We start from the raw sequence: 57,671 nt of genomic DNA, 5'->3' as shown, positions 1-57,671 counted from the left end.
GCGAGGCGCTCCCCGGGGTGGTCCTGTACAGGCGTGGCACCACCGTCGATGTGTGGATTGACACCACAACAACCACATCCTCCACCCAGGACGAAGCTCGAAGCTCGGCCCGTGCTCAGGCCGTGGCCGGTCGGGGCGTTGTTCACCGAGCGCGCCCTGCCAACCTCGCGCCGTTGCGCGCCGGGGCGCCGGACTCGCTCCTTGCCGTCGCGGCCGACGCGCGCGTCTTTGCGGCCCTGAGCGAGGGCCAGCGCATCCGGTTTCAGGACGGCGGAGACCTCGCCGAAGGTACGCTGGTGGAGAAGTGCCGCTTCGGCGGCCTGGTGCAGCGCGACGACGGCGCGCTCCTCGGCGTCGGCTTCCGCCGGCTCTGGCCAGCGCAGGCCGATGGTGCCGCGAGGAACTGAACGGAGCTGAACGGAACCGCGCGGGAGTCGAGCAGAACGAAGCGAGGGAGGGTGGCTCCGGGAATGCCTGCGTGAGCAGGGGCCCGTGGCCAACACCGCTGGTTTTCGGCGCTGGATCAGCCGTAGACGCCCGGGTCGGGCTCATGATGCCTGGCAGCAGCCGAGTCGGCGCGCCGCGCCCCCGGCGTGACGCGCCGAGGGCTGCAAAGGCGCCAGGAGGCGCCCGGATTGACGCGCCGCCGCGCGCGTCCGGGACGCCGAACGTGCGGCTTGTACCCCCTCCGCGGACGCGATAGACAGGCCACAACATCGTAGCTCGCGCGACGCGCGACCAGTCGGAGGTACAATGTTGAAGCTCGCTTGCTCGTTCACGGTCGTCCTCGCGCTCGCCATGCTTCCGGGCTGCGGGCCCTCCATCTCGGGTCTGTGCGAGGACAGGTGCGATTGCACCGGAGACTGCAGCCCGGACGACGAAGAGGACTGCGTGGACAACCTCGAAGACGCCGAGCGCGAGGCGGCTTCGCAGGGCTGCGAGGAGCAGTTCGACGAGGCCCTCTCCTGCGTGGATGACGAGTTCGCGTGCCGCAGCGGCGCGGTCGACGTCGATGGGTGCCGCGAACAGGTCGACAACCTGAGCGGCTGCGCCGATCTGGCGACCGGGCTCAAGTTCTGGGCCGCCTTCAATCTTAACTGAGGGTTGACCGCGTGACGGGCGCCGGGCGCCTGTGTGGGCGGAGGCTCGGCTCGGCTCCCGGAGCCCAGCCTCTGACGCCCGCGCGCGCCGAGGGGGCGAGATCGCTTATTCGCCTAGGTGGGTGCGGACCTTCGTGAGCAGCGTATTGCTGTCGAAAGGCTTGATGAGGTAGTCGGTACACCCGTTCGCGAAGCCGATCTTGATGCTCGTCTGATCGCTCCTCGTCGTCATCATGATGATCGGGACGGTCTTCGTCGCATCGAACGCGCGGAGCCACCTGCAGGCCTGGAAGCCGTCCATCGCCGGCATGACGACATCCATCAGGATGAGATCGGGGCGCTCCGCAATCGCCTTCGCGATGGCCTCCTTGCCGTTGCGCGCGATGACAATGTCGTAGTCGTCCACGCCGAGCGTCAGCTGCTGTGACAGCAGCGAAGTCAGCGAGTCGTCGACGACGAGGATCTTCTTCTTTCGAGCGGTCTCGCTGGGCTGGCTACTTGGCGCGGACGGCCGGCTCCGCGGCGCCGAGTCGGAAGCGGAGGCCGTTTCCGGAGAGCTCTTTCGCGAGGAGTCGACACGACGATCGGCCATGAGGGAGCCTCCATGAGGAGGCGCGTTCCCTGGGGCGCCTCCGGAGTGTTCAGGTTGCAACGAGTGATCCCCCCGTCACCTTATCAGGATCGCTACCGCACCGGAACCAAGTTCCACTGTCACCCGATGTGGCCAAACCCGCGAAAGTACTCCTGAACAGACCGCTGCGCCCTGCCCTCTTCCGCAGCGAGCCGACGAGGCCAGCTGGCGAGAGGCGGAGTTACCCGCGAACCCACGACAAGCGGCTGCGCCGTGCAGAACGGCTGCTCACGCTAGCGTGAAGACGGTACGGCGGCGTTTGCTCGCCGGTCCAAGGAAGGAAACAGTAGTGCCCAGGGACGGAATCGAACCGCCCACACGAGGATTTTCAATCCTCTGCTCTACCAACTGAGCTACCTGGGCTTTGCTGCGGGCCCCGCGCTTACGCCGGAAGCGTCGGTCACGGGCGGGCTACGTTACGTGGATGTGGCCGAATGTCAAGGAATTCTTCAGGGCGCGGAGCGATCGAGCAGCCGGAGGGCGGCCGCGAGCCACGAGGCGCGCAGGTAGGCCGCGACGGCGAACGCCGCGAGCTGCACGGCGAGCGCGGCCGCGACGCGCAGGCCCGTGCTGACCCCGGCCAGGTGCATGACCCACGCCCCGCCGGCGAGCGCGACGGCAGCAAGGACGCCCCTGGACGCACAGGCCCAGGCGGCCGCGAGCGGAGCAGCACGCAGCGCGTCGAGCCCTCTGGAGACGGCTGTGTAGAAGCCCCGCTGCTCGCCGACCACAGCGACCCGCGCGACATCGTGGAGCAGGCCGATGGCCGCGACAGGTACCAGCGCGGCCGCGGCGACGGCGATCGCCGCGAGGTCGCGGCCGCGCGGCAGGACCGGGAGCTCCGCGCAGAGCTTCGTCCCGGGGAGCAGGACGAGCGCCGCGGCGGCGACCTGCGCCGCGAGCGCGACGCCCCAGAGCAGCGCGAGCGGGCCCAGGGCGCGCGCCGCGCGGCCTCCCAGGTCCTGCGCGGAGAGCGGTCCCTCCTGGCTCAGCGCGGCGAGGAGCACCGCGAGCGGGAGCAGGCCGAGCGCGGCTGCCAGCAGGGTGCCCAGGCCGAGCTGCGTGGCGAGGGCAGCGGCGACATGCGCCGAGAGGCGTGTGAGCTCGCCGAGCATCAGGCCGCCGGGATCGAAGAGGATCGCGTCGCCGCGCGGGTACTCGCCGACGACCTGGGCCACGAAGACGGACAGCGGCGCCGCGACGAGGACCGAGGCGAGCGCCCTGTAGCCGAAGTACAGCGCGACCGCCGCTGGCCGCTCGTGCGCGGCGGGGCGCCCCACTGCACGCCGCCCGCGCCCTGGATCGGCCACCGCGGCCCCCTCCGAGCCCGGATCGCTCGCGCCCCGCTCCGCCGGCGCGCTCATGGCCCGAGGAGCGTGAGCGCGAGCCCCACGGCGAAGCTCGCGCGCGAGAGCACGCCAGGCGCGAGGAGGTCGGGGCGCGATCGGCGCGCGTTGTTCGCGAGGTCCTCGTCGAGCAGCACCCGGTGGTCGGGGTCGATCACCACGGCGACGAGCGGCGAGGCGCCGGCGTAAGGGATCGCGGCGACGCTGTCGCGCGCGTCCCACCGCGCCCGCTGCACGCTCCCGTCGGCGCCGTGCAGCGCGACATCGACGGGGAGCACGAGCGAGCCGCGGCGCCGCACGACGGCGCGGCCGCGGTAACCCGCCGCGTCGATCCCGGCCTCGCCTGGCGCGAGCGCCGCGCCGTCCGCGGGCCACGCATTGAACGCCCCGACCGCGTAGTCGACCCACGCCCGCTCGAAGAGCCCGGCGCGGAGCGCCTCGGCCGCCTCGTCGCCCACCTCCCGCCGCACCGCGTCGAGCAGCGCCTCGGGGCCGGGGTGCTGGAACCGGTTCTCACGCGCGTAGCGGCCGACGGCCCGCCGCACGAGATCCTCGCCGTACACGCCGGCGAGCGTCGCGAGGAGCACCGCGGGCCTCCCGTACACCAGCCCGAGGTAGTCCGTCCCGTCGACGAAGCCCGCGGCCGGCTGGGCGACGGCGCCGTTGTGGCCCGACCTGAGCGCGTCGGCGCGGTACTGCGTGCGGAGGTCGATCTCGAGCCCGAGCAGCCGCGCCGACGAGCCGTCGCCGTAGCGCGCGCGCAGCGCGTCCGCTTCCGCATAGGTGGTGAGGCCCTCGTCGAGGAACGGGTAACGGTGCTCGTTCGTCGCGACGAGGCCATAGAACCACTGGTGCGCGAGCTCGTGCACCGTGACCGCCTCGACGTAGCGCACGCCCACGACGGGCCAGAGCCAGCTGCCGCCGGTCGTGATGAGCGTTGGATACTCCATGCCGCCCGCCTCCTCGGCGCCCTCCGGCGGGTGCACGATCGTGAGCGTGCGGTACGGGTAGCGTCCGAACGCCGCGCCGAAGCGCTCCAGGCCGAACCGGACGAGGTCGATCTCCAGCGCCGCCTCGCGCTCGCTTCCTTCGGGGAAGAGGCACCGGATCGCGACGCCGTCATCGGTCGTGGCGCGCAGCTCGCGGAAGCGGTCCCACGCGGCGAAGGCGAAGTCGTGCACGTCCTCCTGCACGAACCGGCGGATCGCTCGCCCGTCGGCCCGCCGCTCCTCCACGAGCCGGCCGGTCGCCCCGACCGCGAAGCGCTCCGGGACGTCGACCGTCACGTCGTACGCCCCGAAGTCGGCGTAGAACTCCGAGAGCCGGTGGTAAGGGAAGTGCGCCCAGCTCCCGTCGGGCTCGAGGCGCGCGATCTTCGGGAACCACTGCGCCACCATGTGGAAGGTCCCGTAGTGACCCGTCCTGAGCGCGAGCGACGGGAGGTCCGCGTCCCACGCGAGATCGATGGTGATCGCCTCGCCCGGAGCGACGGCCCGCGGCAGCTCCACCCGGATGTCGGTCTCGTCGTCGCGATCGCCGGGCGTCGTGGGCTTCCCCTGGGGCCAGACGTCCGCGCCCTCCATCTCGCGAACCGCGAAGCGAGTCACCTGGATATGCCCGTAATCATACAGCATTTCGCTGCCGCGAAAGCCGTCGATGGACGAGCGGAGGAACACGGTGCGCTCGTCCTTGAAGGCGTTCAGGTAGAGGTGGACGAACAGCTCGCGCTGCGGCGCGCGCGACGCGTTCCGCCAGACCAGCGTGCCCTCGCCGTGCATCGTGTGCTGCGCCGGATCGAGGCTCGCGCGCAGCGTGTAGCTCGCGACAGGATCGGCGTGCGCCGCGAGCTCGGCCTCCGGTGGAGGCGCGGGCGCCGGAGCTGCCAGCGCTGGCGCGGCGCTGGCGCCGGAGGGAGCGGACGGGGACCGCCGCGCCGGAGCGTCGGGCTCGATCGGCTGGATCGTCGAGAGGAGCGACGCGCCCATGCGGCCGGCGAGCAGCGCGAGGAGGAGACCGACAGCGGCCTGGAGAGCCGTGCGCACCGGTGCAACCTAGCGAGCTTGCGCCGTCGCGGAAAGGCGGGTCTGGGGACGCGGCGGCTCGCCCGGAACGATGAGGCGAAGGCGACGCCGCGACGTCAGGCGAGGCCGGCGCCTAGACGCTGCAGACGATCCCCTCCTGCACGAGCTCGTACAGGAGCCGCAAGGCCTCGAGCGTCTGCATGCCCGACACGTCGAGGATCTCGTCGATCGAGCTGTAGCCGTCGATGCACGAGAGCAGGAAGCCCGCGCGGTGATCGAGGTTCAGCGAGCGGAGCTGATCCGGGGGCACCGCGAGCCGCAGCACGCGCGAGCCGTCTCCGAGGCGCGACTGGTACATCTGCCGGAGCGTCTCGACGCAGCTGTCCGCGTACTGCCGCGCCATCCAGTCCTTCGGGTTCTCCTCGAGCAGGCCCTCCGCGAGGACGAGCGCTCCGCCGAAATCGCCCTGATCGAACCGGTGCTGCATCTGCTCCCGCGGCCCCTGGGCGCTCAGCTGGGGCTCGGTCGCGCGTGAATGAACCCCCTTGTCGGCCTTCGCGACGGCCGCAGGCGCGCGCTCGGTCTCGGATCGGCGCGGAGCGCGCGCCGCGCCCTGCGCCTCGCCCGAGACCCTGTACGAGGTCGAACCGGCGAGCGCCCCCGTCCCGCCGCGGAACGCGGACTCGTCATCCTCCACGAGCAGGCCGTAACGGAGCGTGCCGGGCGGCGGCGTGATCGGCGGCTCGTCCATCGGCGGGCCCGGCTCCTCGAACCCGAGATCGAGGCGGAAATCGATGCCCAGCGGCCCGCCGTCGTCCGGACGAGGGACGCGCCCCTTCGCGGCCGGGGGGACGTGGACGTCCCGCGCGTCGACCGGCGGGCCACCGAAGACGTCGATCTCGCCAAAGCTGCGCGGGTACGGCTGGCTCGGCTCGCGCAGGAGATCGTCGTCGAGCTCCGCCCCGAAGTCGCGCTCGGCGTCGAGCGATCCGAACCCCATCCGCCCGCTGGGCCGCGACGGGACCCCGGGCTCGTCGCACTCCAGGCCGAGCCTCGCCGCCTCTCGGCCGGAAGCGCCGTGTTTGCTCGAGAACGAGGAGCCGGGCGGCGGCTCCCACGGGATCGTCCTGCGCGGCGGCGGGGCGGGCGGGTACCCCTCCGGCGGAAAGGCCTCCGGAGGGCGCTGCCGCTGGGCGGTGATCTCGGAGCTCGAGTGAGAGCGGCGGGTCATCATCTTTGCCACGTAGTCGCTGACCGGGATCGGCGGCGGGAGCGTGATCTTGCCCTCGCCGTCCGGCAGCAGGGGCGTGCCGGCGGGCGGGGTTTCCATGCGCGGTGAGCCATTCTCCTCGCGGGCGAGCGCGGCGAGCGCGAGGAGCTCCTCCGAGGCGACCGGTTGGGTGTCCTCGAGCTCGTCCACCTCGTCGAGCCCCCAGGAGGAGTCCAGGGTCTTGGAGTCAGGCGGCACCGACCGCATCGTCTTCCCTCATCGCGGCCACCCATCACCCCTGTGGCCTGGCTACGACGCCCTTGAACATCCGGTGGGTGCGCGAGAGCGCCTCCATCTGCTCCTTGACCGCGGCGGCGTCGCGCCGGCCGATGGCCTGACGCGAGCGATCCACGATCCCGCGCGCCTTGCCGATGGCGTCGCGGCCGAAGTCGCTGGACGCCACGATCTGCTCGACCTGCGGGAACATCCGCTCGATCTCGGCGATGAGCTTCTCGGCCTCCTGCCGGACGCCCTCGAACTGGTCGCTCGCGCGGCGATCGACGAGGTACTCCTTCGCCGCCTCCATCATCTCGCCGACCTCCTCCTTCGTGAGGCCGCTCGACGCGGTCACCTGGATCGACTGCTGCTGGCCCGTCTCCAGATCCTTCGCGCTCACCGAGACGATGCCGTCGCTGTTGATCTCGAACGTAACCTCGATCTCGACCTGCCCCTTCGGCGCGCGGCGCAGGCCCGTGAGGATGAACTCGCCGAGCAGCTCGTTGTCCGTCGCCTTCTGGTGCTCGCCTTGCATGACGAGGATCTTCACGGCGGTCTGGTTGTCGCGGCTCGTCGTGAAGATCTTCGACCGGCTCGTGGGCACCGTGGTGTTCTGCGGGATGAGCTCCTCGAAGTTCGACCCGAACGTCATGATGCCGAGCGCGTGCGGCGTGACGTCGAGCAGGATCATCTGCTTCGTCTCGTCCACGAGCGCCGCGCCCTGCACCGCCGCGCCGAGCGCGACCACCTCGTCGGGGTGCACCCCCTTGCACGGCTCGCGCTCGAAGAAGTCGCGCACGGCCTCCTGCACCCTCGGCATGCGCGTCATGCCGCCGACGAGCACGACGTCCTCGATCTCGTCGCGATCGAGCCGCGCGTCCTCGAGCGTCTGGCTGCAGATCTCGATGCACCGCTCGACGAGGTCCTCGCACAGCTCCTGCAGCGTGGCCCGCGAGAGCGTCCGCTGGAGGTGCAACGCCTCGTTCCGCGCGCTCGAGATGATGAATGGAAGGTTGATCTCGGTCTCCAGGACGCTGGACAGCTCGCACTTCGCCTTCTCGGCCGCGTCCTTGAGCCGCTGGAGCGCCATCCGGTCCTGCCGCAGGTCGACGTCGTGCTGCTCCTTGAAGCCCTGCACCAGCCAGTCGATGACGCGGGCGTCGAAGTCCTCGCCGCCGAGGAACGTGTCCCCCGCCGTGGCGATCACCTTGAAGACCCCGCCCGCGCCGATCTCGAGCACGGAGATGTCGAACGTGCCGCCGCCGAGGTCGAAGACGGCGATCGTCTTCTCGACGTTCTTGCCGAACCCGTACGCCAGCGCCGCCGCCGTCGGCTCGTTGACGATGCGGATGACGTCGAGCCCCGCGATCTGGCCCGCGTCCTTCGTCGCCTGCCGCTGGTTGTCGTTGAAGTAGGCGGGGACGGTGATCACCGCCTTCGAGACCGGCTCGTTGAGGTAGTCCTCGGCGAACAGCTTCATCTCCTGGAGGACCATCGCGCTGATCTCGGGGACCGAGTACGTCTTGTCGCGCAGCTGGATGCGGACGTCGCCGTGCGGCCCCTCGACGATCTTGTACGAGGCGGTCAGGATCGCGTTCTTCACCTGCGGGGACGACCACTTGCGGCCGATCAGCCGCTTCGCGGCGTAGACCGTGTTCTCGGCGTTGGTGATCGCCTGCCGCTTCGCGATGTGCCCGCAGAGCCGCTTGCCGGCCTCGGTGATCGCGACCATGGACGGCGTCGTCTTGTACCCACCGCGATTCGGGATGACGGTCGGGACGCCCTCCTCGACGATGGCAACGCACGAGTTCGTGGTGCCAAGGTCAATGCCGATGACACGCTCCATCGATGCCGCTGCTCCTCTTGTGATCTTCGGCCCGAACGGCCGCTGAGGCCACGATGCTAGACCGTTTCGCGGAGCCGAGCGGGCCAATCGTGCGCCGTCTCTGCGGAAGGCGCCGCCCCGGGCCTGCCCGAGGCCGGCGCGCCTTCTGTAAGGGCCGGCGCTAGACTTGCTTCCCCTGCTGTTTGGCCTGCTCGCGCGCCTGCGCGACGAGGCCGCGCAGCCTACCATCGTTCCCTGCGAGCTCGGCGGCGCGTTCGAGCTCGCCGGCCGCGCTCTTCGCGAGCCCCGCGGCCGCGTACGACAGCGCGAGCGTGAGCCGGTACTCCACGGAGGCGGGCACGAGCTCCACCGCCCGCCGCGCAAACTCCACCGCCCGCCGCGTGCTCTCCCCGGCCTGGAGCGTCGCATACGCGACCCGCTCGTGCGCGCCGGCGTCGTCCGGGCGGCCGTTGCACACCTTCACATAGCTCAGCGCCGCATCGACCCAGCGGCCGTTCTGTGCCTCGTACTCGGCCTGCTTGAGGTAGCCGTCTGCCAGCGCCACCGCCGCGAGGCGCTCCACCTCGGCCGACGCCCTCTGGAGCTCGGCGTCCTCCGGAGCCAGCGACGCGGCGATCCGGTAGGCGTTGGCCGCGCTCGCGAACTCGCTCCGCTCGAGCGCGGCCCGAGCTACCTCGGAGTACCGCGCGATCTGGCTCCGGAGCGCATCGTTGCGGGCGTTCTCGTAACGCGCCTTGAGCGCCTCGACCGCCCGCATCGACTCCGGCGAACGCACGCCGGAAGGGGTCTTCGGCGGCGCCGCAGGGGCGCCTGCCGCTGCAGTCGGCGCGACGGCCGTTCCAGGCGCAGCGGTCGCCACAGCCGGCGCGGCGGCCGCCCGAGGCGCAGCGGCCGGCGCGGCAGCCGTTCCAGGTCCAACTGGCGCGGCGGCCGCCCGAGGCGCAGCGGTCGCAGCGGCCGGCGCTGGAGCCGCGCCGGACGCAGCGGCCGCCGAGGCAGAGGGCGCCCCCGGCGGATGGCGCCTCAGGCCTCCGGTGAGCTTGCGCGCGAACGTCTCACGCCGGTCCTTGGCGGTGGGAGCAGGCGCGACAGGCGTGGTCGGCGCTGCGCTCCGCGCCGGCGCACCTCCGTTGTCGGGCGAGGCTCCTGCGGGCGGCTGCGCCGGCGACGGCTGAACCGGCGCGGCGGCGCCGGAGGACGCAGCGGACGCGCCCTGCTCTGCGGGCGCGCGCTCGGAGGAATAACGCCCGGGCGACGCGCCCATGTCGCGCGGATCGGCGAACGCGGCGCGCACCGTGGCGTCGACGGCGGTCGTGATCGTGGCGATGTCGCGGGGCGTCTGCTCGATCAGCGCCGCCATCGTCCGGTTCTTGTGGGTCTGCTCGAGGTACGCGTCGTACTCGGCGCGCCGCTGCTTCGACGTCAGCGTGTCGTGCGCCAGCGTGATGCGCGTGAAGATGGCCTCGATCTTCGGCTTGTAGGAGCCGAGCTGCTTCCGGAAATAGGTGTCCGGATGGAACTCCGGCGCGAGCTGGTAGTAGGCGCTCTTGATCTGCTTCTTGTCCGCCTGATCCGCGACGCCGAGCAGCGCGTAATAGCTGAGATCCTCGAGGCGGTAGTAGAGGTCGAGGATGCGCCGCTTCCGGTCGGGGGCGAGCTCGACCGGCTCGTCGAGTTCGGCGGGATCGTAGAGCGGCAGGGACTCCATGTGCTGCAGCGCGTCCCGGCCGAGCGGGGTGGCCTCGGACCCGGACGGCATCGTCTTCTCCGGATCCACCGCGGCCGTGCGCCGCGCGGCGTCCCGCGGCGGAGGCTGTCCGGAGGGCTCCCCGTCCAGGAGGATCGCGCCGAGGTCCCGCAGGCGGCGCAGCGCCTCGACGGTATCACCGTGCGACATTCCCGTGATCAAGGACAGATCCCGATCCGTCAGGACGCCATCGATCCGGGACAGGAGGAACGCCTCCGCGGGTTTCAGCGGGAGCGATTTGAGATCGTACCCGGGCTTCGGCCTTGGAACACGCAACGTCATCGGGTCGAGCAGCGGCCCCCTCCCGCTCGAGTCTAACGACGAACGCGCGCCCGTCGCAATTGCAGACCACGGTGAGCGCGCCCTTCAGCGCGGCTTTTCCCCGGGGCCCTTCAGGGCCTCGGTGATCACCTGGTCCTGGATCGAGATCGCCCGCTCCAGCAGCCCGACCGCCCGCGCGCGGGCCTGCGTCGCCGCCTCGCGGTCCCCCTTCGCCTCGAGCGCCTTCGCGCGGCGCTCCTCGACAACACCCGCGACCTCATAGAGGTGGCCCTGATAATGAGAAGGCGCCGGCGCCAACCGGAGGCCCGCGTCGATGTCGCGCGCCGCGGCGTCGAACTCGCCGGCCTCGCTCCGGAGCTCCGCCAGCCGGGCGTACGTATCCGCCGTCACCTCGGCGACCTCCGGCGGCGCCCCCGGCGGCCTCGGCGCGGCGATGATCCCCTCCAGGGCGCGGAGCGCAGCGGCGCGATCGCCCGCGTCGAGCGCGACGTCGGCGGCATGGTGCGCTGCGCGCGCCCTCGAGAGGAAGGCGAGGAGCGTGGGATCGACGACCTGGGCCGGGGCGCACGCGCACGCCGGATCGCCCGGGCCCCCTGCAGCGCGCGCCCGCTCGTCGCCCGGGGCGCACCCGAGGTGCGCCGCCGCGAGGAGCCCCAGGCAAAGGGCGACCAGGTGCGAGCCCCGCATCAGCGCACCCCCCACGCCGCGTAGCGGTTCTGGCGCAGATCCGACGCGCGCGCGGCGGCGATGCGGTCGATCCGCTCCGTCTGACCGCCCTCCCGAGGAAAGGGCGCGGCCGGATCGAAGAGAGCGGCGGTCGAGCGCGCCTCGATCAGCAGGGGCCGCGCGGCGACCGCCGCGGCCGGAGCAGCGGCCGCGGGCGCGCGCGCGACGGAGGCGCGCTCCTCGCTGCTGTGGCCGAAGATCAGCGCCACGGCCGCCGCAGCCGCGGCGAGGGTCGAGAGCGCCGCCATCGTCACAGGCGCGATGCGCCGGGGGCCGCGCGCGGGCGAGGCGCGGAAGGCCTGGTCGATGAGCGCGCGCCCCCGGAGCTCCGGGAGCGCCGCCGGACGCCACGCGGCCCGGAGCGCAACAGCGAGCTCCGCGAGCTCGTCGCGCGCGTCAGGCGAGCCGAGCGCCCCCTCACCCCCGGAGCCGCCGCCGTGCCCCGGCCGACCGCCGAAAGCGGCGCGGGGCTCGATCGCCTCCCGCAGGCGCTCGGCGGCGCGCAGCTCGGCCTTGGTCGGCGGCGCGCCCTCGTCACCGAGCGCGCGCGCGAGCAGCGCCTCGTGCTCCGCCCTGTCGAGCCCGGCGGGGCGAGCCGCCGCCCTGAGCGCGTCCGCGAGCGGCACCTCGCCGCGATCGAGCGCCTCCGCGAGCTCGCGCGCCGCGCGCAGCTCGTCGTCGGACGCAGGCGCGAAGGGCTCCGCGGCAGGCGCGACGAGCGCGAGCCGCCGGCCGCGATCCGCGCCGACGCGGCGCTCCAGGGGGCCGTCGCCGGCCGGCGGCGAGCGCGGATCCGAGGGCGGCCGCGGCTTCATCGCGCTCCTTCCTTGCGCTCCGCGCGCGGCGCGGCGAGCGCCTTCTTCAGCGCGGTCATGGCGCGGTGCAGGACGACATCGAACGTCGCCACGCTGACGCCGAGCGCGAGGGCCACCTCGTCGCGAGGCCGCTCGTCCAGCACCCGTAGCCGGATGGCCTCGGCGTAACGGGGGTTGAGGCGCCCGAGCGCGTCCTCGACACGCGCCCGCGCGTCGGCGAGATCGCGCTTCTCGCAGAGCTCGGCCTCTCCACGCGCGGTGAGGTCGGTCTCCGCGGCGTCGATCTCGCGCTGAAGATCCTCGGGCTCGAAGAGCGCCTCGCGGCGGCGCGCGCGGAGCATGTCGAGCGCGATCCGCAGCGCGATGACGCGGAGCCAGGGATAGATGCCGCAGCTCTGCCACTGGAACTGGTAGAAGCGCTCGATCACGCGCGCGTACGTCTCGGCCAGAGCGTCCTGCGCGGCCGCGTCGGAGCCGAGGCGGGGCAAAAGCACCGCGCGGTACAGCGCCGGCCCGTACTTGCGGAGCAGCTGCCCGAGCGCGAGGCGATCGCCCTGCGCGGCGCGCTCACACAGCAGGCGCTCCGCCTCGAGATCGGGCCTCGCTGCTGCAACCGCCGTCACAGCGGCGACGATACCCGGACGCAGAACGGAGCGCACCGGTGTCCGCCTCGCGCCCCTCTCGGGCCGGCGCGCCCCGCGGTCGAGGAGCCCCCGCGCGCCGCCGTCGGGCCGCCGCGCGCCCCCGGCGAGGAGGGCGCGCGCACCGGCAGGCGGAACCGCAGGCGAAACCGAGCGCGGGAGGGCCACGGCATTCACCCCTCGACAACGGCCCAAAGCCGTGGACCTTACGGCCAGGAGCCGCCACATTGTGCCGGCCTCCACGCGGAGCGTCCGACGTGAAAGGAGCCCAGGTGACCCTCGATACAGCGTTCAGGTCCCCCCCATACCCCGGCTTCGGGACCGCCCTGTGACGGCGGGGCCGTCCGGCGAACGGAGGCGCTCGCTGCACTGCGCGCGCTGCGGCGCCCTCAACGGTGGGGACTTCAGCCGCTGCATCCGCTGCGGCGCGCCGCTCCTCGCGCCTCCTGCCCACGCCGCGCCGACCAGAGGACGCCTCGACGGGCGAAGCCTGCTCGCGACCAAGATCCTGGGCGGGCTCACGGCGTTCGTGTTCGTCGGCCAGCTGATGGCCGCGCACTCCCGCGATCTCGGCCTCCTCTCGCCGTGGGACGCGTCGAGCTACCTCCGCTTCGGCGCGCTCCTCCTCGTGCCCGGCGCGCCCTTCGAGCCGTTCCGGCTGCTCTCTGCGGTCTTCGTGCACATGGGCGTCCTCCACTTCGGCATGAACATGGTGACGCTCGGCATGCTCGCCCGCGCCGCCGAGCCCGCCGTCGGCTCGGCGCGGTTCGCGATCACCTACGTGCTCACGGGCCTGTGCGGCTTCGGCGCGAGCGCCGCATGGAACGTCTTCGTGCAGCCCGAGGTCGTGTGCACCGCGGGCGCGAGCGGCGCCGTGTTCGGCGTGATGGGCCTCCTGCTCGGCTGGCTGCTCCGCCGCCGCGACCCGCGATGGAAGGACCTCGCGCTCCAGGCCGTGTTTTACATCGTCCTCTTCGGCTTCGTCGTGAACGCATCGAGCACGGGCGTCCGCATCAACAACGCCGCGCACATCGGGGGCCTGGCCAGCGGCGCGCTGCTCGGGCTGGCCTACGCGGGCCCCGCGCGCGGCCGGTACGAGGGCGTGATGAACGCCGGCGCGCTCGCCAGCGTGCTCGCCTGCCTCGCCGCGCTCGTGCTCGCCCAGCGCTCGCCGGTCTGGCGCGCAGCGGAATCGCTCGACGGGAACGCGCGGCAGGAGGCGCCCGGGCCCGCGCTGCACGGGCAGTCCAAGCGGCCTCCCGAGGACGCGCTCGAGGCGCTCGGCCCTCGGCCGGCAGGCTCGCTCGTGCCGGGGGCCCCTGACGCGACGTGACGCTGATTGCGGCGCACGGCTCGAACGTCTAAGCGCCATCCTCGCATTCACGCGGGGACGGGACAATCCGCCCGTTCCCTCCCAGGAGACGTCATGGTCCGAACCTCGTCGCACATCGCCTCGTGCGTGCTTGCCGCGTCTCTCCTCAGCGGCTGCCATGTCACCATCCAGAGCGGCAACACGCCGGCAGAGGCCTCGCCGCCGCCCCCGCCGCCCGCAAAGAAAGCCTCCCGGTCGCGCAAGCCGGCCAAGCCCGACCCGGAGCCGGAGCGGCGCAGGACCCAGAAGTGGCGCCTGCCCACGAACAACGCGCCGCGCATCACCGCCCCGAACGCGTTCGGCAACGGGGAAGGCGGCGCCTTCCGGGGGCTCGCCTACGTGCTCCCCGAGAACACCCAGAAGCTCCCGAGCTTCGACGGGCTCGTGCCGTTCGCTGTGCTGTACACGGACAAGTTCGAGGTGAAGTCACAGGACTTCTCCGGCGGCTTCCCTGGCGCGCTCGCGCAGAACGAGTGGTTCGCGATCCGGTTCGAGGGCGAGTTCAAGGCGCCCCAGGAAGGCGTGTTCCAGCTCAGGCTCACCTCGGACGACGGCGCGATCCTCTACATCGACGACAAGCGCGTGGTCGCGAACGACGGCGTCCACAGCGCGAAGACCGTGGACGGCGAGGCCCGCCTCACGGAGGGGACGCACCGGCTGCGGCTCGACTACTTCCAGGCGCAGCGGGGCCAGGTCGCGCTCTTGCTCCAGATCGGCCAGAAGGACAAGTTCGAGCCGCTCGTCGGGCTCCGCTGACGGAGCGCCGCGCGGGCCGCTCCGCGGGCGATCCGCCCTGGCGGGCACGCGGGGCGCGCGGCGGGCTTTCATGCGCCCGCGCACGCCGCGGCGCCCTCGTCCGCCTTTTCGTGTATCGTCGCCGGCGCCCATGGCGTCGGTGAACCCACTGTCGCGCGAGCTCGTCTTCAAGATCGTCTATTACGGGCCCGGCCTGGGCGGGAAGACGACCACGCTGGAGTACTTGCACGCCACGGCGAAGCCCGAGTACCGCGGCAAGCTCGTCTCCCTCGCGACGCCGGTCGATCGAACGCTCTACTTCGACTTCTTGCCGGTCCGGCTCCCGCAGCTGCGCGGGATGAACGTGAGGCTCCAGCTCTTCACGGTGCCAGGGCAGGTCTACTTCAACGCGACCCGAAAGCTGGTGCTCACGGGCGCGGACGGCATCGTGTTCGTCAGCGATTCGCAGGCCGTGCGCGCCGACGCCAACCTGGAGAGCATGGAGAACCTGCGCGAGAACCTCGCCGAGCAGGGGCGGGCGCTCGATCACCTCCCGCACATTTTCCAGCACAACAAGCGCGATTTGCCTGATTTGCTGCCGCTTTCGGAGCTCGACGCGATGTTGAACCCGTCCCGCGTCTCCTCGCTGGCCACGTCGGCGAAGACGGGGCTCGGCCTCTACGAGGGGCTCGAGGAGATCAGCGCCGCGGTCCTTCGCGCGTTCGAGAGCCGCCTGCCTGACGCGATGGGGAGCGGGCTGGGCGGGTTCGACGCGATCGAGGGCGGGCTCGCCACCGCCCTGCGCGACGCGTCGCCGCCGCCGTCGGCGCCGCTCGACGCGGTGATCTCGAGGCTCGCGCCGCCCAGCAAGCCGTGGTCGACGATGCCGCCGGACTCGACGATCGGCGATCCGAGCGAGGGCGCGGCCGCGCCCGGCGCGACGGCATCGCCTCGCGTCGAGCTCGCGCCGCGCAGCGCCGGCGTCAGGGATCCGGTGAGCCGCGGGCTCCCGTCGTCGCTGCAGCTCGCGGCCCGGAGGCTGGCCGCGCCGGCGGACGCCCCGGCGACCGCGCGCGCGGACGGCCCGTCCGCGGCGACGAAGCACCTCGCCCAGCCGGGCCTCTCGTTCGTCGCGCTCTGGCCGACCGCCGAGCGGGAGGCGATCGCGGAGATCGAGGCGGCGATCGCCGCGGAGGGGTATGCCGTGGCGATCGAGCGCTGCGACGCGCTCGTCGCGGCGATCTTCGACAAAGCGGCGGAGCTCGCGGGATCGAGCGGCACGGCGCGCGACCCCGCGACGGTGCCGGCGCTGCTCGGCCTGGACGGGCGCCGTTACCTCGGCTTTCGCGCCGTGGTCCGCAGAGCGCGCGCTGGCGGCGAGATCACCGAGCGCGACGCGCTCAAGGCCTTCGCGTTCGTCATCGAAGCGCGGCTCGCCGAAAGCGCGATCTGACGCGGTCCGTACGGCGCGCCATCACAGCCGATCGAGCGAGGCGACGCCGGAGTAGCGGCGCATCGACACGCTCATGAGGAGCGCGATCGCCACCATCACCGTGGTCACGCTCGATCCGCCGTACGAGAACAGGGGCAGCGTGACACCGACGACCGGCAGCACGCCCGACGTCATGCCGAGGTTGATGACCGCGTGCCAGAAGATGATCGCGGCGCAGCCGACGCCGAGCACCGCGCCGAAGCGATCCTTCGCCATCGACGCGATGCGGATCCCCCACACGACCAGGAACGCATAGAGGCACACGAGGACCATGCACCCGATGAACCCCCACTCCTCGGCGAAGACGGGGAACGGGAAGTCCGTGAACTGATCCGGCAGGAAGAGGAACTGGTTCTGGGTGCCCCGCAGGTACCCGCTGCCGAACAGGCCGCCGTTGCCGATCGCGACGCGCGAGTGGTGGGCGTGCCAGCCTCGGTGCAGGAGATCTTCCTCGGGGTGGAGGAACACGAGCACGCGCGCGCGCTGGTAGTCGAGCAGCACGTACTCCCAGACGATCGGGATCGCCACCGCGATGGACACGACGAACAGCGCGGCGCTCCTCCACCGCACGCGCGTGACCGCCGCGATCGTCAGGAAGACGAACACGAGGATGAGCGCCGTCCCCAGATCGGGCTGCTTGAGCACGAGGAGCGCAGGGACCGCCGTCAGCGCCGCCGGGATCGCCAGATCGCGGAGGGTGCGGCCCTCGTTGCGCGGATCGTCGTGCAGGAACTTCGCCAGCGCGATGACCAGGAACACCTTCATGAACTCGCTGGGCTGGAACCGGAACGCGCCGAACTCGATCCACCGCGCGGAGCCGCGCACGTCGCGCGCGAGCACGAAGACGAGCGCCAGCGAGAAGACGCCGAACGTGTAGAGCACGTAGCCGAGGCGCTCCAGGTGCCGGTAGTCGAGCGCGATCAGCACGCCGCCGATGATGCCGCCCATGAACAGCCAGTACACCTGGCTGATGTAGAGCTCCGCGCGCGCGCCGGAGTAGACGCTCGTCGCGCTGTAGAGGTTGACCACGCCGAGCACCGCGATGGACACCGCGGCGATGAACAGCGGCCAGTCGAAATGATCGCGATCGCGCGAAGAGAGAGAGTCACCCCGGATCATGGCGTGCGCCCCGACGCGGCGGGCGCGCGGCCCGCGCTGCTCTTGCCCGCTCGCGGCCCCTCGTTCGGGCCGCCGCGACGCTCCTTCGCGAGCTCCTGGTACGCGCGGACGACCTCGAAGGCGACCGGCGCCGCGTGCTTGCCGCCCGTGCCGCCGTGCTCGACGAGCACGACGACGGCGACCTCGGGCGAGCGCGTCGGCGCGTAGCCGGCGAACCAGGCGTGCTCGCGGTTGAAGTACCAGACCCGCTCGGCCTCGACGCCGCGGGTGAGCCGGTGCGAGACCTGCGCGGTCCCCGTCTTGCCCGCCATCTCCACGCCCGCGACGCGCGCCTTGAACGCCGTGCCGCCCTCCTCGTTCACGCCGGCGACCATCGCCCGGTGCACGAGGGAGAGGTTCTCCGGCCGGATGTCGATCTGGCGGCGCACGCGCGGCGTGAACTCCTGGACGACCGTGCCGGCGCTCGTCTCGACGGCCCGCACGATCTGCGGCTGGTACAGCGTGCCGCCGTTCGCGAGCGCCGCGTACGCGAGCGCGAGCTGGAGCACCGTGACCGTCGTCGCGCCCTGCCCGATCGCCGCGTTCAGGCCGAAACCGAGGCGGAACTGGCCCTTGTTCCGGAGCGTCATCCACGCCCGGGTGGGCATCCTGCCCCCCGCCTCGGCGTTGATGCCGAGCCCCGTCCGCGCGCCGAGCCCGTAGCGCTGGCCCATCTCCGCGATGACGTCCATGCCGACGCCGTACTCCGCCGCCAGCCGGTAGAAGTAGACGTTGCACGACTCCGCGATCGCCTGCTGCATCGCGACCGGCCCGTGCACGTGCGTGCACCGGAAGGTGCGCTTGCCGAACGTCAGCGCGCCCCGGCACCGCGAGGACTGGCGGGGATCGATGAGCCCCTTCTCGAGCGCCGCCAGCGCGGTGAACGGCTTGAACGTCGAGCCGGGCGGGTACGCCCCGGACAGCGTCTTGTCGAGCGCGGGCTTCAGCGGATCGGAGTAGAGCCGCCGGAACGCGTCGCGGATGACCTGCTTCCCCGAGCCGCCGGAGAGCGCGTTCGGGTTGTAGCCGGGCTTCGAGTACAGCCCGAGGATGCGCCCGGTGCGCACGTCGATGACCGCGACGCCGCCGGCGAGCTCGCCGCGCATCGCCTTGTCGATCGCCTTCTGGATGTCGGCGTCGAGCGTCAGCCGGAGATCGCGGCCGGGGATCGGGTCCACCCGCCGCGGCTCCTCGATGATCCCGTCGCCGCCCGCCCTGCGCCGCCCCTTGGCGTCGACGAGCACCTTCTCCCAGCCGCGCGTGCCGCGCAGGTAGCTCTCCCAGGCGCGCTCGATCCCGGTCACGCCGATGCGATCGCCCTCGATGTAGCCGACGCTGCGGAGCGACGCGAGCCGCTCGGCGTCCACCTCGGCCATGTAGCCGAGGACGTGCGAGCCGACCTCCTCGTACGGGTAGTAGCGCACCGGGACAGGCACCACGTCGACCCCCGGCAGCTCGGCGTCGTGCGTCGCCAAGGTCGCCACGGCGTCGCGCGAGATGTCCTCCTTGAGCAGGATCTGCTGGTTCTTGCGCGGGCCCTCGTCGGCGCGGATCGAGGTGATCAGCGCCTCGAGCCTCGCGCGCTCCTCGATCCCGACGCCGAGGTACTCGACGAGCTTCGGCCAGATCGTCTCCATGTCGAGGCGCCGCGGGACGACGTAGACGTTGTACGACGGCCGGCTCGCCGCGAGCACCTTGCCGTTCTTGTCCCGGATGATCCCGCGCGTCGTCGCGAGCGTCACGCGCCGGACGATGTTCTCGCGAGCGATGGCCTTGTTCTCGTCGACCTCGAGGACCTGCAGGTAGAACAGGCGCCCGAGGAGCACCATGAAGCCGACGACCATGCCGAGCGCGATCCACCGGAAGCGCCGGCGGAACTCGCTCACGTCGGAGCGCTGGACGAGCAGGCTCACCGCGGGCTCTCCCCTGGCCGCGGGACGTTGATCGTCGCCTGGTGCACGCGCTCGGCCAGCCGGAAGACGAACGGCGCGAACAGCGCCGTCGAGACAGCGTGCGGCGCGACGAGCCGGGCGAGCGCGCGGGTGCGCGCCGCGTCGCCCCCGAAGATGGCGGTGAGGATCACGATGAGCACCCCCTCGACGAGGCCGAAGACGAAGGCCAGCGCGATCTTCGTGAGGAGCGTCTGCGCGGCGAGCCGCACGCCGGCCGCCCGCGACACGACGAAGGTCGCGACGGTGATGAAGGTGAACAGCCCGACCGGCGCGCCGGTGAAGAGATCGAGCAGGTACCCGAGCAGGAACGCGAGCGCGGCGCCCCGCGCGATCGAGTACTCGTGCACCCCCATGAACACGACGAGCGGGAGGAGAAGGCTCGGCGTGGAGCCCGGGATGTTCAGCTTGCCGATGAGCCGGAACAGGTTCGACTGAAGGATCAGCAGGGCGGCCCCCATCGCCAGGAACGCGGAGTTTCTCATCGCGTCACCTCCGCTGCGCCTGGGGGGGCGTCTCCTCCGGCGGCGTCGTCGTCACGATGAGCACCTCCTCCAGCCGCGAGAAATCGACCGCGGGCGCGACGTACACCTGCTGGTAAATGCCGAAGTCGCGGCGGACGACCTGCGTCACGGTCCCGACCGGGATCCCCTTCGGGAAGCGCCGGCCGACGCCGCTCGTCACGAGGAGATCGCCGACCTCGATCTCGTCGGTGCGCTGCACGTACTCGACGCTGCAGGAGTACTTGCTCTCGTCGCCCGTGCCGCGGACGAAGCCGCGCGCACCGGTGCGCTCGACCACCACGTCGACGCCGCTGCCCCCGTCGACGACGAGCCGCACGTCGACCGTGTCGCCGGCGCTCTTCAGCGTGGTGCCGACCACGCCGTCCGCGGAGAGGACCGGCAAGTTGGAGACGATGTCCCGCGCCTCGCGATCGAGCGTGACGCGAACGACCCGGAAGAAATCGTTGGTGCTCTTGCCGACGACCTGGGCGCTCACCACGTCGGTCCGGAGGCTCTGGCGCAGGTCGAGCAGCCTGCGCAGGCGGCGGTTCTCTTCCTCGAGCGCCTCGAGCTTCCGCACCCGCTCTCGTAGGCGGGCGACCTGCGAGGCCTGCCTGGCGTTGTCTTCCTTGACGTCGACCAGGTAGATGTAGTCGCCCCAGAGGTTCGAGATCCCACGCGCCAGCGTCGCGGCCGCGTACTGGATCGGCGCCGCGATGCTGATGATGATCCGGTCGGCGCCCGTGTTCTGCTTGGGGTCGCGCATGCTGGCGCGCAGGAACCAGAACGGCACCGCGAGCGCCAACAGCACGATCACGAAGTCGCGGTAGCGTTTGAGGTTCACCGTGGCTCCCGGACCCAGGTAGTACGAGGCGCCCCGCGAGGCCACCCCTCTCGACGCCGCGCGCGGCGCCCACCCCGGCGCGGGGCGGCTCGCCGCGCGCCGCAAACACCCCCGCCGGCGTGCTCACGGGCGGGACACGAAGACGACCCTCAGCTGATCGTGACCTCTTTCAAGAGCTCGAGGTGATCCAGCGCCTTGCCGCTGCCGAGCACCACGGCGCTGATCGGGTCGTCGCACACCATCACGGGCAACCCCGTCTCCTCGCGGAGGAGCACGTCGAGGTTCTTGAGGAGCGAGCCGCCGCCGGTGAGCACGATGCCCTTGTCGACGATGTCGGCCGCCAGCTCGGGCGGCGTGCGCTCCAGCGCGATGAGCACGGCGTCCACGATGGCGTTCGTCGGCTCGCTCAGCGAGTCGCGGATCTCGTCGGAGTTGACGACGACCGTCTTGGGGATGCCCGCGACCATGTCGCGCCCCTTGACCTCCATCGTGAGCTGCTGCTCGAGCGGGTACGCGTTGCCGATCGTGATCTTGATGCGCTCCGCGGTCTGCTCGCCGATGGCCATGTTGTACTTGCGCTTCATGTAGGCCATGATCGACTCGTCCATCTTGTCGCCGCCGACGCGCACGCTCTGCGAATAGACGATGCCGGCGAGGGAGATCACGGCGACCTCGGTCGTGCCGCCGCCGATGTCGACGACCATGTTGCCGCTCGGCTCGGTGATCGGCAGCCCGGCGCCGATCGCCGCCGCCATCGGCTCCTCGATGAGGTAGACCTCGCGCGCGCCAGCGCCCTCGGCGCTCTCCTTCACCGCCCGCTTCTCGACCTCGGTGATGCCGAAGGGGACGCAGATGATGATGCGCGGCTTGACGAGCGTGCGGCGGTTGTGCGCGCGCGCGATGAAATACCGGAGCATCGCCTCGGTGATCTCGAAGTCGGCGATGACGCCGTCGCGCAGAGGCCGCACCGCCTGGATGTTGCCTGGGGTGCGACCGAGCATCTCCTTCGCCTCGCGGCCGACGGCGAGCACCTTCTTGCCGCCGCGAGCATCGCGCTGGACGGCGACCACCGAGGGCTCGCATGACACGATGCCCTTGCCCTTCACGTAGATGAGCGTGGTTGCGGTGCCGAGATCGATCGCGAGATCGTTCGAGAACAGGCCGTAGAGCCAGTCGAAGATCATCGCTTCGCCCTAGAAAGGAAAGAGGTTAAGCCGAGCACCACGGAGGACGCAGCAACCCGACCCGGGGCCCGCTTGCGTGGGCCCCGGCGGCAGCGGCCAGCGGTGCAGCGTGGCCTAGCCCTTCGAGATCTTGCCTTCTTTGTGCTCGGTGTGCTTGCGCTCGGTCGGGCAGAACTTCTTGATGACGAACTTGTCCGTCATCGTCCGCTTGTTCTTCGTCGTGTGGTAGTTCGCGCGGCCGCAGTTGCCGCACGTCAGCTTGATGATGTCGCGCATCGGAGGTCTCCGAAGACAGGGCCGACCTGTTTCCACAGGCGGCCCTGGTTGAACCTAGGCACGGGCAGCACGGGAAGCGCTAGCACCGCAACCGGCGGGGGGCACCAGAGGACGTGTGCCGGATCAGCGACGCCCGACCGCCCGTCTGGAGGGCGCTACCCTACGAGAAACGATGCAGTTGTCAACCGGGAGCGCTCATTCGTCGTCCCAGTCGTCACCGGTGCGGCCGCGATCCCAGTTCTTGTTGTTGCTGCGCTTGCCAGCACCACCAGCGCCGCCACCGCCACCACCGCCGGGAGGACCATCCCCGTCGTGACTGCCGCGCCGCCGGCGATCATCGAAGGTCTTGCGCGCAGGCGGCGGAGGAGCTCCGCCACCACCACCGGCGAAGCCGCCGCCGCCGCCGCCGAAGCCACCGCCGCCGCCGCCGAAGCCGCCGCCACCACCGCCGAAGCCGCCGCCACCACCGCCGAAGCCGCCCGGGCGGTCCTCGCGCGCCGGCCGCTCACCCTTCGGGTGTGCGAGGTTGACGACGAGCCGTCGACCACGCACGTCCACGCCGCGCAGGGCATCGATCGCGCCGCGCGCTGCCTCGGCGCTCGCCATCGTCACGAAGCCGAAGCCGCGCTTGCGACCGTCAGGATCCATCGGGAGGTGGACCCGCACCACGGGACCGGCGCCCGTCGCGCCGATGAGCCCCTCGACTTCCTCGACGCTCGCGTCGTAGGGGAGATTGCCGACGTAGAGGGTGCGATCGGGCGCTGCAGCCGGCCCGCCGCCGCCCATACCGCCACCGCCGCCAGGGCCACCTGGGCCAGCGCCGGGACCACCGCCGGGGCCCATCGGGCGCCCCTCGCGCCGCGGCGGCTCGGCCTGGAAGGGGCGGACCGAGATGGACTTGCCGCCCTGAAATGAACCGTCGAGCGACTCGCGCGCGGCGTTGGCTTCGCCGGTCGTCGAGAGTGTGACGAAGCCGAACCCGCGCGGACGACCCGTCGCGCGATCTTTCGGAAGACTGACCTCGACGACGTTGCCGCCGGTGGCCTCGAAGAGCTGCCGCAAAACGTCTTCGGTGATGGAGTCGGGCAAGCCCGCCACGAACAACTTACGCGAATCTTCAGCCATTGTAGAAAAACCTGGGGTTGGCCCCTGCGTTCCCTCTTATTTTGGTCCACTCGCTCCGTGATCGATGTCGATGATGCGGAGCCTTTCGCGAGCGCGCCTCGATCGCCCCTCCGTCGGCGGAAGGAGCGACCGAGCTCAATCGAGCGAAGGTCGGCGGGCCGACCCTCTGGTGCAAACTCCACCCCACGATATCTGGCGCCCCAGGCGCGTCAAGGGACCCGCCACGGGCGGGCGAGCCAAATGAAGGCCCGGAAGGAGCCGTCCCGGGCCCCCCGCGCGCCTTGGGGGCCTTACGCCCCTCACCCGAGCGCCGGTCCGGAAGACTGAGGGCGCCCCAGGCGACCAGGGGCTCCTCAGCGCGCGCACTCCGTCACAGGCGGGCGTGGCCAGGCCGGCGCTCGGGACGCCCAGCGGTCGGCAGGGCCGAGCGGTCCAGCGCCAACCAGCGTATGAGCGCATCGCGCGGCGCGGATCTGTCCGAGACCCGAAACGACCGGTCCACGGCGCCCAGGTGCGGGCTCACCTTTCGGCCCGGGCGCGGGAGGCCCGAGGCGCCTCGGGCTCATCGTCCTCGTCGGACGGGTCGTCGTCGGCGACGCGCGGCGAGCCGTCCAGCGGGTCCGCGCCGGCGCTCGACGGCTCGCCGCGCGCCGCCATGCGCAGGAAATAGAGCCCCACCGCGAACAGACCGAAGCAGGCCCACTGCGCCGGAGTGAGACCGCCATAGCGCGGATCGCCGCCGACGACCGTGCCCTCTCGCTCGCGCAGGAAATCCAGCGCGAACCGCACCGGAGCGTACGCGGTGCACATGATCCCCGTGTAGAAGCCGAGCGGACGATGGGGGTTCCGGCGCCAGAGCACCGCGAACGCGATCGCGAGCGGGATCGCGAGCACACACTCATACAGGCCGAGATCGAACCGGCCGACGTGTCCCGTCCCGAGCGGGTATTGGACCGCGAACCATGCGTCGGAAATGCGGCCCGGATGATCGTGGACCGACGCGCAGCCTGCGCGCCCGAAGACCCACGCGAGCGGAAACGCGCTGTTGACGACCTCGCAGTAGGGCAGGATCCGCTCGCGGCGATAGAAGCGCCACGAGAACGCGCCGATCAGCGCGCCGGTGAAGCCGCCGAAGCTCGACAGGCCGTCCCAGAGCGCGAAGAGATAGAGAGGATCCCGGGCGACGCGCTGCGGGTGATAGAAGATCGCGTCGAGGACGTGCCCGCCGATGAACCCGGCCGCCACGACCCAGAAGATGAACTCGCTCATCTTCTTCTCGTCGAGGCGCCGCTCGCGGGCGTGCCGCGTGGCGACCATGGCGCCGATGTAGACGCCGAGCGCCACCAGCGTGCCGAACGGCTTGATCGACGGCGGCTTCGCCGGATCGATGAGCTGCCCCACGAGCGGGATGTGCTCCAGGAACGCGAGCGGGATCTCGGGGAGCTCGATGTAAGGGATCAGAGGGCCTGACACGCCGCTCCCCTAGCGCAGCGACGGGGCGAAAGCCATCCGCCGTCGATGACGTCGGAGCGACAAGGCCGCGCCACGCGCCGCGGACGGCTCGCTGGGCGCGGCGGGAGCGCCTGGGACGCAGCGAGGCCGCCTTCGCTCGATCGGCGATCGCGCCGTCGCGCCATCGCGCCGTTGCGCCACCGCGCTCGGGCGAAGTCCGCCGCGACGTCGCGCCGGTGTCGTCAAGAGTTCGCCTATCGCCGGGGACAGGCGTAAATCTGCCGCATGAGCCGCTCCCCCGTGCGCGTCGCCACGCTGACGCTCAGTGACACCCGCACCCTCGACGATGACGAGGGCGGACAGCTCCTCGGCGAGCTCCTGAAGCGCGCCGGCTTCTCCGTGACATCCCACGCCGTCGTCCGCGAGGAGCCCGAGCTGCTGCGAGCCGCGATCGTTCAGATCGCGGACGCCGGCTCGGCCGACGCGGTCGTCACCACAGGCGGGACCGGGATCGCCCCGCGCGACCGGACCCTCGAGGCGCTCGCGCCGCTCTTCGAGAAGACGCTCGACGGCTTCGGCGAGGCGTTCCGGCGCCTGAGCTGGGACGCCATCGGGCCGAACGCAATCCTGTCGCGCGCCGCGGCGGGCGTCGCGCGAGGGCTCGTGGTGATCGCGCTGCCCGGCAGCCCGAAGGCGGTGGAGCTCGCCGTCACGCAGATCATCGGCCCCGTCCTCGCGCACGCGGTCACGCTGGCGTCCGGCAAGGGCGGGCACCACCACCGATCCCCGCAGCCCGCGCAGGGCGAGGAGCAGCGCGGATGATCCGCTTCGAAGAGGCGCTCGATCGGCTGCTCGCGACCGCGGTCCCGGTCGGCCCCGAGCGGGTGCCGCTCGACGACGCGGCAGGGCGCGTGCTTGCCGAGGACATCGCGGCCGCCGACGCGATGCCCGCCTTCGACTACAGCGCGATGGACGGCTACGCCATCGCCTCGGCCGACCTCGCGGGCAGCGGGCCCTTCAGGCTGCCCGTCCGCGGCGAGAGCGCGGCCGGCCGCCCGCTGCCGGCGCTCCAGCCGGGCACGGCGTGTCGGATCTTCACCGGCGCGCGGCTGCCGCCCGGCGCCGACGCGATCGCGCCGCAAGAGGATGCCGTGCGCAGCGGCGACGAGATCACCCTGCAGGAAGCGCCGCGGGCGGGTGCCTGGGTGCGCCGCCGTGGCGCGGACCTCGCGGAGGGCGCCGTCCCGCTGCGCCGAGGAGCGCGGCTCACGCCGGGGAAGGTCGCGCTCGCGGCCGCTCTCGATCGCCCGAGCGTCCTCGTCGCGCGCCGCCCCGTGGTCACGGTGATGTGCTCCGGCGACGAGCTGCGCGCGCCCGGCTCGCCAGGCCCCGCCGGCACGATCCCGGAGTCGAACAGCTACTTCATCGCCGCGACCGCGCGCGCGGCGGGCGCTGCGGTCCGCGTCTCGCCGTTCGTCCCCGACGACGCGGCGCGCGCCGCCGAGGCGGTGTCGACGGCGCTGCGCGGGTCCGATCTCGTGGTGACCGTCGGCGGCGTGAGCGTCGGCGACCACGACATCGTCCGCCCCGCGCTCGAGGCAGCCGGCGTGTCGCTCGATTTCTGGCGCGTCGCCATCAAGCCGGGCAAGCCGCTCGCGGTGGGGCGCGCCGAGCTCTCGCGGTGCGGCGTCGTCCACGTGCTCGGGCTGCCAGGCAATCCGGCCTCGGCCTCGCTCACGTTCGTCCTCTTCGGCGTGCCGCTGCTCCGCGCGCTCCAGGGCGACGCGGCGCCGCGGCCGCCCCGGGTGATCGTCCGCGCGGACAGCGCGCTCAGGCGCCAGACCGGTCGCGCCGAGTTCCTCCGCACCCGCCTCGACGTCTCGAGCGGCGAGCTCGTCGCCCGCATCGCCGCGAACCAGGCGTCGGGCGCCGTCACGAGCTTCGCCGAGGCCGACGCGCTCGTCCTCGTGCCGGCCGATCGGGAGCGCATCGACGCGGGCGATCGCCTCGAGGCCATCCGCCTCGCGGAGATCTGAGCGCACGCCGCGCCATGCCGCGCTGCGCGCACCATGGCCGCGCAGCGGGGGGCATGGCCGCGGCAGCGGAGGGCATTGCCGCGCAGCGGGGGGCATTGCCTGCAATGCGCCGCATTGCCACGCGACCGCCGAAATTACGTCACGAACCCGCGCTCCATCACGCTGCGCTCGCACGGAGGGCTCGCCTTGACCCTCGCGCGGGGGCGCCGGAAGATGGCGGAGCCATGCTCATCCTCGGGATCAACGCCTATCACGGCGATGCGTCGGCCGCCCTGCTCGTCGACGGCCAGCTCGTCGCGGCGGCGGAGGAGGAGCGGTTCAGCAGGATCAAGCACTGCGCGGGCTTCCCGCGGCTCGCGGTCGAGTACTGCCTCGGCGCCGCCGGCGCGCGGGTCGAGGACATCGATCACATCGCGATCAGCCGCGACACGAGGGCGCACCTCGGCGACAAGCTCCTCTACGCGCTGACGCGGCGCTCGCCGGCAGGGCTCCTCAAGGGCTCGCTCGGCGCGAGCGACCCGAAGGTGCACCTCGGCGCCGCGCTCGGCGTCGATCCGAAGCGCATCCGCGCCGCGTCGCACAGCGTCGAGCACCACCGCGCGCACCTCGCCTCCGCGTTCTTCCCCTCGGGCTTCGACGAGGCGGCGGTCCTGTCCGTCGACGCCTTCGGCGACTTCGTCAGCACGATGTGGGCGCGCGGCCGCGGCAACAAGCTGGAGATCCTCCGGCGCGTCGGCTTCCCCCACTCGCTCGGGCTGTTCTACTCGGGCCTGACGCAGTACCTCGGCTTCCCGAAGTTCGGCGACGAGTACAAGGTCATGGGGCTGGCGGCTTACGGCCAGCCGGATCTGCTCGACAAGCTCCGGCAGGTGGTGCGCGTCAAGGACGGGGCGTTCGAGCTCGGGCTCGAGTACTTCCAGCACCACACGAAGGGCATCGCGATGACCTGGGAGGGCGAACCGCGCTACGGCCCCATCCACTCCGAGCGCCTGATCGACCTGCTCGGCCCCGCCCGCAGCCCGAAGAGCCGGATGGAAGATCGCTTCATGGCGGTCGCCGCCTCGACCCAGGCGGCGTTCGAGGAGGTGTACTTCGAGCTGCTCGCGACGGCGAAGCACCTCACCGGCTCGACGCGCCTCGCCCTCGCGGGCGGCTGCGCCTACAACAGCGTGGCCGCCGGGAAAATCCGGCCGAAGGGGCTGTTCGACGATGTCTTCATCCAGCCCGCGGCCGGCGACGCGGGCACGTCGTTCGGCGCGGCGCTCTACGTCCACCACCACAAGCTCGACAACCCGCGCGGCTTCCACCAGACGCACAGCTACTTCGGCCCGGCCTTCTCGCAGGAGACCATCGACGAGCTGCTCCGGAAGGAGCAGGTCGCGTTCGAGACCCTCCCCGACGAGGACCTGATCCCCCGCGTCGCCAGGGCGCTCAGCGAGGGCAAGGTGGTCGGCTGGTTCCAGGGGCGGATGGAGTACGGCCCGCGCGCGCTCGGCAACCGCAGCATCCTCTGCGACCCGCGGCGGGTGGACATCAAGGACGTGATGAACGAGCGGATCAAGCGCCGCGAGCTGTTCCGCCCCTTCGCGCCGGCGCTCCCCCTCGAGCGCGTCGGCGACTACTTCGAGCAGACCTCGCCGGATCCGTTCATGGTCAAGGTCTACAAGATCAAGCCCGAGCGCCGCGCGGAGATCCCCGCCGTGACCCACGTCGACGGCACGGGGCGCCTCCAGACGGTGACCGCCCAGGAGAACCCGCGCTACCACGCGCTCATCAGCGAGTTCGGCCGGCAGACCGGCACGCCCGTCCTCCTGAACACCTCGTTCAACGCGAGCGAGCCGATCGTTTGCACCCCAAAGGAAGCGCTCGACTGCTTCCTCCGGACCAAGATGGACGTGCTCGTCCTCGAGCGGGCCTACCTCGAGCGCGCGCCGGCCCTCTAGGCAGACCCGCGCGCGCTCCGGCGCGCTCCGGACAGGCCGCGAAAAGCGGGCCGGAAGCGGCCGAGAAAGCTCGGCCGAAAGTTCGTGGTTGACGTGGAGCGAGGGGACGGCAAATGGGCGTCCCCGGCATGTGGAAGAACGGGACGCCGGGCGCCCTGCCCCACCTCGACGGAGCGCCGGAGCAACCGGTGCCGACGAGCGGGGGTGCTTGGACGCCTTGCCTCGAGCATGATGCCGGCCCGCCGCGCGGCGTGCGCGCGGACCTGGTACCCCATGGGCCCACGGCGCTGCATGCGCTCACGGCCCCTCCTGCGTAAGGGTCCGCGCCGCGGCGGCCCAGGCGGTCAAAGAGGATGGATGCGAATCGGATGAAGCTCGTACTCGAAGACGGGACGACCATGACGGGCCGGTGCTTCGGCGCCCCGCGCGCGGTGAGCGGCGAGGTCGTCTTCAACACCGGCATGACGGGGTACGTCGAGACGCTCACGGATCCCTCGTACAGAGGCCAGATCCTGACGATCACGTACCCGCTCGTGGGCAGCTACGGCGTGCCCGCGCCGCGGAGAGCGGGCAGCGTCGACGGGCCTTACGAGGCCGACCGCATCCAGGTGCAGGGCCTCGTGGTCCAGAGCTACGTGGAGCGGTACAGCCACCACGCCGCGGTCCGCTCGCTCGGCGCCTGGCTCGCCAGCGAGGGCATCCCGGCGATCACGGGGATCGACACGCGCACGCTGACGCGGCGGCTCCGGGAGGTCGGGACGATGAAGGGCTGGCTGTTCCCGGCCGAGATGGACCTCGAGCGGGTGAAGCGCTCGGCCGAGGCCGTGGACATGCGCGAGGAGGTGTTCCGCCTCGTTTCGCCCCGCGAGCCCATCACGTACGAGGGCGGCCCCCTGAAGGTGCTCCTCATCGACGCGGGCGCGAAGGACAACATCGTCCGCTCGCTCCTGCGGCGCGGGGTCACCGTCATCCGCGCCCCCTACCACGCGCCCATCGCCGAGCTCGCCGAGAGCGCCGACGGCATCCTCATCGGCAACGGCCCCGGCGACCCCAAGGACCTCGGCCAGCTGGTCACCGCGCTGCGCGGCCTGCTCGGCACCTACACGAAGCCGATCTTCGGCATCTGCCTCGGCAACCAGATCCTCGCGCTGGCCGCCGGCGGCGACACCTTCAAGCTGCCGTACGGCCACCGCGGCGTGAACCAGCCGGTGCAGGACCTCCTGAGCCGCCGCTGTTACGTCACGAGCCAGAACCACGGGTACGCGGTGAAGCACGAGTCGCTGCCCGCCGAGTGGGAGCCCTGGTTCGTCAACATCAACGACGGCACCAACGAGGGCATCCGCTCGCGGCTCCGCCCCTTCTTCAGCGTCCAGTTCCACCCCGAGGCGACGCCCGGGCCCGAGGACGCAAGCTACCTGTTCGACGACTTCCTCCGCCTCTGCGGCGCGATGAAGGGGTCCTCCGATTCGCGACTCAAGACCGCGGGGGCCGCTGCCGTGGACCTCCGCTCTACCCCCACCGCAGGAAGGAGCTGAGCATGTACGGCGCCTATCTCCCCAAGAAACCCCGGCGCGTCCTCGTGCTCGGCTCCGGCGCGCTCCAGATCGGCCAGGCCGGCGAGTTCGACTACTCGGGATCGCAGGCGATCAAGGCCCTCAAGGAAGAGGGGATCGCCACCGTCCTCGTGAACCCCAACATCGCCACCATCCAGACGAGCGAGGGGCTCGCCGACCGCATCCATCTCTGCGCGGTCACCCCGGAGTTCGTCGAGCGGATCATCGTCAAGGAGGAGGTCGACGCGATCGCCCTCTCCTTCGGCGGGCAGACCGCGCTCAACTGCGGGCTCGAGCTCCACGACTCCGGTATCCTCGACAAGTACGGCGTGCGGGTGCTCGGCACGCCGATCAAGGCGATCCGCGACACCGAGGACCGGCGGCTCTTCATCGAGCGCCTCGACGAGATCGGCGTGAAGACGGCCCGCAGCCGCGCTTGCCGCTCGCCGGCCGAGGCCATGGAGGCGGCGCGCGAGATCGGGTTCCCCGTGATGCTCCGCGGCGGCTACGCGCTCGGCGGCAAGGGCAGCGGCATCGTCGAGAGCGAGCGCGACCTCGAGGACGCCGTGCGCCGCGGCTTCGCCGGCGGCGTGCCCCAGGTGCTCGTCGAGGAGTGCCTCCGGGGCTGGAAGGAGATCGAGTACGAGGTCGTCCGGGACGGGCGCGACAACTGCATCACCGTCTGCAACATGGAGAACCTCGACCCGATGGGGATCCATACAGGGGAGTCGATCGTCGTCGCCCCGTCGCAGACGCTGAACGACGAGGAGTACCAGCTCCTCCGCTCGGTCGCGCTGAAGACGATCCGCCACCTCGGCATCGTGGGCGAGTGCAACATCCAGTACGCGCTCGACCCGCACAGCGCCGATTACCGGGTCATCGAGGTGAACGCGCGCCTCTCCCGGTCGAGCGCCCTCGCCAGCAAGGCGACGGGTTACCCGCTCGCCTACGTCGCCGCGAAGATCGCCGTCGGCTACACCATGCCGGAGATCGCCAACGCGATCACCCGCAGGACGACCGCGTTCTTCGAGCCGGCGCTCGACTACCTCGTCTGCAAGGTCCCGCGCTGGGATCTCGGCAAGTTCCGCGGCGCGTCGATGCGGATCGGCAGCGAGATGAAGAGCGTCGGCGAGGTCATGGCCATCGGCAGGACGTTCCCCGAGGTCATCCAGAAGGCGCTCCGCATGCTCGACATCGGGGTGAAGGGGCTCGACCCCGACGCGTTCACCTTCCAGGACCTCCGCGACGAGCTGAAGAACGCGACGCCGCTCCGGATCTTCGCCGTGGCCCGCGCGCTCCAGGAGGGGATGGCGGTCGACGAGATCCACGATCTCACCAAGATCGACCGGTGGTTCTTGAACCAGATCGACCCGATCGTGCGGATGCACCGGGACCTGAAGGCGCTCAAGGTCGCCGTCCCCGCGCAGGCCGACAAGGCCGCGGCCGCGCAGGAGCCGGCGCTCGAGGAGGCGACCCTCCGGGAGGCGAAGCAGCTCGGCTTCAGCGACCGGATGATCGGCACGCTGACGGGCGCGCCGCGGGGCTCGATCCGGGAGGCCAGGAAGCGGCACGGCGTCGTGCCGCACCTCGCCCAGATCGACACGCTCGCGGCCGAGTTCCCCGCCGAGACGAACTACCTCTATTCGAGCTACCACGCGTCGGCCACCGACGTCGCGCCGTCCTGGCGGAAGAAGATCATGGTGCTCGGCTCCGGCGCCTACCGCATCGGATCGAGCGTCGAGTTCGACTGGTGCTGCGTCAACGCGATCCGCGCGGCCTCGGAGCTCGGCTACGAGACCATGATGCTGAACTACAACCCGGAGACGGTCAGCACCGACTACGACACGTGCGACAAGCTGGTCTTCGACGAGATCAGCTTCGAGACGGTGCTCGACATCTACGAGCGGGAGCAGCCCTACGGCATCGTGGTCAGCATGGGCGGGCAGGTCCCGAACAACCTGGCGCTCCGGCTGCACGAGGCGGGGGCGCGCATCCTCGGCACGAGCCCGGGGAGCATCGACACCGCCGAGGACCGGAAGAAGTTCAGCGATCTGCTCGACCGGCTGGAGATCGACCAGCCGCGCTGGGCGCACGTCGTCGACGCGGGCCAGGCAGGCGAGATCGTGAACAAGCTCGGCGGCTTCCCCGTCCTCGTGCGGCCGAGCTACGTGCTGAGCGGCGCGGCCATGAGCGTGGCGCACGAGCCCAACGAGCTCGATCGCATCCTCGCCCGCGCGAAGGCCGTCTCCCCCGCCTACCCCGTGGTCGTGTCCAAGTTCGAGACCCACGCCCGCGAGGTGGAGATCGACGCGGTCGCCGATCGCGGTGAGATCATCCTCTGGGCGATCAGCGAGCACATCGAGAACGCCGGCGTCCACAGCGGCGACGCGACGCTCGTCCTGCCCCCCCAGTCGCTCTACATCGCGACGATCCGCAGGATCAAGCAGATCGCCCAGCAGGTGGCGCGCTCGCTCTCGATCACCGGGCCGTTCAACATGCAGTTCTTGGCCAAGCACAACACGGTCAAGGTGATCGAGTGCAACCTGCGCGCGTCGCGGAGCTTCCCCTTCGTGTCGAAGGTCACGGGGAACAACTTCGTCCGGGAGGCGATGCGCAGGATGCTCGGCGTGTCGCAGCCGGTCGAGAACCGCGGGCTCGACCTCGATTACGTCGGGGTGAAGGCGCCGATGTTCTCGTTCTCGCGCCTCGTGGGGGCCGATCCGATGCTCGGCGTGGAGATGGCGAGCACCGGCGAGGTCGGCTGCTTCGGCGACGACATGCACGAGGCGCTCCTGCACTCGCTGCTCGCGACCGGCTTCAGGTTCCCCAAGAAGGGCGTGCTGCTCTCGCTCGGGCCCCTCGAGGACAAGTACTGGTTCGCCGACGAGGCCCGCGTCATCGCCGAGCACCTGAAGCTCCCCATCTTCGCGACGCCGGGCACGGCCGAGGCGCTCCGGGCGCTCGGGCTCGAGTGCACGAGCCTCGCGAAGCAGCCCGACGAGGGAGAGACGGCGATGAGCGCCATCGAGCAGGGGAAGGTGGATCTCGTGATCAACATCCCCCGCGAGTACGACCAGCTCGGCCGTCCGGACGGCTACCTGATCCGGCGGCGCGCGGTCGACGCGAACATCCCGCTCCTCACGGACCTCCAGCTCGCGCGGGCGGTCATCGGGGCGATGCGCGCGAAGAGGATCGAGGATCTGCGGACGCTGTCCTACGACGAGTACCTCGCGCGGAGCCCGGTCGCGCTGAGGTGACCTGAGGCGCCGACGCGGCGAGGAGAGGCTCCGGGTGGCTCGGGACGTCGTGCCGAGCTGCCCGGCCCCGCGGCGGACACCGCCGCACGGGGCCGGCCGCCTTCGTGAGAACAGGACAAACGCCGGCCCTCTCCGCGCTGCGTGACGGACACCCCCGCATGGGGTCTGTCACGTTCCTGACAGCGCAACGAACACCGGTCCCCTCCGTACCCCGCGACAAAACACCCCTGCACGGGGCCGGCTGCCTTCCTGAGAGCAGCGCCGGGCTCACGACCCCTGACGGCGGGCTCGCCCTCAGTCGTTCGTGACGATGAACCAGCCGTTCACAAAGCCGTTGCCGGTCGTCGAGGTCGATCCCTGGATCGGGCTGGTCCCCTCGTTGCGGAGGCACATGCCGACATTCCATTCGCCCTCTGTCAGCACCGTCGTGGCAGAGACCGAGTAGGTTGTGCGGGTCGGCGTGAAATAGTGGCTCGTAAAGATGCCTCCGAAGAAGTTGACCAGCTCGCCGCCGCTGCGGCGCTGGTAGCAGAGGCCGAGCGGAGCGACGAACGCAGCGCTGGACGACCGCAACCCGAGCGGCGCAGAGGCCGATCCGGTCACGCGCTGGCTGCCGGTGATGGTCACCGACCCCGGGGGGCCGACGAAGACATACGCGGAGCTGCCACCATCAAAAAGGGGAGCCATGTTGCCCGCAATCGCGATCGTGGCGACCACCCCCGTCGGCCCCTGGGGCCCTGTCGCGCCCGTGGGCCCCGTCGGCCCCTCGGGTCCCATCGGGCCATCGAGTCCCATCGGGCCCTCAGGGCCCATCGGTCCCTCGGGCCCCATCGGTCCCTCAGGCCCCATCGGGCCCTCAGGGCCCATCGGTCCCTCGGGCCCCATCGGCCCCTGGGGCCCTGTCGCGCCCGTGGGCCCCGTCGGTCCCTCGGGCCCCATCGGTCCCCTCTCGCCGGGCAGGCCAGCCGGCCCCGCCGGCCCCTCGGGCCCTGTCGCGCCCGCGGGTCCCGTCGATCCCTGGGGCCCCGTCGGCCCCTCGGGCCCTTTCGGCCCCTGGGGCCCTGTCGGCCCCGCCGGCCCCTCGGGCCCTGTCGGCCCCGTCGGTCCCCTCGGCCCCGCGATGCCGCTCGAGTCGCCCACCCAGTTGCCGCTCTCGTCGATGACGACCCGGCCGCCGATCTTCACCAGCTTCGGCGTGATCTCACCAACGGCGTTGTTCGCGACCATCGCATACGGGACGCTCCCTATCGAAGCGCGAGGCTCCATCTCCCGATCGTCCCCGACCGCGATTCCGATGTAGCGGACCGAGCCGTCAAAGACCTTTTCGGCCTGCTCCTCGGTGAAGTCGAGCACCGTGGAGAAATAGCCTTCATCGAACGAGAGCGCGATCGCCTCGCTCCAGAGCGGCTCGTCGTCGTCCTCGGCGGCGTAGATGGCGAACGTCACCGAGAGGACGTCATTGACCGGCTCGCCGTTGGCCGTGAAGAGCCGCCCCTGATGCGAGATCTGCATCGGCACGGCGGCGGCCGCGCCGCGCGCGAGGCCGACGGAGGCGGCGAGAAAAACACCCATCGCGAGGACACGCCGTCCCATCCCGTTCATGGCAAGCTCCCGTTCGCCCCGACCAGACCGCCCTGCACGCGGTAACTCGGCGAGGTCGCCTTTCCCTGCATCTGCGTCGGCTGACCGAGCGTGAAGACCATGCGATAGCTCGGACTCCTCACGACCTTCCCCGCGCTGACCATCTCGCCCGCAGCGATGCCCCGCTCCCCGACCTCGGGCCGCCCACCTGCGCCACCCCCGCCCGCCGAAGCCACAGGATCGCCTGCACCAGCCCCGCCAGCACCCCCGAGCCCCTCACCCCCCGACCCGGCCCCAGGCACGGACACGTCGGGACTGCCACAGCTACAGCCCGGAAACACGGCGAGCGATGCAACAGTCAGGCCTAGCCACACCGGGAATTGCAGTCGCACCATCAACGTGTTCCCCTCTGCTTCCGGGGCTTACGATCCGGACCAAGAGGGTACGCGCCCCGCCACCAAGGTTCAATCTATTCCCGAGCCATCGTGAGACATCGCCGCTTTACGTCGGGGTCGACAGGAGCCGCCACGAGCTCGAAAGCGCGCCGACACGATCACGCCGCGATCCCAAGGAGATGTCCGAGGCGAGGTGACCGCCGAGAATCCTGGCCCGGCCGGAGGAATGCCCTTGTCTCGCGCTCTCCTGCCCTCCGCGCGAGCGCCGCGGGGGGCAGCTCCCGCCGAGCGCTGCCCCCGCGCGCCGAGCCGACGAGCCCGCCTTCGCCCGCGCCCAGAGCGCCCCGAGGGGCGTCCGCGAAAGGAAGATGTTTTTCCGAACCATGATCTTGCTGAGCACGCTGATCCCCGTCGCGCTCGCCGAGGTTGTGAACTCGCGCTGGACTCAGGGCCTCACCGGCGCCCTGCTCACCGTGATGGGCGGCATCTACCTGGTCGGCGCGCTGCGCCAAGGGCCGAGCTAGCCCGCCCCGGCGGCCCCCGACGCTCTACAGCGCTTTCCGCCTACCTCTGCACCACGCCGAGCAGAGCGGCGGTCACCCGCACAGGAGACGGGCCCAGATCGGCGTTTTCGGCGCGCAAGCGCACTCCGGTGCGCTGAGCACCGAAAACGCCGAGGTGGGCCCGTATCCGAAGCGGGTGACCGCTGCTCTAGAGATCGTCGCACACGGGGACCGCCTCGTCGGGCCCCTCGCCCACGACGCCCGGCTGGCCCTCCGCCCCGCCGCCGCTGTGCAGCTCCTCCGAGATCGCCCCGGGGTTGAACGTCATGAACCACCGGAGCGACCACCAGAGCAGGTTGAACCAGGCCGGCACAGGCAGCCTGCGCGTCGCCCCGACCTCGGCGAGCCCCGCCGCCGCGAAGACGACCGGCAAGATGGTGCCCAGATCCGCGCGGTAATCCATCGCCTCGCGTACATCGGCGTTGATCCCGGCAAAGGCGTGCGCGACCGCGCGGGCGACGCGCGTCGGGCCAGGGTGGCCCTCGGGCCGCGGCGCGCCGATCGGGTGGCCGTCGTCGTCGCGCGCCCCGTCGACCAGGCCGGCGAGCAGGGCGCGGAGCCGCTCCGGCTCGAGCTCGCCCTCGGAGCGCTCGACGATCACCGAGCCCGTCATCGGACGGATCGAGACGACCTCGCACGCAGGATCGGCGGCGAGCTTCTCCGCGATCCGCTCGCACACGCGGCGATGGCCGGCCAGCGCCGGCGCGCGCAGGCGGACGCGCCGCCCCAGGGCGTGGACGACGAGGACCGGCGGCGACGTCATGACGACGGCTCGCCGTGGAGCCCCGAGGCGCCGTTGCTCTTGTGCGCAGCCCGCTGGCCGTGCGCCCCGCCCGCGGCCTTCTGGCGCACCCGCTCGGTGACCTCGGCGAAGAGATCCTCGACGTGCTCCCGCTGGCGCTCGATCAAGCCGAGGCCCAGCCTGCCCAGGTGGAGCCCGAGCGCCGCGATCTCGACGACCACCGGCCGGAGGTGCTGCTTCTTGCCCATCAGGAGGACGGCAGTGCCAACCCCCAGGGCGAACGACGGTGGATGGAACTTCATGATGCCATGTCTCCCTTGCGCAGCCCGGCGACGCGCGTGGCGCGCACGCCTTGCTTGGGTCTCTCGGCCGCCCCCGCCCCCTCGCCTGTGCCCTCGTCCGTTGCCTCTCCTGCTTTCGCTTCCGCTGCTTTCGCTTCGGCTTCTGCTGACGCGTTCGATGCCGATGCCGATGCCGATTCCGCGCGCCTGCCGTTGACGAACACGATCTCGCGGCCAGCGCTCGCGGAGCGCCCCAGAGGACCGCGGAGCAGCGCGGGCAGCGCGCCGACGGCCACGGCGAGCGCGAGCTCCCCGGCGCGGAGGCGCTGCGCCCCGAGCAGGCGGCCGAGGGACCGGGAGCCGAGCGCGAGCGCCTGGAGCGCGGACGTGGCGGCGAGCGCGCGGGCCACGTGCGGGCTGTCCCGGCGGAGCGCGGCCCCGGGCGCGAGATCCCCGGCGCCGGCGCGGCAGGCCAGCATGTGGAGCAGCTGCGCGGTCACCAGCGCCGTGAACGCCCTCGTCCCAGCGGTGGCCCGGCCGCCGAGCGCATACGCCGACAGCGACGCGCCGGACATCGCGGCCGCGTCCACGCCCAGCGCGCGGAGATCGGCCGCGCCGAGCAGCCGCGCCGCAGGGTCGCGCGGGGGGCGCCGCATGACGCCGGGCTCGGCGGGCTCGAGCGCGAGCGCGAGCGCCGGCGCCACGTCGGTGAGCAGGTTGATCCAGAGCAGCTGCAGCGGCGTCAGCGGCGAGGCGCCGCAGAGGGCGCCGACAAGCATCGCGAGGACCTCGCTCGCGTTCGTCGCGACGAAGTAGGCGATCGCCCGGCGGACGTTGTCGTGGAGCCGCCGCCCCTCGCAGACCGCCGCGGTGAGGCTCGGCAGATCGTCCTCGGCGAGGACCACGTCGGCCACGGCCCGCGCGATGTCCGTGCCGCGCTTGCCCATGGCCACGCCGACGTCGGCCGCCTTGAGCGCGGGTCCGTCGTTCACGCCGTCGCCCGTCATCGCCACGATCGCGCCGCCCTGCTGGAGCGCCCGCACGATCTCGAGCTTGGCCTCCGGGGTGACCCGGCTGTGCACGGCGTCCTGCGGGATGCCGAGCTCGGCGCCGATCGCGCGCGCGGTCCGCTCCTGGTCGCCCGTGAGCATCAGGGTGCGGATGCCGGCGCCAGAGAGGGCCTCGAGCGCCTCTCGCACGCCGGGGCGAGGCGGGTCGCGGAGGCCGACGAGGCCGGCGAACTCGAGCGGAGCGTCGTTGTCCGGCCGGCCGTTCTGCCGCCACGCGAGCGCGAGCACGCGCAGCCCCCGCGAGGCCATCGCGTCGTTGTGCCGGAGCGCCTCGCCGCGCTCGTCGCCGGCCGCCTCGCCCCGCGGCGGCGCGTCGCAGCGCGCGACGACCTGCTCGGGCGCGCCCTTCACGAGCTCGATGTGCCCGAGCTCCGGGTGGTCGTGGACCGTCACCATGAACGCGCGCTCGGCCGAGCGTCGCGCCTCGCTCACGCGCCGGGCCGCGAGGCGCCGCGCCGACACGGGGTAGCCGGCGGCGAGCGCGAACTCCACGAGGGCGCGCTCGGTGCCGCTGCCCTGGACGACCTTGCCCGCCTCGCTCAGCTCGACGTCGGCGTTCAGCGCGGCGATGCGCGCGAGCGCGTGCACGCGCGGGGCGGCGGCGTCGACCTCGCGCCCGTCCTCGCCGATCAGCGCGATCCGGCGCCCAGGCCCCTCGCCGTCGCCCCGGCGGGCGCCGCGCTCCACCCGCAGCGCGCCCTCGCCGGGGAGGAAGATCTCGGCCACCTGCATCCGGTTCTCGGTGAGCGTGCCGGTCTTGTCGGCGCAGACGACGCTCACCGCGCCGAGCGTCTCGGCCGCGGCGAGGCGGCGGATCACGATGCCGGAGCCGCGCAGGCGGCGGCTCGCGAGCGCGAGCGCCGTGGTGCCCACGGTGGGGAACCCCTCGGGGATGGCGGCGACGCCGAGCGCGACGGCGCTCCGCAAGAGCGCGTGGAGCGGCCTCCGGCGCGCGAGGCCGACGACCATCACCGCCGACGAGCTCGCGAGCGCGAACGTCGCGAGGCGCTGGCCGATCCAGGCGAGCTCCTGCTCGAGCGGCGGGGTGCGATCGGACTCGCGGGAGAGCGCGCGCTGGATGTCGCCGAGCGCGGTCCACCGGCCCGTCGCGACGACCACCGCCGCCCCCTCGCCCGAGGCGATCGTGGTGCCCGCGTACACCATGCTGCGGCGCTCGGCGAGCGGCGCGACGCCGCCGACCCTCGCGGCGCGCTTCTCGGCGGGCTCGCTCTCGCCGGTCAGCGTGCTCTCGTCGGCGGCGAGGCCGTGCGCGTCGACGACGCGCGCGTCCGCCGCGACCGGCTCGCCTGCGCGCAGCGCGAGCACGTCGCCCGGCACGAGCTCCGCGGCGGCGAGCCGCTGCTCGCGCCCGTCGCGCACGACGCGCGCCCACCCGACGCGGAGCTCGCCCCACGCGTGCAGGAGCTCCTCGGCGCGCGACTCGGTGTACGTGCCGATCGCGGCGTTCGCGCCGACGACGAGGAGGACGGCGCCGGCGTCGATCAGGTCGCCGAGCGCGAGCGACAGGCCCGCCGCGCCGAGGAGCATCGCCGTGGGCACCGTGAAGATCTGCCCGGCGAGGATCTCGATCGACGAGCGGGTCGCGACGCCGGCGAGCTCGTTCGGGCCGACCGCGCGGAGGCGGCGGCGCGCCTCGGCGGCGGGGAGCCCCTCGCGCGGATCGACGCCGAGCGCGCGGGCGACCTCGCCCGCGTCCTCCGCGTGGGCGCGGAGCGCCACGTCGACGCGGCGGGCGCGCTCGCCTCCGCCCTGCCCGGCCAGCGCGCTCTCCCCCTGCCCGGCCGGCGCGCTCTCCCCCTGCCCGGCCGGCGCGCTCTCCCCCTGCCCGGCCGGCGCGCCCTCACCCTGCCCGGTCGGCGCGCCCTCACCCTGCCCGGCCGGCGCGCCCTCGCTCCCCCAGGCCCGCGCCTGCCACGCGCGGCGGTCGCCCTCGCCCGCCGCGCTCTCGCGGGGGCGCGCCCAGCCACGCGCCGCGTGCACGAGCGCGCCCACGCCTTCGGCCAGGGCCCGCGCGGCGCGGCGCGCGGACGGCGGCGGCGGGGCGCCGGGCACGGCGTGGGCGCCGAGCACGAGCGCAGCCTCGTCCGCCGCGTCCTGCCCCACGCGCACGAGCACCCGCCCGGTGCGCGCGCTCGCCCGCGCGGACACGACGCCAGGGATCGCCGCGAGGTCGCGCTCGATGCGCGCGGCGCGCGCAGCGTCTCCGAAGAGGCCGGCCACCTCCGCGCGCACCCGCGCGATCCCTGCGCGCCCGTGCAGATCGCGCGCAGGCGTGCGATCTGCACGGGCGCGCCGGCGCGCGCCGCCGCCGCGGCCCCCGCGCCTGCCACGAAGATCGATCCAGCCCGTACCCCGACGCTCCATGATCCTCCGCGCTGAGGCGAAGGCCTTTTCAAAGGTCGAGCCAGCGCCTGTGTGCGAGCGAGCCACATCAAGCCGCCGGGCCGGCGCGGCGGCGCGCCGGCGCCCTCGTCGCCGTCACGCCCGCGTCGCCACGGAGGCCAGGAGGCTCTGCAGCGAGCCCGGATCGATCGGCTTGATGAAGTGCATATCGAAGCCGGCCTCGCGGACCCGGCGCTGGTCCCGCTCCTGGCCATAACCCGTCAGCGCGATCATCAGCGACGGGGCGACGTCCGCGCTCTCCTCCAAGGCTTTCAACGCCCGCGCCACGCCGCAGCCATCCATCCCGCCGGGGAGGCCGATGTCGCACAGGATGACCTCCGGCCGGAACGAGCGGGCCGCTTCCACCCCCGCGACCCCGGACAGGGCCACCTCGACCTGATGGCCGTTCATCGTGAGGAGCACCTGCAGCATCTCGGCGGCGTCCTCGTTGTCCTCGATGATCAGGACGCGCAGCGACCTCACGGCGCCGGCCGGCCTCGAGTCGGGGCGCGGCGGCGGCGCGGCGCGCTCCGGGGGCGCCTCGGGCCCGCGCGCGAGCGGCAGGCGGAGGGCGATCTCCGTCCCGTGGCCGACGCCCGCGCTCTCGGCCGACGCCGCGCCGCCGTGGAGTTCGACAAGACCCTTCACGAGCGCCAGCCCCAGCCCGAGCCCGCCCCGGTTGCGGTCCAGGCTGCGCTCGGCCTGGCTGAACGGCTCGAACATGCGCGCCAGCGTCGCCGGCTCCACGCCGATGCCGGTATCGCGGACGCGGATCGCGGCGGAGCCGTCCGACGTCGCCGAGAGCGCGACCGTCACCCGACCGCCGGCGTCGGTGAACTTGTTGGCGTTGTGCAGCACGTTGCTGACCGCCTGCGACAGGCGCGTGGGATCGCCGGAGACCCAGAGCGGCCCGGCCTGGAGCTCCAGCTGGAGCTGCAGGCCGCTCGCCTCCAGCGTGCTGCGGTAGTCCTCGGCGGTCTGCCGGACCAGCCGGGACAGGTCGCAGCGCTCCTTCCTCAGCTGGATCCTCCCGCGCGCCACGCGCGACACGTCGAGCAGGTCGTCCACCAGCCGGGCCATGTGCGCCACCTGCCGCTCGATCACGCCGCACGCCCGCCGGAGCGATGGCCGCTCCATCCCGGTGCTCCGCAGGATCTCCACCGCATTGCGGATGGGCCCGAGCGGATTGCGCAGCTCGTGCGCCAGCATCGCCAGGAACGCATCTTTGTTCTGGTCCGCTTCCCTCAGCGTCGCCTCCCAGGCGTCGCCGGCCCGCTTCCGCTCGGTGATGTCGTGGGCGATGGAGACCAGGAGCCGTCGGCCCGCCGCGTCCTTCCCCAGCGGCGCCGCGCTGAAGACCCACGTGCGCCTGGCGCCGCTCGCCGTGATGATGGTGAGCTCGTTCTCGTCCGAGGCCGCCTTCAGATCGAACAGGGACGCCACCCTGGCGCGGACGGCGGCCCCCGTCGCCCCGTACGCCCTGTCGTACCACGCCGTCACGGTGGGGATCTGCTCGTGGGTGTACCCGCTGAGGTCCGTCCACGCGCGGTTGACGCAGACGACCTGCCCGTCCTCGGCGTGGATCATGATGGGGAACGGGGTCTCCATGATGGCGCGGCGCAGCCCCTCCTCCCGCTCCTGCAGCTGGAGCTCCGCCTCCTTGCGCTCGGTGATGTCGATGATCGAGCCGACGTAGCCGAGGAACTCGCCGCCCGGGCCGAGCCGCGGAGCGGCCGAGTCGATGCACCAGCGGTACACGCCGTCGCGGCGGCGCACGCGGAAATCCATCCTGTAGGCGTCGCGCCGCTCGTGGGCTCGCTGGAACGCCTCATCGGCCACCGACCGGTCCTCGGGGTGCACCGCCTCGAGCCAGCCGGTGCCCAGGGCGGCCGCCTCGGTCTGGCCCGAGAAGTCCAGCCAGCCCCGGCTCGCGTACGTGCAGCCGCCGTCGATGCCCGTCATCCAGCTCATGACGGGCGCGTGATCGGCCATGTTGCGGAAGCACGCCTCGCTGTCGCGCAGGGCCTCCTCGGCGCGCCGCCTGGCGGTGCTCTCGCGCCCGGTCTCCAGGACGAGCCGCCGGCGCTCCACCCCTTCGACGAGCCGCAGGCGGCTCTCGACGAGGATCTCCCGGCCGTCGCGGGTCGTGCGCAGGAGCTCGCCCTCCCAGAGGCCGTCGCGCAGGAGCGCCGCCTCGATCTGCGCGAGCGGCGCCGGCGGGGCAGTGCGGAGGAGCTCGTGGCTCGACCGCCCGACGGCATCGCGCGCCGGGAAGCCGTAGAGCTGCTCGGCCCCCGCGCCGAAGTACACGATGGCGCTCGCTCCGCCGAGCTCCCACGCGAGGGCCGCCTCCCCGATCCGATCCAGGAGGGCCGCCTTCAGCTGCAGGTCGCCCGCGGTCTGCCCCGTGTCGCCGTGGCCGTCCTCCGGCGAGGCCCCGCATGGGGCCGGCGAGGGGGCGGAATGAAGGGGGCTCACCCCCTGGTCAGCCGAGCTGCAACGACACTCCAGCCGCACCGTCAGCAGGCGTCTCCGTCGAGCGCGTCGGCCCGATGCCCAGACGAGATGTCCCCGATGAACACGCTGAGCATTTGTCCGCCTCGAGCGCGTGCTGCAAGCGACGCGGACGTGAATCGTCACGCGAGATCGCCGGAATACCGGGCGATCCGAGCGTGCCTGGCGAGCAGGCGGCGCCGGTCGATCGCCGATCGCTAGCTGCGGCCGAACCGCTCCACGAACCGCCGGTGCGCCTCGAGATCCGGGCCCTCGCCGCCGACGAGCTCCTTCTCGCGGTAGCCCGTCGCCACCGACAGCACGTCGATCCGCCGCCCCTCGGCCCTGAACCGCACCCGCCACGACGTCACGGCGAGGCGCATCGCGTCCCCGTCGACGCGGATCCGGCGGTAGGGGTGCGGCTGCGGGCCGAGCGCCAGCACCCGGTCCACGCGCTCGCGCAGCGCGAAGCCGTGCGCCTCCTCGATCCACGCGGCCTGCTCGGCGGCGCGCGCGCACCACGCCACCTCGAAGCCGGGCTCGGGGTCGACCGGCGCCCCGGCGCCCGGCTCCTCCGCGAGCGGCGTGAGCCAGCCGGTGCGCGCGTGCGGGTGGGCGTCCGCGTACGGCACGTAGGGCTTGAGATCGAGCACCGGCGTGCCGTCGATCATGTCCACGCCGCCGACGCGCAGGGTGAGCCCGTCCACCGCGAGCAGCCTCACCGCGCTGAGGCCGATGGGGTTCGGGCGGTGCGGCGAGCGCGTCGACAGCACGCCGCGCCGCTTGCCGGCGCTCCTCGGCGGCAGCACCTTCGGGCGCCAGCCCTCGTTGAGGTGGAACCAGAAGACCACCCAGAGGTAGTCCCACCCCTCGATGTCCGAGAGCGCGTGCTCCAGCCCGAGGCCCGGCACGAGCTCGATGGTCCCCTCGGCGCTGCCCGCCGCGTGGGGCTGCCGCGGCGCGCTCACCTTGTCGGAGAACGGCGTGCGCACCACGCCGATGGGCGTGAACGTGACGGGCTTCAGCACGGCGCCCCGGAAGGATCGGGCACCTCGACGATCAGGACCGCCGGCCCCTCGAGCTCCACCCGGCCGCGCTCGAGCGGCGGCCGCCGCGCCGCGCCGCCGAACCGCGGCTCCTCGCTGAACGCGAGCGCCCGCGCCTCCGGGCGGCCGAGGTCGAGCGAGAGCGCGCCCCGGAGCGCGCAGAGCGCGATCACGGCGACGCCGCCGCCGCGGCGCTCGACGCAGATCGCGCCCGGCGAGAGCGCGTCGGCCGAGAAGGCGCCGCGCGCGCGGCTCCGCAGCGCGGGGTGCGCGGCGCGGAGGCGGAGGAGCTCGCGGTACCACGCGAGCACGCCGGCGTGCTCGGGCCGCCGCCGCTCGGCGTGATCGAGCTTCGAGCGCTGGAACGTCCGCGGGTCCTGCGGATCCGGCACCTCCTCGCCGGCGAACGCGGCGAAGTACTGGAACTCGCGCCGGCGGCCCTCGGTCACGAGCCGGCCGAGCTCGGCCTCATGATCGGTGAAGTACTGGAACGGCGTCCGCGCGTTCCACTCCTGGCCCATGAACAGCAGCGGCGTGTACGGCGTGAGCAGGAGCAGCGCCGACATCGTCCGGAAGGCCGCCGGGCTCACCTTGTCCCCGAGCCGATCGCCGACGGCGCGGTTGCCGATCTGATCGTGGTTCTGGATGCAGTGGACGAAGCGCGGCGGCGGCACCGGATCCGCGGGCGTGCCCCGCGGCTTGCCCGCGTGCTTCGAGATCTGCCCCTCGTAGAGCCACCCCTTGCGGATCGTCGCCGCGATGTCCTCCGCGGTGCCCGTGTGATCCTCGAAGTATCCGTCGCGATCCCCGGCGAACAGGACGCGCAGCTCGTGGTGGAAGTCGTCGGACCACACAGCGTCGAGGCCGTACCCGCCCTGCGCGACGGGCGTCACGAGGCGCGCGTCGTTGTGGCTGTCCTCGGCGATCAAAAGGACGCGCCGCCCCTCGCCGGCCGCCCGCGCGCGCTCGCCGATCTCCCGGAGGATGTGCGGCTCGGAGTCGTCGACGATCGCGTGGGTCGCGTCGAGGCGGAGGCCGTCGATGTGGAAGTCGCGGATCCACATCTCGACGTTCTCGAGGACGAGCGCGCGGACCTGCTCGGCGCCCGCGCCGTCGTAGTTCACCGCGTCGCCCCAGGGCGTCTTGTGCCGATCGGTGAAGTAGCGCCCCGCGTAGGCGCGGAGGTAGTTCCCGTCGGGGCCGAAGTGGTTGTAGACGCAGTCGAGGATCACGCCGAGCCCCGCGGCGTGGGCCGCGTCGACCAGGCGGCGCAGGCCCGCCGGGCCGCCGTAGGCCGCGTGCGGCGCGAAGAGGTCGACCCCGTCGTACCCCCACCCGCGCTCGCCCGGGAAGCTCGCGACCGGCATGAGCTCGATCGCCGTGATCCCGAGCTCCCGGAGCTCGGCGAGCCCCCCGATGAGCGCGTCGAACGTGCCCTCCGGGGTCGCCGCGCCGACGTGGACCTCGTAGAGGACGAGATCCTCGAGCGCGACGCCACGCCACCCCGCGTCCGTCCACGCGAACGAGGGGTCGTCGACCGCCGACGGGCCGTGGACCCCGAGCGGCTGCGCGCGGGAGTACGGGTCCGGGAACGGCCCCTCGCCGTCGATCCGCACCTTGTAGAGCGCGCCGGCCCCGAGGCCCGGCGCCGTCGCCTCGAAGGTGCCGTCGCCGGTCGGGGCCGCCGGCAGCGCGCCCGTGACCTCCTGGCCGTCGGCCCCGTAGGTGACGATCTCGATCCGATCGTGGTCGGGCGCCCAGACGCGGAAGCGGACCGCTCCGCCCTCGATCCACGCGCCCATCGTGCGCATCGCCTTCATGTCACTGGCCTCGCTGCGCCGCCCGCAGGAGCAGGGCGACGGGAAAATCGGAGAGCACCCGGTCGAGCGGGAGCGCCGCGCCGCCGCCCGGCTCGGGCGGCGCGTCCGAGCCGCGCGGCGCGTCCGAGCCGCGCGGCGGAGGGGCGGAGGGCGACGCCTCGAGCTCGGCGCCGGTGAAGAGATCGGTGTAGAGGCCGGGCTCCACGTCGACCGAGGTGCCCGCCCACGCCGCGCCGATCGGCGGGGAGCAGGCGCCGCCGAGCAGCCGCGCGCTGAACCGAGGCGCGACCACGACGATCGAGCGCCCGTCCGGCGCGCGGCGCGCGAAGGAGACGACGTGGGCCTCGCGCTCGCCCATCACGGCGCGCGGCGCGTAGTCCCCGTCGGCCCCGAAGAGCTCCGGGTGGCGCCGGCGCAGCTCGAGCGCGACGTGCGTGACGAACAGCTTGACGCGGCCGTCGCGCGCCTCGGCGCAGAGCTCGCGCGCGAGCGCGCGGCCCCCGCCGCTCGATCGCCAGCGCGCGCGGATCTCCGCGAGCGCCCGCTCGCGCTCGGCGTAGTCGACCGGGCGGCGGTTGTCCGGGTCGACGAGGCTGAAGTCCCACACCTCGTTGCCCTGGTAGATGTCGGGCACGCCCGGCGAGGTGAGCTTGAGCAGCGTCTGCGAGACCGAGCCCCACATGCCGTGGTACGCGACCACGCGCGCGAGCGGCAGGAGCGCGCCCAGGACCTCCGCGGACGAGAGCGCCTTGCGGACGAACGCCTCGACGGCCGCGTCGTACTCGGGCTGCGCGTCGATCCAGGACGTGTTGACCTTCGCCTCCTTCGTGGCCTTGCGCATGTAGTCCACGAGGCGGTCGGCGTACGCCGAGAGCGCGTCGCCCTCGGGCGCGCGCGGGCCGCTGGCGTCGCCGAGCAGCGCCTCGATCGGCAGGCTGCCGAGGAGGGTCTGGTAGAAGAGGTACTCCTCGTTGCTGTCCGGCGCGAGGCGGCCCTCAATCTCGGCCTTGAGGGGCGCGGCGGCGGCGGCGGCGCGGTGGAGCGCCTCCTCCCAGGCCGACGGCAGCTCCGAGAGCACGCTGATGCGCGCCCGCACGTCCTCGCTCCGCTTCGTGTCGTGCGTCGACGTCGCGAGCATCGAGTACGGCCACGCCCTGTGCCGCTGCACGTTGCCGCGGTGGAACGCGAGGACGCTCGATCCGTAGCGCTCGGGCTCGCCCCCGACCTCGTTCAGCGACACGAGCCGGTTGTAGATGTAGAACGACGTGTCCTCGAGCCCCTTGGCCATCACCGGCCCGGTGAGCTGCTGGAACTTCATCACGAAGTCGCAGAAGAGTTGCCGGTCCTCCTCGCGGAAGAGATCCGTGCCGTCGAGCATGAGGACCGAGCGCACGAACGTGAAGATGGAGCCTTCCATCGTCGGGTTCTGCCGGCGCGCGAGGGCGACGGCGCGGCCGATGGCGACGCGGTCGTGATCGGAGATCGCCGGCGTCCGATCGTTGATGTAGGTGCGGTAGACCGGGAAGCACGCGATGACCTCGCGCAGGGCCTCGTTGAGCGAGCCCAGGGTGAAGTCGCGGAAGCGGCGGTCGCGCTCGGTGAGCCGGTTCAGGGCGTGCGTGAGCACGTTCAGCTCGCTCGCCAGGGCCGTCCGGAGGATCACTTTCTTCTTCTCGTAGACGAGCGCCTCGAACGGTATGTGCTCGCCGATGAACCGCTCGTAGATCGTGGTCATCTGCCCCTCGCTCGAGGCGTCGACGAAGAGCTCGCCCACCAGCGCGGTGAAGTCGTAGCCGCTCGTCCCGTGGACGGGCCAGGCCTCGGGCAGCGTCTCGCCGCGCGCGAGGATCTTCTCGACGACGACGTAGAGCGGCCGCGCGTCCAGCGCGCCGCGCGCGGCGCGCTCCGAGAGGGCCGCGCGGAGGGCCGGCTCCAGCCGGGCGAAGCGGGCCTCGGGGCGGCGGCGCGGGTCGTGCCGCTGCTCCGGCTCGCCCGCAGCCTCGGCGAGGAAGCGGCGCCGGCAGCGCTCGATCACGTGGCCCTGCTGGAGATCCTCGAAGTAGCCGATCGGGTCCCAGAGGCCGTCGGGGTGGTCGATGCGCAGCCCCGTGACCTGGCCCCGCTCGCAGAGCTCGAAGACGAGGCGGTGCGCCTCGGCGAACACAGGCCGGTGCTCCATCCGGATCGCGGCGAGGTCGTTGATGTCGAAGAACCGGCGGTAGTTGATCTCCTCGGCGGCGGTGCGCCAAAAGCTGAGGCGGTAGGCCTGCTCCTCGAGCAGCGCCTCGATCGGGTCGAAGCTCCGCGGATCGCCCGCCTTGCCGTTGATGCGCAGGACGCCCTCGGCCACCGCCGCCGCGATGTCGGGCGAGTCCGCGACGAGCGACGCGAGCCGCCGCCTGAGGATCTCCTTCTCCCGACGCCGCTCGATCACCTTGGCCCGCTGCGTCTCCGTCCGCGGCGGCATGTTGCGGAGCCCGGTGAGGATGCTCTGCAGCTCGAGGAGCGCGTCGTGCTCCTCGCCGAGCGCGGCGACGAGCCCGGGCACGAGCGGCCCGATGATCATGCCGTACGTCCGCGGGTTCACCGGGAAGACATGATCGAAGTACCGGAGCACGAACGCGCCGCTGTCGAACTCGATCGTGAGCTCGCCGCGCTCGAGCACGCGCCCGAAGTGGTCGCCGAGCACGGGGAGCAGCACCTTGTGCTTGAGCTCCGTCTTGAGCGGCGCCCAGTCGATGTCGAAGAACGGCGCGTAGAGCGAGCTCGGGCCGTTCTGGAGGACGTCGTTCCACCAGGCGTTCTCGGAGGTGCCGATGCCCATGTGGTTGGGCACGAAGTCGAGCAGCAGGCCCATGCCGTGCGCCGCGAGCTCGCCGGTGAGCCGGTCGAGGTCGGCGCGCTCGCCGATCGCGGGGTTGAGCGCGTTGTGGTCGACGAGGTCGTAGCCGTGCATGCTCTCGGGGCGCGCCTTGAAGAACGGCGACGAGTAGAGATCGCTGACGCCGAGGGCGTCGAGGTAGGCGACGACGCGCCGCGCCTGCTCGAAGGTAAAGTCCTTGTTGAGCTGCACGCGGTAGGTGGCGCGCGGCAGGCGAGGCGCCACGCCCTCGCACGCCGCGTCGACGAGCCGCGCTGCCATCGCCTGCAGGTTGGCGCTGTCCACGTGGCCGCTCGTCTGCTGTTCGTCCGACGTTCCGGTCATCCCTCGGTTGCCTCCGGCGGCAGAATCTACTGCGAACGAAGCGACAGGCACCCGCGGATCTGCGCAGCTCGCGCGGCTCCTGCGGCTCCGGCTTGCGGCACGAAGGAAAGGCCTGATGCGCCTACGGGGAACGCAGCAGCGCTGGCATCAGGCATAGAAAGGTGACGGGCTCAGCTGCTGTCGGGCGCGCGCCAGGCTCAGCCGTCGTCGAAGGAGCCGCCGTCAGCGCGCTGCGCCTCCCGCGGGAACGCTCGACCCCTCATCGCCACCGTTCTCCTTTGCTGTTCCACCCCTCCGCGCATGGCCGCACCGATACACGAATAACAAGCGCCGTTCAGGCGGCCGACTGCATGTTTCCGGAGCCGCCCCCGCGAACATCACGGCGAGCGCGTTCCTGCTGCGGCGTTCGTTTGCACCGCCCGCCCGCCCGCGCGCGCTCGTCGCGCGTCCCCTGGAGCCCGCCGTCGAGATGGCTCGACCGGCGCATGCTCGGCGGCGCGCGGCCGGAGGCGCGCGCTCGGGAAACGATATGTTGCCAAATGCCCGTACTCGCGGGCGCAGTGAGACAACAACTGTTTCCGTCATGAAGAATCAGGAGAGGATTGATGACCAGCTCTTGGAGATTCGTCGCGCACTCTGAGGCGCGGCGCAGGGCGCTCGGGTTCGCGAAACAGGCAGCGTCCGCAGACTGCTCGGTCCTCATCGTCGGGCCGACCGGAGCGGGGAAAGACATCCTCGCGCGCGACATCCATCAGCACAGCAAGCGTTCGAAGCACCGACTCATCACCGTCAACTGCGCGGCCCTCACGCAAACGCTGTTCGAGAGCGAGCTGTTCGGCCACGTGCGCGGCGCGTACACGGGGGCGACCGTATCGAAGCGCGGCGTGGTGGAGCTCGCGTCCGGAGGCAGCCTGTTCCTCGACGAGATCGGCGAGCTGCCGGCGGAGGCGCAGGCGAAGCTCCTCCGCTTCCTCGCGGACGGCTCGTTCTGGCCCGTGGGCGGCAGCGAGGAGAAGAGCGTCGACGTCCGCGTCCTCGCCGCCACGAACCGGGACCTCGCCGCCGGTCTCGACAAGACGTTTCGAGCCGACCTGTTCTTCCGGCTCAGCGTGCTCACCATCGTCGTGCCCCCGCCCAGCCGGGAGGACCTGCGCAGCCTCTCGAGGGTCCTCGCCCTGGAGCTCGGGGAGCGCTACCGCACGCTCCTGCCCGCGCGCGAGGTGAGCGCCGTCGGCGAGCTCGCGAGCAACGGAGTGTACAGGGGCAACGTCCGCGAGCTCCGCAACGCCGTCGAGCGGTACTTCCTCGTGCGAGACCCGGAGCGGACCGTCGAGCAAAACTGGCGGGCCGCGTGCGCGCTCGACCTCCTGGCCCAGCAGGGCGCGCCCCCCCACGACGACCCAGCGGCGATATCCCAGGTGCACCCACAAGAGGTCGAGAAGCTCTACGACCTCCTTTTCCTGACGTGGGCCAGCGAGACCAGGAACGCGCGCGAGCTGTCGCGGCGAATCGATCGCTCGCTACCGTACGTTTACAGCCGCCTCGCGAAGCTCGGTATCAAGCCGAAGGATCTCCAGAACACCGAGATCCTCGAGCGCGCGTCGGCGAAGATCCGCGCGGCGCTCGCCCCCTATCGCTCCGCATTTCTCCAGCTTCTTAAAGAAACTTAACAAATAGATCACCCCATCCTTGGGGCGCCGCCGGAACCGTCGCGCCGTTCGATGGAACGACCCTTGCGAAACGGCTGAGACGGAACCCGGGAGGGCGGTGGACGTCCCGACCGAGAAGGATGGAGGAGCGCATGCTGACTCTGGGCCTCGCAGGAGGCTTGGATCCCGTCTACGACTGCCGCTACGACTCGCCGCAATTCTTCACGTACGACGCGGCGGCCGTGCTGGTCGAGGACGGGCAGGTGGTGGCCGCCATCGAGGAAGAGCGGCTGAACCGCGTCCGGCGGACGAACAAGTTCCCGTTCGACGCGCTGCGCGCCTGCCTGAGACAGCGAGGCGTCGCGCTCTCGGACGTGGACCGGATCGCCTATTATTCAGGCGAGGAGACGGCCAACCTGCTCGTCGGGCGCCTGCGCGCGGCGTTCCCGGAGCTCGCCGGCGTGCCGGACGCGCGCGGGCTGCTGCACGCGGCCATCCAGCGGGAGATGAGGTGCGCGATCGATCCGGCGCGGCTCGTCTTCGTGCCGCACATGATGACGCACGCGGTGAGCGCCATCGCGGTGTCGGGCTTCGATCAGGCGCTCGTTTACGTCATCGACAACGAGGGCGGGGTTTTCGCCGGGACGTCGGCGAGCGGGAGCCGGTCGTGCCTCACGTCGCTCGCGGCGTTCTCACCGCAGAAGTCGCTCGGCGAGCTGTGCCATCGCACGATCCGCGCGCTCGGATACAGCCCGTTCGAGGAGGCCGAGGCGATGGAGCTCGCCCCGCAAGGCGACCCCGCCGCGCTCCGCGGCGCGATGCGCGAGGTGTACAGGCTGCTGCCGGACGGCGACTACGATCTCGCCTTCCAGAACCTCGCGGCGGTGCTCTCGAAGGCGCCGGGTAGGCTGCGCGGCGATCCGGTGGAGCAGGCGCACAAGGACGTGATCGCCGCGCTGGAAGAGGCGATCTCCGAGATCGTGCTCCACGTGCTGCGCCACCACCGCACGAAGAGCGGGCTCCGGCGGCTGTGCCTGGCCGGCGGCGGGGCGCAGATCTGCGCCGTCAACTCGCGCGTCCTCGCGAGCGGCCTGTTCGACGAGGTGTTCGTGCAGCCCGCGGCGCACGACGCGGGCTGCGCCCTCGGGGCCGCGCTCTTCGCGAGCGACGCGCCGCCGCGCCGCGCCCCGCTCGACAACGTGGCCTGGGGGACGGACATCGGGAACGCGGACGCGGTGATCCCGGCGCTCAGGCGCTGGGGCGCGCTCGTGACGGCGGAGCGCCCGGCCGATCCGGCCCGCGAGGCCGCGGAGCTGATCGCCGGGGGCGCCGCCGTGGGCTGGGCGAACGGCCGCTCGGAGATGGGGCTCGTTGCGCTCGGGCGCCGCGCGATCGTCGCCGATCCGAGGGACGAGCGGCGGCGGGAGGCGCTGAACGAGCTGAAGCGGCGCGCGCCGCACCGGCCGCTGTCGGTCGCGATGCTCGCCGAGGACGCGGCCGAGTGCCTGATGCTGCCGGGCCCGGCCGAGCAGCTCCGCTGGAAGAGCTTCGCCCTCCGCGTGAGGCGCGAGCGCCGCGCGCCGCTCGCCGCCGCGGTGCACGCGGACGGCACGGTCCGCGCGCAGGTGGTGCTGAAGGAGGCGGATCCCCGGCTGTTCGCGCTGCTCTGCGCGTTCAAGGAGATCTCCGGGGTCGGGGCGCTGCTCGCGACGTCGCTCGATCACGGGGCGGAGCCGCCCGCCGAGACGGTCGACGACGTTGTCGCGCTGCTCCTGACGAGCCGCCTCGAGGCCGCCTTCGTGGACGACGTGCTCGTCCGCGGGAAGGGCCCGTCGCTGGAGGCCAGGCTCGGCATGGTCGTGGAGATCCCGCGCTCGACCCAGGTATGCCGCACGCGCGGGTGGCTCGACGGCGCGCGCATCGGCGACGCCTGGGAGCTGCGGACGAGCTACGACCGCGGGATCCGCCGGAAGATCTCGCGCCCCGCGTACGAGGCGCTGGTGAAGGCCGACGGGAGCCGGCCGCTGTCGTCGCTGCTCGACGGCGCGGGGGCCGACGTCGCGGGCGAGCTCTGGGCCCTCTGGACGGAGCGGCTCGTCCGGCTCGCGCCGGCCGAGCGCGGGTGAAGAGCGAACCAGACGCGCAGGAAGGGCGCGCGCCGGCCTCACGGCCGTGCAGCGAGCGCGCCGGCCGGGCGCACAGGGAAGAGACGACGCAGGCCGGAGCGGCCGCGGGGCTCGGGACACGACGGGTGCAAGGAGAAGAGCGCTGTGAGCTCGGATGACATGACGATGAGCGCTGGACGCAAGGCGCGCCCGAGGATCGACCTCGATCGGCAGACGCAGCTCGCGGCAGAAGCGCTGAAGAAGGCGCTCGCGGAGCGGGATCTGCCGGCCTTCTACCGGGTGTTCCGGTCGACGGATCTGCCCTTTTTGGGGCGCATCTACGAGGGAGACGCAGCAGGCCTGTTCCGCGCGTGCGCGCACGTGCTGCACCGGCTCGGGGGGATCTCCCCTGCTGTCGCGCTCGCTGTGGAGAACCACTTCTACGTGACCTCCGCGATAGCCACCTTCCCCATCGCGGACGACGCGCGGCTCGACGCGCGGCGGCGCGCGCTGCTCTCGGAGGTCGTCGAGGGGCGCCGGCTCGTCGCCAACACGAACTCGCGGGTCCACGCGGACCGCGTGAACGCGGTGGGGACGCGGGCGCGGAAGGTGCCCGGAGGACACGTGGTGAGCGGCGCCGCGTCGTACACGTCCCTCGCGACCGAGGGAGATCTCCTGATCTTCACGACGGCGCTTGAGGAGGGCTTCCCCGCGGTCTTCATGACGCGGCCGCGGGGCAACCCGGCCGTCGAGATAGGCCCGTACCTGTTCCCGGACGCGATGCTCGACTCCGATACACGCCGGATCGTGTTCCACGATCTCTTCGTGCCGGACGAGGACCTCCTGCTCGGCGGCCCCGGGCCGGAGGTGGTGCAGCTCCTCCTGTTCGAGATGGTGTGGCACCAGGTGCTGATTCCATCGCTGTACCTCGGCGCCGCGGCGCAGGCGATCGACGAGTCGCGCCGGTTCCTCCGCACAGTGCGCGGCCGGGACGGGGCGCCGCTCGCCGAGCTGGACGGCATGGTCGTGGATATCGGCCGCCTCGTGATCCGCTACCGCGCCGCGTGCGCGGCGGTCCGCGAGGCGGGCGAGGCGATGGGCACGATCGCCTCCGCGAGGGACCGCGCCGAGCGGCTGCCGCGGCTCTACGAGCTGGCCGGGGCCGCGAAGTACACGGGGACGAGGTGCGCTGAGGAGACCGTCTCGGCGGCGCGCGGCATCGTCGGCGCGCGCGCGTACGCGGGGGACGGCGCCCTGGAGCGCCTGTGCAAGGAGGTCGTCTTCGGCCCGCTCGGGCCGGAGGTGAACGCCGTCATCGAGCGCGCCCACGGGCGACGAGCGCTCGGAGAGGGCGAGTTCGACGGCGCGGCGTCGTCGCCGTGGCTCGATGGCGCGATGAGCGCGAGCGGCAAGGAGGAGACATGCTGACGCTGGGCCTTTCCGGCGGGTTGAGCTTCGCCCACGAGGAGATGTACGACATCCCGAAGAGCTTCACGCACGACGGCGCGGCGGTGCTCGTCGACGGCGGGGAGGTCATCGCGGGGATCGAGGAGGAGCGGCTCAACCGCATCAAGCACTCCAACAAGTTCCCCATCGAGGCGATCCGCTTCTGCCTCGCCCGGGGCGGCGTCGACATCGACCGTGTGGACCGGATCGCGTTCTACGCGAGCGAGGAGTACTGCAATGCGCTCCTCGGGCGGGTGCGGCTCCTGACCGGCGGCGCGCTGCCGCGGATCGACGCGCGCACGCTGCTCGCGGCGAAGCTCGGCCAGGGCCTGGGGCGCCCGATCGACCGCGACAAGATCGTGTTCGTGCCGCACCACCAGGCGCACGCGGCGAGCACGTACCTGCTGTCGGGGTACGACGACAGCCTGATCGTGGCGATCGACGGGTCGGGAGACTTCCTGTCCGGGCTCGTGGCCGTGGGCTCGGGCGACAGGATCGACGTGCTGAAGACGATCCCGGAGTCGAAGTCGCTCGGGAACTTCTATGTCTCCGTCATCGCGCTCCTCGGATACGGGGTGTTCGACGAGTACAAGGTGATGGGGCTCGCGCCCTACGGCGATCCGGCGAGGTACCGCGCGCTGATGAGCTCGCTTTACACGCTCTTGCCGGACGGAGACTACGAGATCCACCGCGACCGCGTGGGCGCGCTGGCGCAGGCGATCGAGGTGCGCAGGAAGGGCGGGCCCTTCACCCAGCAGCACCGCGACGTCGCGGCGTCGCTGCAGGAGGCGCTGGAGGCGCTCGCGCTGCACGTGATCCGCCACGAGCGCGAGGCCACGGGCAAGACGCGGCTCTGCCTGGCCGGCGGGGTCGCGCACAACTGCACGATGAACGGGAAGATCCTCTATTCGGGGATGTTCGAGCGCGTCTTCGTGCAGCCGGCAGCGCACGACGCGGGCTGCGCGCTCGGGGCGGCGCTGCACACGACCCTCGCCGCGGGAGCGCTGAAGTCGCGGCGGCGGATCGAGCACGTGTTCTGGGGCCGCGACGTGGGCGGCGAGGCCGAGATCGAGCGCGAGCTCTCGGCGTGGTCCCGCTTCCTCCGGCACGAGCGCGCCGAGGATCTGCCGGGGCGCGTCGCCGAGGTGATCGCCGCCGGGGCCGCCGTCGGCTGGGCGCAGGGAGGATCGGAGTTCGGGCCGCGGGCGCTCGGGCACAGGAGCATCCTGGCCGACCCGAGGCCGGCCGCGAACAAGGACCTCGTGAACGCGATGGTCAAGAAGCGCGAGGCGTACCGGCCGTTCGCGCCGGCCGTCCTCGCGGAGGACGCGCGCGAGTTCTTCGAGCTCCCGCCCGGTGAGGACGAGTTCCCGTTCATGATCTTCGTGCTGAAGGTCCGAGAGGACAAGCGGAGCGTCCTCGGGGCGACGACGCACGTGGACGGCACGGCCCGCGTCCAGACGGTGGCGCGCGGCTCGAACCCGCATTTCTGGGGCGTCCTCAAGGCGTTCAAGGACAGGACGGGCGTGCCGGTGCTGCTCAACACCTCGTTCAACAACAACGTGGAGCCGATCGTCGACTCCGCGCACGACGTGGTGACGAGCTTTCTGACCACCGGGCTCAATTACCTCGCGATCGGCGGCTTCTTCGTCGAGAAGCGCGCGTGGACGTGGGAGGACGTGGCGGCGCTCGCTGTCGACATCCCGAGGCACGTCCGCGTGGACCAGATCCGCCGCTTCGTGGCGATGGATCGCGCGGCCACGGCCTTCGAGCTGCGGAACACGTACGACGCCGGCGTGCGGGTGAGCGTGTCGGCCGACCTGGGCGAGGCGCTGATGCGCGCGGACGGGGCGCGCTCCCTGGCCGAGCTGCTCGCGGACGCCGGCGTGGACGAGCCCGCGCGCGCGCAGAAGGCGGCCCAGGAGCTCGAGGGCCTCTGGGCGGAGCGGTTCGTCTCCCTGCGCCCGCGAGGAGCCTAGAGCGAGAGCGCCTGTCCGTCGTCTCGTGATGAGCCATTGGCGCGAGCGGCCTCGTCCGCTCGCGCGTCGCCTGTCCGCTGTCTTGAGGGTGGTGAAGCTTGCATGCTTAAACAAGAGCAACTCCTGGCGCGGGCGGCCACGCTCGTCAGCATGCTCCGTGGGACGCCGGTCGTGAAGCTCGAGCACGAGCGGCTCGATCTCTCCGTGAAGCTCGAGTACTGCAACGCGGTCGGGAGCATCAAGGACCGCCCCGCGCTCTGGATCCTGAAGACGGCGATCGAGCGCGGCGAGGTCGACCCGCAGACGACGGTCGTGGAGTCGTCGTCAGGCAACTTCGCGATCGCGCTCGCCGCGTACGCTCAGCTCCTCGGCCTCGACTACATCCCCGTGATCGATCCCCACATCTCCGCGGTGAACGAGCACGTGCTCCGCTCGCTCTGCGCGAGGGTCGTGAAGGTGGAGGAGCGCGACGACACCGGGGGATTCCTGAAGACGCGGCTCGCCCGGGTGCAGTCGCTCTGCGCCGCGCTGCCCAGCTCTTACTGGCCCAACCAGTACAAGAACCCTGACGGGATGATGGCCCATTTCCACACGACGGGGCGGGAGATCTGCGAGGCGTTCACGGCCCTCGATTTCGTGTTCGTCGCCGTGAGCTCGGCGGGGACGATCGCGGGGCTCTCGCGGCGCCTGAAGGAGCACTTCCCGGGCGTGAAGATCGTCGCGGTGGACGCCGAGGGCTCGGTGATCTTCGGCGGCCCGCCGCGGCCGCGGCGCATCCCGGGGATCGGCGCGGGGGTCGTTCCGGATCTGCTCCGCGAGGCGCTGATCGACGATGTGGTGATCGTGCCCGAGGTCGAGTCGATCGCCGCGTGCCGGACCCTGCTCGACCGCCACAAGCTGCTCGTCGGCGGCTCGACGGGGACGGTCTACGCCGCGATCCAGCGCTATTTCAGCAAGGCGACCGGCCTCGTGAGGCCGAAGGTCCTGTTCCTCTGCGCGGACCGCGGCGTGCCTTATCTGGACACTGTTTACAACCCTGCTTGGGCGTCGCGTTACGCCGAGGGATGAGCGATGCGCTTTGGTGTGGTATCTGGCAATGTCATCCGCCGCCTCATCGAGGAGAGCCCCGAGGAGTGCGTCAAGGCGGTCGAGGACGTGTACCTCGCAGGCCACCGGGGAGAGGTGGTCTGTCCCAACAGCTATTTCCTCCGCTTCCCCGACCGGCCGGACGCGCGGATCATCGCGCTTCCAGCCCACCTCGGCGGTGGTGATCCCGTGTCGGGGATCAAGTGGATAGCCAGCTATCCGGCGAACATCCGGCAAGGCATCCCCCGGGCGTCGGCGGTGATCGTCCTCAACCGGGCGGACAACGG

At 72.1% G+C, this 57,671-nt stretch carries 42 protein-coding genes and 1 tRNA gene (2 of these 43 cut by a window edge); 17 read left to right on the top strand and 26 right to left on the bottom strand.

What is annotated here, in order from left to right; all coding sequences use genetic code 11:
• Together POL72_RS45965 and POL72_RS45960 are read left to right on the top strand one after the other, a co-directional pair.
• Positions 1 to 407 carry the 3' portion of a hypothetical protein gene (locus tag POL72_RS45965; RefSeq protein WP_272103255.1) on the top strand. 166 nt of this gene lie to the left of the window's left edge, so only the last 407 of its 573 coding nucleotides appear in the window; the start codon falls outside the window, past its left edge; its stop codon occupies positions 405 to 407.
• A gap of 346 nt (positions 408 to 753) precedes the next feature.
• On the top strand, positions 754 to 1,101 hold the full coding sequence (locus tag POL72_RS45960) for a hypothetical protein (protein WP_272103254.1): 348 nt from the start codon (positions 754 to 756) through the stop codon (positions 1,099 to 1,101).
• A gap of 105 nt (positions 1,102 to 1,206) precedes the next feature.
• Here the strand turns inward: POL72_RS45960 and POL72_RS45955 are convergent, their stop codons facing one another.
• The 10 genes from POL72_RS45955 to POL72_RS45910 form a co-directional block, all read right to left on the bottom strand.
• Positions 1,207 to 1,692 (bottom strand): response regulator, encoded by a 486-nt coding sequence (locus tag POL72_RS45955; protein ID WP_272103253.1) that lies wholly within the window; start codon positions 1,690 to 1,692, stop codon positions 1,207 to 1,209.
• A 329-nt stretch (positions 1,693 to 2,021) separates the two neighbouring features.
• Positions 2,022 to 2,094, bottom strand: a tRNA-Phe gene (locus POL72_RS45950).
• A gap of 86 nt (positions 2,095 to 2,180) precedes the next feature.
• Positions 2,181 to 3,095 carry a hypothetical protein gene (locus tag POL72_RS45945; protein ID WP_272103252.1) on the bottom strand — a complete coding sequence of 305 codons (915 nt, stop codon included), beginning with the start codon at positions 3,093 to 3,095 and terminating at the stop codon, positions 2,181 to 2,183.
• Positions 3,092 to 5,119 (bottom strand): M1 family metallopeptidase, encoded by a 2,028-nt coding sequence (locus POL72_RS45940; protein ID WP_272103251.1) that lies wholly within the window; start codon positions 5,117 to 5,119, stop codon positions 3,092 to 3,094. The genes POL72_RS45945 and POL72_RS45940 overlap by 4 nt, the downstream gene beginning before the upstream one ends.
• Before the next feature lie 112 nt (positions 5,120 to 5,231).
• Positions 5,232 to 6,566, bottom strand: coding sequence for a hypothetical protein (locus POL72_RS45935; RefSeq protein WP_272103250.1), 1,335 nt, complete (start codon positions 6,564 to 6,566; stop codon positions 5,232 to 5,234).
• A 34-nt stretch (positions 6,567 to 6,600) separates the two neighbouring features.
• Positions 6,601 to 8,430, bottom strand: coding sequence for a molecular chaperone DnaK (dnaK, locus tag POL72_RS45930; protein WP_272103249.1), 1,830 nt, complete (start codon positions 8,428 to 8,430; stop codon positions 6,601 to 6,603).
• Between the two features lie 160 nt (positions 8,431 to 8,590).
• Positions 8,591 to 10,459 carry a J domain-containing protein gene (locus POL72_RS45925; protein WP_272103248.1) on the bottom strand — a complete coding sequence of 623 codons (1,869 nt, stop codon included), beginning with the start codon at positions 10,457 to 10,459 and terminating at the stop codon, positions 8,591 to 8,593.
• Positions 10,460 to 10,543: 84 nt separating this feature from the next.
• Positions 10,544 to 11,146 (bottom strand): hypothetical protein, encoded by a 603-nt coding sequence (locus POL72_RS45920; RefSeq protein WP_272103247.1) that lies wholly within the window; start codon positions 11,144 to 11,146, stop codon positions 10,544 to 10,546.
• Complete coding sequence (locus tag POL72_RS45915) at positions 11,146 to 12,000, bottom strand: hypothetical protein (RefSeq protein WP_272103246.1); 855 nt, start codon at positions 11,998 to 12,000, stop codon at positions 11,146 to 11,148. Before POL72_RS45915 ends, POL72_RS45920 begins: the two co-directional genes overlap by 1 nt.
• A complete protein-coding gene (locus POL72_RS45910) occupies positions 11,997 to 12,659 on the bottom strand; it encodes an RNA polymerase sigma factor (protein ID WP_272103245.1) in 663 nt (220 codons plus the stop codon). The genes POL72_RS45915 and POL72_RS45910 overlap by 4 nt, the downstream gene beginning before the upstream one ends.
• A 310-nt stretch (positions 12,660 to 12,969) precedes the next feature.
• On the opposite strand from POL72_RS45910, the gene POL72_RS45905 reads away from it, so the two are divergent.
• The 3 genes from POL72_RS45905 to POL72_RS45895 all read left to right on the top strand — a co-directional run bounded on the left by POL72_RS45905 (position 12,970) and on the right by POL72_RS45895 (position 16,201).
• A complete protein-coding gene (locus POL72_RS45905; protein WP_272103244.1) occupies positions 12,970 to 13,974 on the top strand; it encodes a rhomboid family intramembrane serine protease in 1,005 nt (334 codons plus the stop codon).
• A gap of 93 nt (positions 13,975 to 14,067) precedes the next feature.
• Entirely contained in the window at positions 14,068 to 14,769 is a 702-nt protein-coding gene (locus tag POL72_RS45900) for a PA14 domain-containing protein (RefSeq protein WP_272103243.1), read from the top strand.
• Between the two features lie 130 nt (positions 14,770 to 14,899).
• Positions 14,900 to 16,201 (top strand): GTP-binding protein, encoded by a 1,302-nt coding sequence (locus POL72_RS45895; RefSeq protein ID WP_272103242.1) that lies wholly within the window; start codon positions 14,900 to 14,902, stop codon positions 16,199 to 16,201.
• Between the two features lie 21 nt (positions 16,202 to 16,222).
• Here the strand turns inward: POL72_RS45895 and rodA are convergent, their stop codons facing one another.
• The 8 genes from rodA to POL72_RS45855 all read right to left on the bottom strand — a co-directional run bounded on the left by rodA (position 16,223) and on the right by POL72_RS45855 (position 24,752).
• On the bottom strand, positions 16,223 to 17,359 hold the full coding sequence (gene rodA, locus POL72_RS45890) for a rod shape-determining protein RodA (protein WP_272103241.1): 1,137 nt from the start codon (positions 17,357 to 17,359) through the stop codon (positions 16,223 to 16,225).
• Positions 17,356 to 19,311: a penicillin-binding protein 2 gene (gene mrdA, locus POL72_RS45885; RefSeq protein WP_272103240.1), complete on the bottom strand. Its 1,956-nt coding sequence runs from the start codon at positions 19,309 to 19,311 to the stop codon at positions 17,356 to 17,358. Before mrdA ends, rodA begins: the two co-directional genes overlap by 4 nt.
• Positions 19,308 to 19,832 (bottom strand): hypothetical protein, encoded by a 525-nt coding sequence (locus tag POL72_RS45880; RefSeq protein ID WP_272103239.1) that lies wholly within the window; start codon positions 19,830 to 19,832, stop codon positions 19,308 to 19,310. The genes mrdA and POL72_RS45880 overlap by 4 nt, the downstream gene beginning before the upstream one ends.
• Before the next feature lie 4 nt (positions 19,833 to 19,836).
• Entirely contained in the window at positions 19,837 to 20,694 is an 858-nt protein-coding gene (gene mreC / locus POL72_RS45875; RefSeq protein WP_272103238.1) for a rod shape-determining protein MreC, read from the bottom strand.
• Between the two features lie 149 nt (positions 20,695 to 20,843).
• Positions 20,844 to 21,878 (bottom strand): rod shape-determining protein, encoded by a 1,035-nt coding sequence (locus POL72_RS45870; RefSeq protein WP_276598056.1) that lies wholly within the window; start codon positions 21,876 to 21,878, stop codon positions 20,844 to 20,846.
• Between the two features lie 114 nt (positions 21,879 to 21,992).
• The gene (rpmG, locus tag POL72_RS45865; RefSeq protein ID WP_012235039.1) at positions 21,993 to 22,154 is read right to left on the bottom strand and encodes a 50S ribosomal protein L33; all 162 of its coding nucleotides are present in this window, start codon (positions 22,152 to 22,154) and stop codon (positions 21,993 to 21,995) included.
• Between the two features lie 195 nt (positions 22,155 to 22,349).
• Complete coding sequence (locus POL72_RS45860; protein WP_272103237.1) at positions 22,350 to 23,279, bottom strand: RNA recognition motif domain-containing protein; 930 nt, start codon at positions 23,277 to 23,279, stop codon at positions 22,350 to 22,352.
• Between the two features lie 519 nt (positions 23,280 to 23,798).
• Positions 23,799 to 24,752: a prolipoprotein diacylglyceryl transferase gene (locus POL72_RS45855; protein WP_272103236.1), complete on the bottom strand. Its 954-nt coding sequence runs from the start codon at positions 24,750 to 24,752 to the stop codon at positions 23,799 to 23,801.
• A gap of 264 nt (positions 24,753 to 25,016) precedes the next feature.
• Here POL72_RS45855 and POL72_RS45850 point away from each other — a divergent pair, with 264 nt between their 5' ends.
• The 5 genes from POL72_RS45850 (at position 25,017) to carB (ending at position 33,520) form a co-directional block, all read left to right on the top strand.
• A complete protein-coding gene (locus POL72_RS45850) occupies positions 25,017 to 25,553 on the top strand; it encodes a MogA/MoaB family molybdenum cofactor biosynthesis protein (protein WP_272103235.1) in 537 nt (178 codons plus the stop codon).
• A complete protein-coding gene (locus POL72_RS45845) occupies positions 25,550 to 26,767 on the top strand; it encodes a molybdopterin molybdotransferase MoeA (RefSeq protein WP_272103234.1) in 1,218 nt (405 codons plus the stop codon). Before POL72_RS45850 ends, POL72_RS45845 begins: the two co-directional genes overlap by 4 nt.
• 224 nt (positions 26,768 to 26,991) lie before the next feature.
• On the top strand, positions 26,992 to 28,710 hold the full coding sequence (locus tag POL72_RS45840) for a carbamoyltransferase family protein (protein WP_272103233.1): 1,719 nt from the start codon (positions 26,992 to 26,994) through the stop codon (positions 28,708 to 28,710).
• Between the two features lie 368 nt (positions 28,711 to 29,078).
• Complete coding sequence (gene carA, locus POL72_RS45835; protein WP_272103232.1) at positions 29,079 to 30,245, top strand: glutamine-hydrolyzing carbamoyl-phosphate synthase small subunit; 1,167 nt, start codon at positions 29,079 to 29,081, stop codon at positions 30,243 to 30,245.
• A gap of 2 nt (positions 30,246 to 30,247) precedes the next feature.
• On the top strand, positions 30,248 to 33,520 hold the full coding sequence (gene carB, locus POL72_RS45830; RefSeq protein ID WP_272103231.1) for a carbamoyl-phosphate synthase (glutamine-hydrolyzing) large subunit: 3,273 nt from the start codon (positions 30,248 to 30,250) through the stop codon (positions 33,518 to 33,520).
• Positions 33,521 to 33,814: 294 nt separating this feature from the next.
• Here carB and POL72_RS45825 read toward each other — a convergent pair whose 3' ends face one another.
• Positions 33,815 to 35,122 (bottom strand): DUF8740 domain-containing protein, encoded by a 1,308-nt coding sequence (locus POL72_RS45825; RefSeq protein WP_272103230.1) that lies wholly within the window; start codon positions 35,120 to 35,122, stop codon positions 33,815 to 33,817.
• Between the two features lie 757 nt (positions 35,123 to 35,879).
• Here POL72_RS45825 and POL72_RS45820 point away from each other — a divergent pair.
• Complete coding sequence (locus POL72_RS45820; RefSeq protein WP_272103229.1) at positions 35,880 to 36,020, top strand: hypothetical protein; 141 nt, start codon at positions 35,880 to 35,882, stop codon at positions 36,018 to 36,020.
• 187 nt (positions 36,021 to 36,207) lie between these two features.
• Here the strand turns inward: POL72_RS45820 and POL72_RS45815 are convergent, their stop codons facing one another.
• The 7 genes from POL72_RS45815 to treY form a co-directional block, all read right to left on the bottom strand.
• Positions 36,208 to 36,822: an HMA2 domain-containing protein gene (locus POL72_RS45815; RefSeq protein ID WP_272103228.1), complete on the bottom strand. Its 615-nt coding sequence runs from the start codon at positions 36,820 to 36,822 to the stop codon at positions 36,208 to 36,210.
• Positions 36,819 to 37,103: a hypothetical protein gene (locus POL72_RS45810; RefSeq protein ID WP_272103227.1), complete on the bottom strand. Its 285-nt coding sequence runs from the start codon at positions 37,101 to 37,103 to the stop codon at positions 36,819 to 36,821. Before POL72_RS45810 ends, POL72_RS45815 begins: the two co-directional genes overlap by 4 nt.
• Positions 37,100 to 40,537 (bottom strand): cation-translocating P-type ATPase, encoded by a 3,438-nt coding sequence (locus POL72_RS45805; protein WP_272103226.1) that lies wholly within the window; start codon positions 40,535 to 40,537, stop codon positions 37,100 to 37,102. Before POL72_RS45805 ends, POL72_RS45810 begins: the two co-directional genes overlap by 4 nt.
• Before the next feature lie 114 nt (positions 40,538 to 40,651).
• Positions 40,652 to 43,033, bottom strand: a complete 2,382-nt coding sequence (locus tag POL72_RS45800) for a hybrid sensor histidine kinase/response regulator (RefSeq protein WP_272103225.1) — start codon at positions 43,031 to 43,033, stop codon at positions 40,652 to 40,654.
• 233 nt (positions 43,034 to 43,266) lie between these two features.
• A complete protein-coding gene (gene tsaA / locus POL72_RS45795) occupies positions 43,267 to 44,076 on the bottom strand; it encodes a tRNA (N6-threonylcarbamoyladenosine(37)-N6)-methyltransferase TrmO (protein WP_272103224.1) in 810 nt (269 codons plus the stop codon).
• A complete protein-coding gene (gene treZ, locus POL72_RS45790; protein WP_272103223.1) occupies positions 44,070 to 45,914 on the bottom strand; it encodes a malto-oligosyltrehalose trehalohydrolase in 1,845 nt (614 codons plus the stop codon). The genes tsaA and treZ overlap by 7 nt, the downstream gene beginning before the upstream one ends.
• A gap of 1 nt (position 45,915) precedes the next feature.
• Positions 45,916 to 49,119: a malto-oligosyltrehalose synthase gene (gene treY / locus POL72_RS45785; RefSeq protein ID WP_272103222.1), complete on the bottom strand. Its 3,204-nt coding sequence runs from the start codon at positions 49,117 to 49,119 to the stop codon at positions 45,916 to 45,918.
• Between the two features lie 605 nt (positions 49,120 to 49,724).
• Here treY and POL72_RS45780 point away from each other — a divergent pair.
• The 6 genes from POL72_RS45780 to sbnB form a co-directional block, all read left to right on the top strand.
• Positions 49,725 to 50,789, top strand: a complete 1,065-nt coding sequence (locus POL72_RS45780; protein WP_272103221.1) for a sigma 54-interacting transcriptional regulator — start codon at positions 49,725 to 49,727, stop codon at positions 50,787 to 50,789.
• Positions 50,790 to 50,920: 131 nt separating this feature from the next.
• The gene (locus tag POL72_RS45775; protein WP_272103220.1) at positions 50,921 to 52,894 is read left to right on the top strand and encodes a carbamoyltransferase C-terminal domain-containing protein; all 1,974 of its coding nucleotides are present in this window, start codon (positions 50,921 to 50,923) and stop codon (positions 52,892 to 52,894) included.
• 144 nt (positions 52,895 to 53,038) lie between these two features.
• Positions 53,039 to 54,301: an acyl-CoA dehydrogenase family protein gene (locus tag POL72_RS51075; RefSeq protein ID WP_272103219.1), complete on the top strand. Its 1,263-nt coding sequence runs from the start codon at positions 53,039 to 53,041 to the stop codon at positions 54,299 to 54,301.
• Positions 54,295 to 56,298 carry a carbamoyltransferase family protein gene (locus tag POL72_RS45765; RefSeq protein WP_272103218.1) on the top strand — a complete coding sequence of 668 codons (2,004 nt, stop codon included), beginning with the start codon at positions 54,295 to 54,297 and terminating at the stop codon, positions 56,296 to 56,298. The genes POL72_RS51075 and POL72_RS45765 overlap by 7 nt, the downstream gene beginning before the upstream one ends.
• Before the next feature lie 102 nt (positions 56,299 to 56,400).
• Positions 56,401 to 57,366 (top strand): 2,3-diaminopropionate biosynthesis protein SbnA, encoded by a 966-nt coding sequence (sbnA, locus tag POL72_RS45760; protein WP_272103217.1) that lies wholly within the window; start codon positions 56,401 to 56,403, stop codon positions 57,364 to 57,366.
• A 15-nt stretch (positions 57,367 to 57,381) separates the two neighbouring features.
• A protein-coding gene (gene sbnB, locus POL72_RS45755) for a 2,3-diaminopropionate biosynthesis protein SbnB (protein WP_272103216.1) crosses the window boundary here: on the top strand, positions 57,382 to 57,671 show its beginning. Its footprint extends 700 nt past the window's final position; only the first 290 of its 990 coding nucleotides appear in the window; the start codon lies at positions 57,382 to 57,384; its stop codon lies off the right edge, out of view.

The sequence above is a fragment of the Sorangium aterium genome (genome assembly GCF_028368935.1).
GTDB classification, from domain to species: Bacteria; Myxococcota_A; Polyangia; order Polyangiales; family Polyangiaceae; genus Sorangium; species Sorangium atrum.
The sequence above is the reverse complement of the archived record's forward strand: the minus strand, read 5'-3'. Positions and strand labels throughout refer to the sequence as shown.

Bases quoted from the DNA above. Each gene is read 5' to 3' on its own strand.
- POL72_RS45960 (WP_272103254.1), top strand. From the start codon at position 754: ATGTTGAAGCTCGCTTGCTCGTTCACGGTCGTCCTCGCGCTCGCCATG.
- POL72_RS45955 (WP_272103253.1), bottom strand. From the start codon at position 1,692: ATGGCCGATCGTCGTGTCGACTCCTCGCGAAAGAGCTCTCCGGAAACG.
- POL72_RS45945 (WP_272103252.1), bottom strand. From the start codon at position 3,095: ATGAGCGCGCCGGCGGAGCGGGGCGCGAGCGATCCGGGCTCGGAGGGG.
- dnaK (WP_272103249.1), bottom strand. From the start codon at position 8,430: ATGGAGCGTGTCATCGGCATTGACCTTGGCACCACGAACTCGTGCGTT.
- POL72_RS45925 (WP_272103248.1), bottom strand. From the start codon at position 10,459: ATGACGTTGCGTGTTCCAAGGCCGAAGCCCGGGTACGATCTCAAATCG.
- POL72_RS45920 (WP_272103247.1), bottom strand. From the start codon at position 11,146: ATGCGGGGCTCGCACCTGGTCGCCCTTTGCCTGGGGCTCCTCGCGGCG.
- POL72_RS45915 (WP_272103246.1), bottom strand. From the start codon at position 12,000: ATGAAGCCGCGGCCGCCCTCGGATCCGCGCTCGCCGCCGGCCGGCGAC.
- POL72_RS45900 (WP_272103243.1), top strand. From the start codon at position 14,068: ATGGTCCGAACCTCGTCGCACATCGCCTCGTGCGTGCTTGCCGCGTCT.
- POL72_RS45895 (WP_272103242.1), top strand. From the start codon at position 14,900: ATGGCGTCGGTGAACCCACTGTCGCGCGAGCTCGTCTTCAAGATCGTC.
- rodA (WP_272103241.1), bottom strand. From the start codon at position 17,359: ATGATCCGGGGTGACTCTCTCTCTTCGCGCGATCGCGATCATTTCGAC.
- POL72_RS45880 (WP_272103239.1), bottom strand. From the start codon at position 19,832: ATGAGAAACTCCGCGTTCCTGGCGATGGGGGCCGCCCTGCTGATCCTT.
- POL72_RS45870 (WP_276598056.1), bottom strand. From the start codon at position 21,878: ATGATCTTCGACTGGCTCTACGGCCTGTTCTCGAACGATCTCGCGATC.
- rpmG (WP_012235039.1), bottom strand. From the start codon at position 22,154: ATGCGCGACATCATCAAGCTGACGTGCGGCAACTGCGGCCGCGCGAAC.
- POL72_RS45860 (WP_272103237.1), bottom strand. From the start codon at position 23,279: ATGGCTGAAGATTCGCGTAAGTTGTTCGTGGCGGGCTTGCCCGACTCC.
- POL72_RS45850 (WP_272103235.1), top strand. From the start codon at position 25,017: ATGAGCCGCTCCCCCGTGCGCGTCGCCACGCTGACGCTCAGTGACACC.
- POL72_RS45845 (WP_272103234.1), top strand. From the start codon at position 25,550: ATGATCCGCTTCGAAGAGGCGCTCGATCGGCTGCTCGCGACCGCGGTC.
- POL72_RS45840 (WP_272103233.1), top strand. From the start codon at position 26,992: ATGCTCATCCTCGGGATCAACGCCTATCACGGCGATGCGTCGGCCGCC.
- carA (WP_272103232.1), top strand. From the start codon at position 29,079: ATGAAGCTCGTACTCGAAGACGGGACGACCATGACGGGCCGGTGCTTC.
- carB (WP_272103231.1), top strand. From the start codon at position 30,248: ATGTACGGCGCCTATCTCCCCAAGAAACCCCGGCGCGTCCTCGTGCTC.
- POL72_RS45825 (WP_272103230.1), bottom strand. From the start codon at position 35,122: ATGAACGGGATGGGACGGCGTGTCCTCGCGATGGGTGTTTTTCTCGCC.
- POL72_RS45820 (WP_272103229.1), top strand. From the start codon at position 35,880: ATGATCTTGCTGAGCACGCTGATCCCCGTCGCGCTCGCCGAGGTTGTG.
- POL72_RS45815 (WP_272103228.1), bottom strand. From the start codon at position 36,822: ATGACGTCGCCGCCGGTCCTCGTCGTCCACGCCCTGGGGCGGCGCGTC.
- POL72_RS45810 (WP_272103227.1), bottom strand. From the start codon at position 37,103: ATGAAGTTCCATCCACCGTCGTTCGCCCTGGGGGTTGGCACTGCCGTC.
- POL72_RS45805 (WP_272103226.1), bottom strand. From the start codon at position 40,537: ATGGAGCGTCGGGGTACGGGCTGGATCGATCTTCGTGGCAGGCGCGGG.
- treZ (WP_272103223.1), bottom strand. From the start codon at position 45,914: ATGAAGGCGATGCGCACGATGGGCGCGTGGATCGAGGGCGGAGCGGTC.
- treY (WP_272103222.1), bottom strand. From the start codon at position 49,119: ATGACCGGAACGTCGGACGAACAGCAGACGAGCGGCCACGTGGACAGC.
- POL72_RS45780 (WP_272103221.1), top strand. From the start codon at position 49,725: ATGACCAGCTCTTGGAGATTCGTCGCGCACTCTGAGGCGCGGCGCAGG.
- POL72_RS45775 (WP_272103220.1), top strand. From the start codon at position 50,921: ATGCTGACTCTGGGCCTCGCAGGAGGCTTGGATCCCGTCTACGACTGC.
- POL72_RS45765 (WP_272103218.1), top strand. From the start codon at position 54,295: ATGCTGACGCTGGGCCTTTCCGGCGGGTTGAGCTTCGCCCACGAGGAG.
- sbnA (WP_272103217.1), top strand. From the start codon at position 56,401: ATGCTTAAACAAGAGCAACTCCTGGCGCGGGCGGCCACGCTCGTCAGC.